53 protein-coding genes and 1 pseudogene (1 of these 54 running past the window's edge) are annotated in these 57671 nt (G+C 54.8%); 21 read left to right on the top strand and 33 right to left on the bottom strand.

All coding sequences use genetic code 11. From position 1 onward, the window contains the following. Positions 1 to 311 carry the end of an SEL1-like repeat protein gene (locus tag TH5_RS16820; RefSeq protein ID WP_114122812.1) on the top strand. It extends 538 nt beyond the left edge of the window, so 311 of the gene's 849 nt are visible here — the last part of the coding sequence; the start codon falls outside the window, past its left edge; it ends in the stop codon at positions 309 to 311. On the opposite strand, the gene mobA is transcribed toward TH5_RS16820, so the two are convergent. After that, a complete protein-coding gene (gene mobA, locus TH5_RS16815; protein WP_114122811.1) occupies positions 312 to 962 on the bottom strand; it encodes a molybdenum cofactor guanylyltransferase MobA in 651 nt (216 codons plus the stop codon). A 189-nt stretch (positions 963 to 1151) separates the two neighbouring features. Between mobA and sugE the strand changes: the two genes are divergently transcribed. Continuing rightward, positions 1152 to 1472, top strand: coding sequence for a quaternary ammonium compound efflux SMR transporter SugE (gene sugE / locus TH5_RS16810; protein ID WP_114122810.1), 321 nt, complete (start codon positions 1152 to 1154; stop codon positions 1470 to 1472). 58 nt (positions 1473 to 1530) lie between these two features. Here the strand turns inward: sugE and hydA are convergent, their stop codons facing one another. The 7 genes from hydA to aptA form a co-directional block, all read right to left on the bottom strand. Then, positions 1531 to 2982 carry a dihydropyrimidinase gene (gene hydA / locus TH5_RS16805; protein WP_114122809.1) on the bottom strand — a complete coding sequence of 484 codons (1452 nt, stop codon included), beginning with the start codon at positions 2980 to 2982 and terminating at the stop codon, positions 1531 to 1533. Positions 2983 to 3123: 141 nt separating this feature from the next. Beyond that, on the bottom strand, positions 3124 to 4110 hold the full coding sequence (locus TH5_RS16800; protein WP_114122808.1) for an ABC transporter substrate-binding protein: 987 nt from the start codon (positions 4108 to 4110) through the stop codon (positions 3124 to 3126). A 59-nt stretch (positions 4111 to 4169) separates the two neighbouring features. Beyond that, positions 4170 to 5327, bottom strand: a complete 1158-nt coding sequence (locus tag TH5_RS16795) for an ABC transporter permease (RefSeq protein ID WP_114122807.1) — start codon at positions 5325 to 5327, stop codon at positions 4170 to 4172. Further along, positions 5324 to 6253 (bottom strand): ABC transporter permease, encoded by a 930-nt coding sequence (locus tag TH5_RS16790; protein ID WP_062958550.1) that lies wholly within the window; start codon positions 6251 to 6253, stop codon positions 5324 to 5326. Before TH5_RS16790 ends, TH5_RS16795 begins: the two co-directional genes overlap by 4 nt. Continuing rightward, a complete protein-coding gene (locus TH5_RS16785) occupies positions 6243 to 7034 on the bottom strand; it encodes an ABC transporter ATP-binding protein (protein ID WP_062950904.1) in 792 nt (263 codons plus the stop codon). The genes TH5_RS16790 and TH5_RS16785 overlap by 11 nt, the downstream gene beginning before the upstream one ends. Before the next feature lie 196 nt (positions 7035 to 7230). Next, positions 7231 to 8097, bottom strand: a complete 867-nt coding sequence (locus tag TH5_RS16780; protein WP_114122831.1) for a nitrilase-related carbon-nitrogen hydrolase — start codon at positions 8095 to 8097, stop codon at positions 7231 to 7233. 179 nt (positions 8098 to 8276) lie between these two features. Next, positions 8277 to 9608, bottom strand: a complete 1332-nt coding sequence (gene aptA / locus TH5_RS16775) for an omega-aminotransferase AptA (protein ID WP_114122806.1) — start codon at positions 9606 to 9608, stop codon at positions 8277 to 8279. A 423-nt stretch (positions 9609 to 10031) separates the two neighbouring features. Here aptA and TH5_RS16770 point away from each other — a divergent pair, with 423 nt between their 5' ends. Together TH5_RS16770 and TH5_RS16765 are read left to right on the top strand one after the other, a co-directional pair. Continuing rightward, on the top strand, positions 10032 to 10673 hold the full coding sequence (locus tag TH5_RS16770; protein WP_062958548.1) for a TetR/AcrR family transcriptional regulator: 642 nt from the start codon (positions 10032 to 10034) through the stop codon (positions 10671 to 10673). A gap of 170 nt (positions 10674 to 10843) precedes the next feature. Continuing rightward, positions 10844 to 11608 carry a substrate-binding periplasmic protein gene (locus TH5_RS16765; RefSeq protein ID WP_244204953.1) on the top strand — a complete coding sequence of 255 codons (765 nt, stop codon included), beginning with the start codon at positions 10844 to 10846 and terminating at the stop codon, positions 11606 to 11608. 63 nt (positions 11609 to 11671) lie between these two features. Here TH5_RS16765 and TH5_RS16760 read toward each other — a convergent pair whose 3' ends face one another. The 4 genes from TH5_RS16760 to TH5_RS16745 form a co-directional block, all read right to left on the bottom strand. Beyond that, positions 11672 to 12949, bottom strand: coding sequence for a Zn-dependent hydrolase (locus tag TH5_RS16760; protein WP_114122804.1), 1278 nt, complete (start codon positions 12947 to 12949; stop codon positions 11672 to 11674). A gap of 34 nt (positions 12950 to 12983) precedes the next feature. Further along, on the bottom strand, positions 12984 to 14261 hold the full coding sequence (preA, locus tag TH5_RS16755) for an NAD-dependent dihydropyrimidine dehydrogenase subunit PreA (RefSeq protein ID WP_114122803.1): 1278 nt from the start codon (positions 14259 to 14261) through the stop codon (positions 12984 to 12986). Positions 14262 to 14281: 20 nt separating this feature from the next. Further along, complete coding sequence (locus TH5_RS16750) at positions 14282 to 15646, bottom strand: NAD(P)-dependent oxidoreductase (RefSeq protein WP_114122802.1); 1365 nt, start codon at positions 15644 to 15646, stop codon at positions 14282 to 14284. 405 nt (positions 15647 to 16051) lie between these two features. Continuing rightward, complete coding sequence (locus TH5_RS16745) at positions 16052 to 16507, bottom strand: Lrp/AsnC ligand binding domain-containing protein (protein ID WP_114122801.1); 456 nt, start codon at positions 16505 to 16507, stop codon at positions 16052 to 16054. Between the two features lie 247 nt (positions 16508 to 16754). Here TH5_RS16745 and TH5_RS16740 point away from each other — a divergent pair, with 247 nt between their 5' ends. The 3 genes from TH5_RS16740 to TH5_RS16730 all read left to right on the top strand — a co-directional run bounded on the left by TH5_RS16740 (position 16755) and on the right by TH5_RS16730 (position 20680). Continuing rightward, positions 16755 to 17201, top strand: a complete 447-nt coding sequence (locus TH5_RS16740; protein WP_114122800.1) for a universal stress protein — start codon at positions 16755 to 16757, stop codon at positions 17199 to 17201. 53 nt (positions 17202 to 17254) lie between these two features. After that, a complete protein-coding gene (locus tag TH5_RS16735) occupies positions 17255 to 18802 on the top strand; it encodes an alanine/glycine:cation symporter family protein (RefSeq protein ID WP_244204952.1) in 1548 nt (515 codons plus the stop codon). 231 nt (positions 18803 to 19033) lie between these two features. Then, complete coding sequence (locus TH5_RS16730; protein WP_114122798.1) at positions 19034 to 20680, top strand: U32 family peptidase; 1647 nt, start codon at positions 19034 to 19036, stop codon at positions 20678 to 20680. A 60-nt stretch (positions 20681 to 20740) separates the two neighbouring features. Here the strand turns inward: TH5_RS16730 and TH5_RS16725 are convergent, their stop codons facing one another. The 3 genes from TH5_RS16725 to TH5_RS16715 all read right to left on the bottom strand — a co-directional run bounded on the left by TH5_RS16725 (position 20741) and on the right by TH5_RS16715 (position 23078). Next, entirely contained in the window at positions 20741 to 21334 is a 594-nt protein-coding gene (locus TH5_RS16725; protein WP_114122797.1) for a DedA family protein, read from the bottom strand. Between the two features lie 92 nt (positions 21335 to 21426). Continuing rightward, a complete protein-coding gene (locus tag TH5_RS16720) occupies positions 21427 to 21840 on the bottom strand; it encodes a DUF3830 family protein (protein WP_114122796.1) in 414 nt (137 codons plus the stop codon). Between the two features lie 11 nt (positions 21841 to 21851). Beyond that, positions 21852 to 23078 (bottom strand): SLC13 family permease, encoded by a 1227-nt coding sequence (locus TH5_RS16715; RefSeq protein WP_114122795.1) that lies wholly within the window; start codon positions 23076 to 23078, stop codon positions 21852 to 21854. A gap of 587 nt (positions 23079 to 23665) precedes the next feature. Between TH5_RS16715 and TH5_RS16710 the strand changes: the two genes are divergently transcribed. Both TH5_RS16710 and TH5_RS16705 read left to right on the top strand, forming a co-directional pair. After that, positions 23666 to 24799 carry a type III PLP-dependent enzyme gene (locus TH5_RS16710; protein WP_114122794.1) on the top strand — a complete coding sequence of 378 codons (1134 nt, stop codon included), beginning with the start codon at positions 23666 to 23668 and terminating at the stop codon, positions 24797 to 24799. Positions 24800 to 24810: 11 nt separating this feature from the next. Continuing rightward, positions 24811 to 25317: a GNAT family N-acetyltransferase gene (locus TH5_RS16705; protein ID WP_114122793.1), complete on the top strand. Its 507-nt coding sequence runs from the start codon at positions 24811 to 24813 to the stop codon at positions 25315 to 25317. 88 nt (positions 25318 to 25405) lie between these two features. On the opposite strand, the gene TH5_RS16700 is transcribed toward TH5_RS16705, so the two are convergent. Together TH5_RS16700 and TH5_RS16695 are read right to left on the bottom strand one after the other, a co-directional pair. Continuing rightward, entirely contained in the window at positions 25406 to 26971 is a 1566-nt protein-coding gene (locus TH5_RS16700) for a YbaY family lipoprotein (RefSeq protein WP_244204951.1), read from the bottom strand. A gap of 177 nt (positions 26972 to 27148) precedes the next feature. Beyond that, positions 27149 to 28039 carry an SMP-30/gluconolactonase/LRE family protein gene (locus tag TH5_RS16695; RefSeq protein ID WP_114122791.1) on the bottom strand — a complete coding sequence of 297 codons (891 nt, stop codon included), beginning with the start codon at positions 28037 to 28039 and terminating at the stop codon, positions 27149 to 27151. Positions 28040 to 28337: 298 nt separating this feature from the next. On the opposite strand from TH5_RS16695, the gene TH5_RS16690 reads away from it, so the two are divergent. Genes TH5_RS16690 through fhuB form a run of 4 tightly spaced genes read left to right on the top strand, consistent with a single transcriptional unit; the run spans position 28338 to position 33011 of the window. Next, complete coding sequence (locus TH5_RS16690) at positions 28338 to 29114, top strand: ABC transporter ATP-binding protein (RefSeq protein WP_114122790.1); 777 nt, start codon at positions 28338 to 28340, stop codon at positions 29112 to 29114. Positions 29115 to 29124: 10 nt separating this feature from the next. After that, positions 29125 to 30066: an iron-siderophore ABC transporter substrate-binding protein gene (locus TH5_RS16685; RefSeq protein ID WP_114122789.1), complete on the top strand. Its 942-nt coding sequence runs from the start codon at positions 29125 to 29127 to the stop codon at positions 30064 to 30066. A gap of 6 nt (positions 30067 to 30072) precedes the next feature. After that, positions 30073 to 31005, top strand: a complete 933-nt coding sequence (locus TH5_RS16680) for an ABC transporter substrate-binding protein (RefSeq protein ID WP_114122788.1) — start codon at positions 30073 to 30075, stop codon at positions 31003 to 31005. After that, entirely contained in the window at positions 31002 to 33011 is a 2010-nt protein-coding gene (gene fhuB / locus TH5_RS16675; protein WP_114122787.1) for a Fe(3+)-hydroxamate ABC transporter permease FhuB, read from the top strand. Before TH5_RS16680 ends, fhuB begins: the two co-directional genes overlap by 4 nt. Here the strand turns inward: fhuB and TH5_RS16670 are convergent. The 6 genes from TH5_RS16670 to kdgD all read right to left on the bottom strand — a co-directional run bounded on the left by TH5_RS16670 (position 33008) and on the right by kdgD (position 38394). Continuing rightward, positions 33008 to 33391 (bottom strand): hypothetical protein, encoded by a 384-nt coding sequence (locus tag TH5_RS16670; protein ID WP_114122830.1) that lies wholly within the window; start codon positions 33389 to 33391, stop codon positions 33008 to 33010. The two genes, fhuB and TH5_RS16670, sit on opposite strands and share 4 nt — an antisense overlap. Positions 33392 to 33514: 123 nt before the next feature. After that, entirely contained in the window at positions 33515 to 34309 is a 795-nt protein-coding gene (locus tag TH5_RS16665) for an NAD-dependent epimerase/dehydratase family protein (protein ID WP_062950797.1), read from the bottom strand. Positions 34310 to 34342: 33 nt separating this feature from the next. Then, entirely contained in the window at positions 34343 to 35632 is a 1290-nt protein-coding gene (locus TH5_RS16660) for a TRAP transporter large permease (protein ID WP_114122786.1), read from the bottom strand. Next, entirely contained in the window at positions 35633 to 36178 is a 546-nt protein-coding gene (locus TH5_RS16655; RefSeq protein ID WP_114122785.1) for a TRAP transporter small permease, read from the bottom strand. Between the two features lie 93 nt (positions 36179 to 36271). Continuing rightward, positions 36272 to 37264, bottom strand: coding sequence for a TRAP transporter substrate-binding protein (locus tag TH5_RS16650; protein WP_114122784.1), 993 nt, complete (start codon positions 37262 to 37264; stop codon positions 36272 to 36274). A gap of 203 nt (positions 37265 to 37467) precedes the next feature. Beyond that, positions 37468 to 38394: a 5-dehydro-4-deoxyglucarate dehydratase gene (gene kdgD, locus TH5_RS16645; RefSeq protein ID WP_114122783.1), complete on the bottom strand. Its 927-nt coding sequence runs from the start codon at positions 38392 to 38394 to the stop codon at positions 37468 to 37470. 277 nt (positions 38395 to 38671) lie between these two features. Here kdgD and TH5_RS16640 point away from each other — a divergent pair, with 277 nt between their 5' ends. After that, the gene (locus TH5_RS16640; protein WP_114122829.1) at positions 38672 to 39433 is read left to right on the top strand and encodes a 2-keto-4-pentenoate hydratase; all 762 of its coding nucleotides are present in this window, start codon (positions 38672 to 38674) and stop codon (positions 39431 to 39433) included. 66 nt (positions 39434 to 39499) lie between these two features. Here TH5_RS16640 and TH5_RS16635 read toward each other — a convergent pair whose 3' ends face one another. From TH5_RS16635 to TH5_RS16625, 3 genes are all read right to left on the bottom strand, one after another. Next, on the bottom strand, positions 39500 to 40402 hold the full coding sequence (locus tag TH5_RS16635) for an SMP-30/gluconolactonase/LRE family protein (RefSeq protein ID WP_114122782.1): 903 nt from the start codon (positions 40400 to 40402) through the stop codon (positions 39500 to 39502). A gap of 124 nt (positions 40403 to 40526) precedes the next feature. Then, positions 40527 to 41243: a FadR/GntR family transcriptional regulator gene (locus TH5_RS16630; protein WP_082824712.1), complete on the bottom strand. Its 717-nt coding sequence runs from the start codon at positions 41241 to 41243 to the stop codon at positions 40527 to 40529. Positions 41244 to 41328: 85 nt separating this feature from the next. Continuing rightward, positions 41329 to 42312, bottom strand: a complete 984-nt coding sequence (locus TH5_RS16625; protein ID WP_114122781.1) for an aldose epimerase family protein — start codon at positions 42310 to 42312, stop codon at positions 41329 to 41331. Between the two features lie 133 nt (positions 42313 to 42445). On the opposite strand from TH5_RS16625, the gene TH5_RS16620 reads away from it, so the two are divergent. After that, positions 42446 to 43177 (top strand): FadR/GntR family transcriptional regulator, encoded by a 732-nt coding sequence (locus tag TH5_RS16620; RefSeq protein WP_062950776.1) that lies wholly within the window; start codon positions 42446 to 42448, stop codon positions 43175 to 43177. 6 nt (positions 43178 to 43183) lie between these two features. Here TH5_RS16620 and TH5_RS16615 read toward each other — a convergent pair whose 3' ends face one another. Continuing rightward, on the bottom strand, positions 43184 to 43918 hold the full coding sequence (locus TH5_RS16615) for an HAD family hydrolase (RefSeq protein ID WP_114122780.1): 735 nt from the start codon (positions 43916 to 43918) through the stop codon (positions 43184 to 43186). Between the two features lie 223 nt (positions 43919 to 44141). Here TH5_RS16615 and TH5_RS16610 point away from each other — a divergent pair, with 223 nt between their 5' ends. Then, positions 44142 to 45731 carry an FGGY-family carbohydrate kinase gene (locus tag TH5_RS16610; RefSeq protein ID WP_114122828.1) on the top strand — a complete coding sequence of 530 codons (1590 nt, stop codon included), beginning with the start codon at positions 44142 to 44144 and terminating at the stop codon, positions 45729 to 45731. 60 nt (positions 45732 to 45791) lie between these two features. Here the strand turns inward: TH5_RS16610 and TH5_RS16605 are convergent, their stop codons facing one another. From TH5_RS16605 to TH5_RS16590, 4 genes are all read right to left on the bottom strand, one after another. Next, positions 45792 to 46634: a fumarylacetoacetate hydrolase family protein gene (locus tag TH5_RS16605; protein WP_114122827.1), complete on the bottom strand. Its 843-nt coding sequence runs from the start codon at positions 46632 to 46634 to the stop codon at positions 45792 to 45794. Between the two features lie 130 nt (positions 46635 to 46764). Beyond that, positions 46765 to 47460, bottom strand: coding sequence for a dienelactone hydrolase family protein (locus tag TH5_RS16600; RefSeq protein ID WP_114122779.1), 696 nt, complete (start codon positions 47458 to 47460; stop codon positions 46765 to 46767). A gap of 113 nt (positions 47461 to 47573) precedes the next feature. Then, positions 47574 to 49742, bottom strand: a complete 2169-nt coding sequence (locus TH5_RS16595; RefSeq protein WP_114122778.1) for a dihydroxy-acid dehydratase domain-containing protein — start codon at positions 49740 to 49742, stop codon at positions 47574 to 47576. A gap of 80 nt (positions 49743 to 49822) precedes the next feature. Further along, positions 49823 to 50584 carry an SDR family NAD(P)-dependent oxidoreductase gene (locus TH5_RS16590; RefSeq protein WP_114122777.1) on the bottom strand — a complete coding sequence of 254 codons (762 nt, stop codon included), beginning with the start codon at positions 50582 to 50584 and terminating at the stop codon, positions 49823 to 49825. Between the two features lie 244 nt (positions 50585 to 50828). Here TH5_RS16590 and xylF point away from each other — a divergent pair, with 244 nt between their 5' ends. From xylF to TH5_RS16565, 5 genes are all read left to right on the top strand, one after another. Beyond that, positions 50829 to 51860, top strand: a complete 1032-nt coding sequence (xylF, locus tag TH5_RS16585; RefSeq protein ID WP_062959037.1) for a D-xylose ABC transporter substrate-binding protein — start codon at positions 50829 to 50831, stop codon at positions 51858 to 51860. An 84-nt stretch (positions 51861 to 51944) separates the two neighbouring features. Then, positions 51945 to 53210 (top strand): sugar ABC transporter permease, encoded by a 1266-nt coding sequence (locus tag TH5_RS16580; protein WP_208638471.1) that lies wholly within the window; start codon positions 51945 to 51947, stop codon positions 53208 to 53210. Positions 53211 to 53222: 12 nt separating this feature from the next. Further along, entirely contained in the window at positions 53223 to 54041 is an 819-nt protein-coding gene (locus TH5_RS16575; RefSeq protein ID WP_208638470.1) for an ATP-binding cassette domain-containing protein, read from the top strand. Continuing rightward, positions 54038 to 55219 carry a fumarylacetoacetate hydrolase family protein gene (locus tag TH5_RS16570; protein WP_114122775.1) on the top strand — a complete coding sequence of 394 codons (1182 nt, stop codon included), beginning with the start codon at positions 54038 to 54040 and terminating at the stop codon, positions 55217 to 55219. Before TH5_RS16575 ends, TH5_RS16570 begins: the two co-directional genes overlap by 4 nt. 105 nt (positions 55220 to 55324) lie before the next feature. Continuing rightward, positions 55325 to 56569 carry an ROK family transcriptional regulator gene (locus TH5_RS16565; protein ID WP_114122774.1) on the top strand — a complete coding sequence of 415 codons (1245 nt, stop codon included), beginning with the start codon at positions 55325 to 55327 and terminating at the stop codon, positions 56567 to 56569. Positions 56570 to 56653: 84 nt separating this feature from the next. On the opposite strand, the gene TH5_RS16560 is transcribed toward TH5_RS16565, so the two are convergent. Then, entirely contained in the window at positions 56654 to 57379 is a 726-nt protein-coding gene (locus TH5_RS16560) for a ribonuclease activity regulator RraA (RefSeq protein WP_114122773.1), read from the bottom strand. 59 nt (positions 57380 to 57438) lie between these two features. Beyond that, a pseudogene (locus TH5_RS16555) lies at positions 57439 to 57671 on the bottom strand (aldehyde dehydrogenase (NADP(+))); the annotation flags it as partial.

The following is a 57671-nucleotide window of genomic DNA, read 5'->3' as shown; positions in this document are numbered from 1 at the left end:
GCTATCTTTCCGCCGCGGCTGAAAAAGGCGAACTGCGCGCTGCCGCCTATCTTGCCGAAATTTCGCGCGAAAAGGATGACCGCGTCGGGGCTGTCGGCTGGTGTGCAATCGCATCCGGCCTGCCCGGCCATGCGGCCAATGTCGATTGGAAAGAAATCGGCATGGCGGTCGAGCGGACCTGCGCGAAATATGACGAGGACCTTAAACCCGCCGCACGCGCTCAAAACCGGGCCAATGTCGACCAGTTCCTGTCTGACTTCTTTGCCGATTACAAAGCTTGGAAGCCTTGGCGCCCCTGTGCCGTTCGCTGATTATCGATCAGACAGATTGATCAGGCTTGCCAGAACGGCATCCATCGCATTCAGGTCGGTTGGTGTATTGATATTGATAAAGGGCGTGCTTTGACTCGGTCCAACCGGGAAATCGACGACAACAGCATTGGCAACGAGCAAGGCCCCGCCAACACGGCGGTCATCTGCCGCCAATTGACGCATAATGATCTCGCCCGTATCGCGATGCCAAACGGCCGACAGATAATGGTGCCGCCCGGCATGACTGGCAAAGGCTGCTTTTTTTCCCGTATCTGTCGCAGCCTCGATCAATTGCAGGGCCATATCGTTGGGCACAATCGGGCAGTCGACCGGGAACGAGACCAGCCAGTCGATATCATCGGGCAATGCCGACAATCCCCCCAGAATACCGCCCAACGGCCCGTGCCCCGGTTCGGGTTTGTCCGGGATGACCGGCAAATTAAATGCTCCAAACAACGATGCGTCTTGGTTACTTGAAATCATCAGATGGTTGCATTGCAGGGCGGCTGCCCTGATCGCATGCGCAATCAATGGCTTGCCTGCCAGTTCCCGAAACGGCTTGTTCCCGCCCATACGTCGCCCCTCGCCCCCGGCCAAGATCAATCCGGCGACTCTCGGGTCATTGGATATGCTGTTTGCTTTGGCTGGCATCGGCGGGATTACGTCCGTTTATTCTGATCAGGGTGACATGGCAGCATTGCCCACGGGGCATTTGCCGTGGGAGTATTTTGCCTTTATATTCGGGTCAAAGACAATGACAGCTTGCTGTCACGCGATCGGACGACCGAATACGCCTGATGATGACGACCGGGGACGGCCCCTTTGAACAAGGAGGCCGTTATGGCTTGGATTGCATTGCTTTTGGCCGGAATTCTCGAAGTCTGTTGGGCTGCTGGTCTTAAATATTCCGATGGTTTTACCAGACCCGTTCCGACAATTTTCACCCTGATTACCATGGCCGGAAGCTTTTGGCTTCTGACCTTTGCCATGCGCAGCATTCCGCTTGGCACCGCTTACGCGATATGGACCGGGATCGGTGCGGTTGGCGCGGTGATATTTGGCATAATCGTCCTTGGCGAAGCCCTTAGCTTTGCAAGGATCATGTCCATTGGCCTTATCCTTGTGGGAATCATCGGGCTAAAGCTTTTCCAACCTGCCTGAATAAAGCGGGCGGCCCTCAAGCCGCCCGCTTTCCAAATCCCCTTGAGTGCGGATCAAATCACACGCCCGCTGGAATTCCGCTGCGTTCCACCTTGCGCGGAGACGTGAGTTCCTTCCATTTTGACAGCGCCTTGTTAACCGCCGGATACGGTTCACGCGGGACGAACTCCCCATCACCGCATTTGCCAACGACAACGCCCTCCTCGGCGGCAATCCGGCCCCGGCTTATGGTGTAGCGCGGCAGACCGGTGACTTCATGTCCTTCGAACACGTTGTAATCGATGGCAGACTGCTGATGTTTGGCAGTAATGGTTTTCGATGCCTTCGGATCCCAGACGACAAGGTCCGCATCAGCGCCCACAAGGATTGCCCCTTTGCGCGGATAGACATTCAGGATTTTGGCGATATTGGTCGAAGTCACTGCCACGAATTCATTCATCGTCAGACGACCGGTATTCACGCCATAGGTCCACAGCAATGGCATGCGGTCTTCAAGACCACCAGTCCCGTTCGGGATTTTGGTAAAATCACCAACGCCCATACGTTTCTGCTTTGTCGTAAAGGCACAATGGTCGGTCGCAACGACCTGCAGGCTACCGGATGCCAGACCGTTCCAAAGACCATCCTGATGCAGTTTGCTGCGGAAAGGCGGGGACATGACGCGACGGGCCGCGTGATCCCAGTCCGCGTTCGCATATTCACTTTCATCCAGAATCAGATGCTGGATCAGCGGTTCACCAAACACGCGTTTGCCATTGGCTCGCGCGCGACGAATGGCTTCGTGCGCCGGTTCACAGGACACATGCACGATATAAAGCGGCACATTGGCCATATCAGCAATCATGATCGCACGGTTGCACGCCTCACCTTCGACATCGACAGGCCGGGAATAGGCGTGCGCTTCGGGCCCGTTATTACCCGCTTCAAGCAGACGTTGCTGAAGGGTCGCGACCACATCGCCGTTTTCGGCATGCACCAGCGGCATCGCGCCGAGTTCCGAGCAGCGCGAGAAAGATGCAAACATTTCATCATCATCGACCATCAAAGCGCCCTTATAGGCCATGAAATGCTTGAAGGTGTTGATCCCCTTTTCTTCGACAACGATTTTCATCTCGTCAAAGACCTGCTCGCCCCACCATGTGATCGCCATGTGGAAAGAATAATCGCAAACCGCCTTGGTCGATTTGTTGTCCCACGCCTGAAGCGCTTCAAGCAGCGACTGATTGGGTGCCGGCAGGCAGAAATCAACAACCATGGTTGTGCCACCGGCAACCGCCGCCTTGGTGCCACTTTCAAAATCGTCTTCGGAATAAGTGCCCATAAAGGGCATTTCAAGATGGGTGTGCGGGTCAATCCCGCCGGGCATGACATAGCAGCCGTCGGCATCAACAACCTTGTCCCCGGTCAGGTTCTGACCGATCGCGGCGATCTTGCCATCTTCAATCAGGATATCGGATTTGTATGTCAGATCGGCGGTAACGATTGTTCCGCCACGAATAACCATGGACATGGGTGGCTCCTTGTCTGTCAGTCTGTCGTAAGGCCCGGAAAATTGCGGGAAAGCCCCGGCATCCCTGCCCGTTTTCAGTTTCGTCAGATGGCTTGTCACCCGGCAGGTCAGTTACACCTGCTGGGTGACAGGATCGGATCGTTACATCGACGCCTTGTCGGTAACGGCGTGGGTCCAGGCACCCTCCGGCTTTTTGGTGATAACCGGGTCGGAACCGCCCGACAGAAGGCTATCGACGGTGCGCTGATAGGCCGCTTCGTCAAGCTTTCCGTCGTCATCCAGCAGCTTGGCGATTTCCTGCATCATGCGGATCTGATGCTTTTCTGTCTGGGCACCGGTTGCGTCGTTATCCAGAACGATCATTGCGGCGTCTTCCGGGTTTTCCTTTGCCCACTGCCAGCCTTTCATGCTCGCAGCAACAAAGCGGCCCATCTTCTCGACAAATGCCTCGTCTTTCAGATTGTCTTCAAGAACATAAAGGCCGTCTTCAAGCGTCGCGACACCCTGATCTTCGTATTTGAAGACCTTAAGCTGATCTTCGGTGATACCGGCATCAATGACCTGCCAGTATTCGTTATAGGTCATTGTTGAAATGCAATCGGCCTGCTTTTGCAACAGCGGATCAACGTTAAAGCCCTGTTTCAGAACCGTAACACCCTTTTCGCTGCCATCGGTCGGAATGCCAAGCTTCGACATCCAGCTCAGGAAAGGATATTCGTTGCCAAAGAACCAGACGCCAAGCGTCCGGCCCGGGAAATCATCCGGGCTTTCAACCCCGGTTTCCTTAAGGCAGGTCAGCATCATGCCCGACTTGGCAAAGGGCTGCGCAATGTTTACCAGCGCAACACCCTTTTCTCGCGATGCCAGTGCGGATGGCATCCAGTCGACAATCACATCGGCACCACCACCGGCAATAACCTGTGGCGGGGCAATGTCCGGGCCGCCCGGATTGATCGTGACGTCAAGACCGGCTTCTTCATAGAACCCCTTGTCCTGCGCCACATAGTAACCGGCGAACTGTGCCTGGGTTACCCATTTAAGCTGCAGGGTGACTTCGTCCGCTGCCATCGCCGAAAACGATGCCATACCGACACTTAACCCTAACGCAGTCGCAAATATTTTCTTCATTCGTCGATGTCTCCTCAGGTTATTGTCAAGTCCTCCCGACGGGCCGTCTTTTGATGCCTTTAATGGCGGCGTACCCGAAATGACGGATGCCATGACGTCGCCTTTCTTTCGACGTAGGCCACAGCTCCGTAAAAGGCGGTCCCCGCTAGGGCCGCCAATGCAATTTCCGCCCAGACCATATCGACATTCATCCGCCCGACTTCTGTCGATATCCGGAATCCCATGCCCACAATCGGGGTGCCGAAAAATTCGGCAACGATGGCGCCAATCAGCGCCAGCGTGGAGTTGATTTTAAGTGCATTAAAGACAAACGGCATTGCGGCTGGTAGCCGCAACCGAAACAGGGTCGACCAGTAACCGGACGCATAAGTCGCCATCAGGTCCTTCTCAAGCGCGCCTGCAGCATTCAACCCGGTCACGGTATTCACCAGCATCGGGAAAAACGTCATGATCACGATCACTGCCGCCTTGGATTGCCAGTCAAACCCGAACCACATCACCATGATCGGTGCCACACCGATGATCGGCAGGGCAGACACCATATTGCCCAGCGGCAAAAGCCCCCGTTTCAGGAACGGCACCCGATCCACCGCAATCGCCACGATAAAGGCACTGCCGCAACCGATCACATAGCCGCTGATCACGGCCTTGATGAAGGTCTGATGGAAATCTGCTGCCAGAATGTCGGTCGAACTGATGAAACGAAGCCCGATGGCACTTGGCGCAGGAAGCAAAACCTGCGGCACGCCAAAGCCCGCCACGATCACCTCCCAAAGAAACAGCAACCAGATACCAAACGCGATTGGCACCAGAATATTGGCTGATTGCTGTTTGGCAGTTTCAAGGCTGCGGTAGCGTGCAACAACATCGATCCCCCGCCAGACAAATGCCCAAAGCGACAGGATGAACAGCCAGAAACCGGTTGCCGCATGTCCGGCAATCCCATGATTGTAAAGGGCCCCAACCGCCTGCCAGCAACCAAACACCGCCACCGCCAGAATGATTGCCGCATACTGAATACGCCCGACACCAAGCCACGTAAAAGCGGCACCGGTGATCACAGACAACGCCATTGCAACGGCAATTCCGGGGATGTCGCTGACAAAGGCGATCTGTTTTCCGCTGTCGGGATCAATTCCGGTTAACGGGAAGATCAAAGCCAGCAATGCCGCAATCGCCGCAACCAGACAGAATTTATCAAGTTTGATCTTGGTCATCCGCGTACTCCCATTCTGGCAAGTACACGGCGTTCACACCATCCAACCATCACCACCATGATCGCGGCAACAAAAGCCGCGGTCAGCAATGCCGACCAGATCTGGATGGTTTGCCCGTAATAAGACCCGGCCAGAAGACGCGCGCCCAACCCAGCCTGCGCCCCCGTCGGCAATTCACCGACAATTGCCCCCACCAGACTGATCGCAATCGCAACCTTCAGGCTGGCAAACAGATAAGGCATCGCCGATGGCAGGCGAAGCGACCAGAAAGTCTGCCATTTCGATGCGTTATAGGTCCGCATCAGATCAAGCTGGATCACCTGTGGCGAACGCAGGCCCTTGACCATGCTGATCGTCACCGGGAAGAAACACAAATAGGTTGAAATGATCGCCTTTGGCACCAGTCCCTTAAGTCCAATCGCGCCCAGCACAACGACAATCATCGGAGCGATCGCAAGGATCGGAATGGTCTGGGATGAAATCACCCACGGCATCAGGCTTTTTTCAAGTGTCACCACATGAACGATCCCGACCGCCAGCAAAATGCCAAGTGCTGTACCGATCACAAACCCCAGCAGGGTCGATGAAAGCGTCACCCATGTGTGGTAAACCAGCGACCGTTTGGACGTGATCGAAGTCGCAAAAATGGTTTTATACATTTCCTGCGCGACCTGATGCGGGGCCGGAAGGATCGGCCGTTCCTGTGCCAGCGTATCTTCGATCAAACGCGTCGTTGTCCAGGTTTCGCCGGCGCGGTTATAGCGATCAATCTGGGTCGGGGCGTTCATAAACACCGCCCCAACATACCAGATCACAAACAGCGCAATCAGCACCACCGTCACCGGGCCTGCCTGCCCGGACATCAAACGCGACCAAAGCGACGCACCGCCCATCGCCCCATTCATCGTTGCGGCATTACTCGTCATAGCTATGCCCTGCCCGCAGCCCTTCACGTACACGATGGGCCACTTCCAAGAATTCTGGCGTTTCGCGGATATCAAGACCGCGATCCTTTGGGAAATCGGTTTTGATCACATCAATGATCCGGCCCGGCCTTGGCGACATCACAACGATCTTGGTCGACAGGTAAACTGCCTCGGGGATCGAATGGGTGACAAAGGCCACCGTCTTGTTGGTCCGGGCCCACAATTTCAGAAGCTGTTCATTCAAATGGTCACGGACAATTTCATCGAGAGCCCCGAACGGTTCATCCATCAGAAGCAGATCGGCATCAAAGCTAAGCGCACGCGCAATCGATGCGCGTTGTTGCATCCCACCTGAAAGCTGCCACGGGAATTTCTTTTCAAACCCGTTCAGCTCAACAAGTTTAAGAGCCTCATGCCCCCGTTTAATGCGTTCTTCGCGAGGAATTTCCATGATTTCCAGCGGCAGGGTCACATTGCGTTCAATCGAACGCCACGGCAGCAATGCCGGGGCCTGAAACACATAGCCATAGGCACGGTTTTCACGCGCTTCCTGCGGCGAAACACCGTTGATCGATATATCGCCACCCGTGGCCTTTTCCAGATCGGCAATCACGCGTAACAGCGTGGTTTTGCCGCAGCCCGACGGGCCGATAAAGGAAACGAAATCGCCACGTTCAATCGTCAGATCAACGTCGGACAGGGCATAAACCGGCCCGTCAGCGGTTTGGAAAGTCAACGACAGTTTTTGAATATCAACAACTGCGTCGGCGGATGCAGGCATTTGCGCCACATTATTGACGACTGCTTTTAACGTCATGGGGTATCCCCTGATCGAATGTCTCTCTAAAGCCTCCCTCAGGGTCGTTGCCCTGAACTTTGCCGACTTGTCTTTTGCCCGGTCATTTGGTGCCGGAATATAAAATGTCGGTCAAAGCAAAACGACGAGCGGAGCACATGCTCCGTTCGCCGTTAAAATCTCAGTTGCCGTCGGTCAGGCGGGTATAAGTCGAAGGCCGACGGTCCCGGAAAAACTGCCATGTGTTCCGGACTTCACGTACCATGGACATATCCATGTCATGCACGATCAGTTCGTCCCGATCGCGCGATGCTTCCTTCTCGATCATGCCACGCGGATTGACGAAATAGCTTTGGCCATAAAACTCACCGATATCCCAAGGCATTTCGCGGCCAACACGATTGATTGCCCCGATATAACATCCGTTGGCAACTGCCGATGCAGGTTGTTCCAGCTTCCACAGATGTTCCGAAAGCCCGGCCACCGTTGCCGATGGGTTGACGATATATTCCGCACCATTAAGCGCCAGTGCACGCCAGCCTTCGGGAAAATGCCGGTCATAGCAGATATAAACACCAAGCTTGCAATACTGGGTATCAAACACCGGCCAGTCCGAAACGCCGGGTTTAAAAAAGAACTTTTCCCAGAAACCGGCAACCTGCGGGATATGGGTTTTGCGATATTTGCCAAGATAGGTCCCGTCGGCATCAATCACGGCAGCGGCGTTATAATACACACCGGTAATTTCCTGCTCATAGATCGGAACGACGATGACCATCTTGTGTTTTTTGGCCAGTTCGCACATCAATTGTGTGGTCGGGCCGTTCGGGATTTCTTCGGCCGCGTCATACCATTTCCTGTCCTGGCTGGGGCAGAAATAGGGCTGCGTAAACACTTCCTGAAAACACAAAACCTGCACGCCCTGCCGCCCTGCCTCTTCGATATAGGGCAGATGCGCGTCGATCATGGCCTGACGAATTTCGTCCGGCGACTGTTCGGTCGAACCTTTAAGGCTCATCTGAATCAGTCCGCCTCTCAGCATAGACATCCGAGATACCTCCTTGATCTGATATATGCCATGTGCCGGCTTTTGCCGATCTTGTGGCTTGGTCCGGTCTGCGCCCCCAATTCCCATGATGGGACGCAAACCGGAAAATCGTGAAACGTAACGTTTCCCAAGAGCTTTCGCCCACCCTGCCCGCAATGGGACAGGGCTGAAACCAGTTCTTAGTCAATTTCCTTCAACACTTCGCGCAGCGTGCCAAACAGCTGATCGATATGAGATTTTTCAATAATCAGCGGCGGTGAAAGCGCAATGATATCGCCCGTGGTGCGGATCAGGATGCCCTTCTCGAACGCCTTGAGGAATGCACTAAAGGCCCGCTTGGTCGGGAAGCCTTCGATGCTTTCAAGTTCGACCGCACCGATCAGACCAAGATTACGGATATCCTTGACCTTCGGCAGATCAATCAGGCTGTGAACCGCATCTTCCCAATATTGGCCAAGTTCCTGCCCCTTGGTGTAAAGGCCTTCTTCCTCATAGGTTTCAAGCGTCGCGAGGCCCGCCGCACAGGCAACCGGGTTGCCCGAATAGGTGTAGCCATGGAACAGCTCGATCATGTTTTCCGGACCGGTCATGAACGTGTCATGGATGTCGTCAGTGGCGAAAACCGCTCCCATGGGGATCGTGCCGTTGGTAAGCCCCTTTGCCGTCGTTACCATGTCCGGCTGAACACCAAAATAATCCACCGCAAACGGAGCGCCAAGGCGACCGAAACCGGTAATGACTTCATCAAAGATCAGAAGAATGCCATGTTTGGTGCATATCTCGCGCAGGCGTTCCAGATAGCCCTTTGGCGGGATCAGAACACCGGTCGACCCTGCGACCGGCTCAACAATAACAGCCGCGATGGTTGACGGATCATGCAGCGCGCAAATGCGTTCCAGATCATCGGCCAGAAACGCACCGTGTTCCGGCATGCCGCGGGTAACACCGTTTTCATCAGGCAGATAGGTATGACGGATATGGTCAACCCCGCCCAACATCTGGCCAAAGGTTTTGCGGTTACCAGAAATACCACCGACCGAAATACCGCCGAAATTGACACCGTGATAGCCGCGCTCGCGACCAATCAATCGGGTCCGCTGCCCATCCCCTCGTGCCCGGTGATAGGCAATCGCGATCTTAAGCGCGGTTTCAACCGATTCAGATCCGGAATTGGTATAAAAAACATGGTTCAGATCGCCCGGCATAAGCTGCGCCAGACGGCTGGCAAGCTCGAACGCCTTGGGATGCCCCATCTGGAATGCCGGGGCATAATCCAGTTCGTCCATCTGTGCCTTGACCGCCTCGACGATCTTGGGGCGCTTGTGACCAGCGTTGCAGCACCAAAGCCCTGCAGTACCGTCCAGAATCTGGCGGTTGTCATCGGTCTGGTAATACATGCCTTCCGCGCTGACAAGCATGCGTGGGGCCTGCTTGAACTGGCGGTTCGCCGTAAACGGCATCCAGAATGCCGAAAGATCGTTCGGTCGGCTGATTTTCGTGGTGGCTGTCATAAAAAGGTCTCCCGTACCTTTCTTGTGCTTCCCTGACATCGTTTTGGCGGGCCAAATCAATGTCCGACTTTATTAAATAGCCAGACCGCCTCGACTGAGCGATATGTCGCACATAGGGCAGTTTGGACTACACCTGATAAGGGTGCAGAAAAAATCGTTAGCACGGGAATCTCCCATGCACTAGCGCTTTAAAGTCACCGGGAACTGGTTTCGAATTTTCGACTGCCAAATGCCATTTCAGCGACCCTGATTTTTGTTTACGGCACCGAATTTCTGTTTATCTTTCACCAGTGTTGTTCAAAATTTTGGACATACCCGGCTGGTTCGGCGCGTATTTTAAGCTTGCTTTTTAGTATCTAAAGTAGAGATTATTTTAACCTGACCAAACGGTCAAGATAAATGACGCAATTTCGGGGAACGTCGATGACTGCAATCAAATCCGGACTGAACGGTGCACACAAGGCCGCCATTCGTCAGGAAAACGAAGAGCAAATTCTCGCCGCTGCCGAACTGGTTTTTGCCGATTACGGCTTCAAGGGTGCAACCACCGCGCGGATTGCCGAAATTGCCAATGTGCCCAAGGCCAATGTGCATTACTATTTCAGCACCAAAGAAGCCCTTTATCGCCGCATCATGGAAGACATTTGCGATCACTGGCTTGAAGCGGCGATGACATTTGAAAACAGTTCCGATCCGGCCGAAATCCTGCGTGGCTATATCGAGGCCAAGATGGATCTGTCGCGTGCCCGCCCGCATGGTTCACGCGTCTGGGCACATGAAATCATCCGTGGGGCAAAGTTTTCATCCGATTACATTTCAACCACGGTCAAAAACTGGCTTGATAGCCGCGTAGTGGTGATCAATCGCTGGATCACCGAGGGCAAGATGGACAAGGTCGAGCCCTACTCGCTGATGTATATGATCTTCGCCACGACCCAGCATTACGCCGATTTTGCCCGCCAGATTGAAATCTTCAACAACGATCAACCGCTATCGGATACCCAGTTCGCAGAGGCCAAGGAAAATGTCGTGCGCATTATTCTGAAGGGCGTTGGCCTATCATAAAGCCACTTGCGGCATCCAGCACAACACTTCTGTATAGTTGTAACTTTCCCCATCACACCAAACCTGAAATACACAGTCCTTAATCCGGGTGATGGCGGTTCTGAATGCCCTGCATACATCGTCTACGGCACATCTTTGCCGGACTGTTGATTTCTTTGGTACCAAGCCTGTTGCTTTTTACAAGTAACAATGCCCTTGCGCATGACCTTATCTGGAAACCTTCCGTCAATCGAGCATGCGACAAGCTAATCGTTGGCGGTGCAAATGGCTGGGAGCCGGTTTCCTATGTCGATGAAAATGGCATGCCGCAGGGAGTTGCGATCGAAGTATTGCGCCACTACGCAAAAAATTGGGGGCTGGAAACCGATATCCATCTCGAAATTCCCTGGACCAGATCATTACGGATGCTGGAAACCGGCCAGATAGACGTGATAGCAGGTGCCTATTTCACCGATCAGCGCAATCTTGAATTCATATACTCGGTGCCGTTCGCCAATGACGATGTGATGATTTTCCAGCATCGGGACTTCCCGTTCAGGGTATCGGGCATCTCGGACCTGATGGGGCATCGCGGCGCCCGCCCGCAGGGTGGCAGCTATGGCGATGAAATTGACCGTTTTGCCAAACAATGGCTGGATATGGTTTATTCTCCGACCGGAGACCGGATTTTCGATGTGCTTTTAAACGGTCGGGTCGATTACGTTATGCTGGGCCGTTATGACGGCATGGCGAATATTCTTAATGACAAGCTCGACGGCATTGTTCTGCCGGTTGAACCACCGCTTGCAGTCAACAAGGTTTATCTGATATTTTCGCGTAATAGTCCCTGTCTTGCCGATACGGTTACCCTGAACAACCTTATCGGCGAGCTGGACGAAAACGGCCAGTTGGCCCAATGGGTTCAACTCCATCTGCCCTCTTCCAACAGCAACTGAAAAAAAGACCGGCACAAGGGCCGGTTCAGTCTGGAGTATCCATGGGAGGCAGTTTATCTCGGCCTAAACTGATTGTTTCATGACCGTCTCATCGGCTTTGGCCAGCACGGCATGCAGCAAAACCTGCCCTCCCGCATCTGACCAGTGCTTGTGAACTTCCTCGATCTCGTTATGCGAAATACCATCGACACACGGGATAAAGATCATCGCGGTCGGGGTCACTTGCGCCAGATAGCAGGCATCATGACCGGCACCCGACACGATTTCGCGCGCCGAATAACCGCCGATTTCAACCGCGTTGCGCACCGCATCGACACAGGTTTTGTCAAACGGAACCGGCGCATAATAGAATATCTGCTCAAACTCGGTTTTAAGGCCAATTTCAGATGCGATCTTCTCGACCCCTTCACGAAGGGCCTTATCCATATCGGCCAGGACCGCGTCGTCTGGATGGCGGAAATCGACTGTAAAGAACACCTCACCCGGGATCACGTTGCGTGAATTGGGGTGGATTTGCATCATCCCAACCGTGGCACAGGCCAGTGGGGAACGATCCAGACCGATCCTGTTGACCAGATCAACCACCCGAGCAGCCCCCAGCAAAGCGTCCTTGCGGGTTTTCATCGGGGTCGGGCCCGCATGGGCTTCGACACCGGTGAACTTGATTTCGTACCAGCGCTGCCCCTGTGCATCGGTCACAATGCCGATATCCTTGCCTTCATCTTCAAGGATCGGGCCCTGCTCGATGTGCGCCTCGAAATAGGCCCCCATCGGATGGGCGTCAATCGTGGCTTCGTCATCGCCAAGATAGCCGATGCGTTTCAATTCCTCGCCCATTGTCTTGCCATCGACATCGGCCCGTGAATGACCGTATTCAAGGTCGAAAACCTTGGCAAAAACGCCCGATGCGACCATCGCCGGAGCAAAGCGCGACCCTTCCTCGTTGGTCCAGCAAACGACTTCAAGCGGTGCCTCGGTTTCGTATTTGGCTTCGTTCAGTGCCCGGATTACTTCAAGCCCCGAGAGCACACCGTAAACACCATCATATTTGCCCCCTGTCGGCTGGCTGTCCAGATGGCTTCCCATCACCACTGGCGGCAGATCGGGGTTGCGACCTTCACGACGGGCAAAGATATTGCCCATCTTGTCGATGCGGATCGTGCAGCTCTCGGCCTTGCACCATTTGATGAACAAGTCTCGGCTTTCACGATCCAGATCGGTCAGCGCCAATCGGCAAACGCCATCCTTGGCAGTTTTGCCGATCTTTGCCATTTCCATCAGGCTGTCCCAAAGCCGGTCGCCATTGATCGACAGATTACGCACACTTGGTTGAACGGTCATGTAGATATCCTTTTGTCTGTCTTCCGGCTTGGGATTACTCGGCAGCCTGCCGCATCGGATTAAGCGGATGTTCCGGCCAGGTCATGTAAGGCTTGTCGGTTTTGACCGGCTCCATGGTGATGCAATCAGGCACCGGACAAATGTGATAGCAAAGGTTGCAACCAACACATTCCTCGTCGATGACAACAAACTCACGATGCCCGTCTTCCTTGACATTCATCGCAATCGCCTGATGCGATGTATCCTCGCACGCGATGTGGCAACGGCCACATTCGATACAATTGTCGGGGTTGATCACCGCCTTGGTATCGAAATTCATGTTAAGCTCGTTCCAGTTCGCGACCTGTGGCACGGCCGCACGCGTGAACTGTTCGACACTGGTGTAACCCTTGTCATCCATCCACTGGCTCATGCCGTCGATCAGATCATCGACAACCCGGAAACCATAAATCATAGCAGCCGTACAGACCTGCACCGCGTTTGAACCCAGTGCCATGAATTCAACGGCGTCTTTCCATGTGGTAATGCCACCGATGCCGGAAATATGCAGATCGCGGGTTTCCGGCGTGCGAGCAATTTCGGCCACCATGTTAAGCGCAATCGGCTTTACCGCCGATCCGCAATAACCGCCATGGGTGCCTTTGCCATCAACCATCGGCTCGGGAACCATGCTGTCAAGATCGACCGAAATGATCGAGTTAACGGTGTTAATAAGCGATACTGCATCCGCTCCGCCTTTAAGTGCAGCTTCTGCCGACCAAAGGATATTGGTGATGTTTGGCGTCAGCTTGGTAAAGACCGGAATATCGACCGCATCCTTGACCCAGCGGGTGACCTGTTCGACCATTTCGGGCACCTGCCCGATCGCCGATCCCATGCCGCGTTCGCACATGCCGTGCGGGCAACCAAGGTTAAGTTCGATTCCGTGCACGCCACTTTCGGCGATCTGCTGGGCCAAATCCTTCCACGCCCGTTCTTCAATCGGGGCCATCATCGATCCGATGATCACATGATCGGGATATTCTTTACGGCATTCACGGATTTCCTGAAGGTTGACCGAAAGCGGCCGGTCGGAAATCAGTTCGATATTGTTGATCCCCAGCAAACGGCGGTTCTGGTCATGATGCGCGCCATAGCGCGACGATACGTTAACCACTGGCGGATCAATCCCCAGCGTCTTCCAGACAACCCCGCCCCATCCGGCCTGAAATGCGCGAACAACGTTGTATTTCTTGTCGGTCGGCGGTGCGGAAGCCAGCCAGAACGGGTTGAGTGAATCAATCCCGGCAATTTTGCAGCTTAGATCAGCCATTTTCTCTCTCCCTTTCTGGCTTATGCGGTTTTAAGGAACGCGTCGATGGCAATCGCGGCCTGTTTGCCGTCTTCGACCGACTGAACTGTCAGGTCCTCGCCACTTTTGATGCAATCCCCACCGGCAAAGATGCCAGAGGCGGTTGTCTGGTAATTTTCGTCGACCACGATCTTGCCCCCGGCAATTTCCATCCCGGCAAGGTCATCTGCTTTGATTTTCTGACCTATGGCCTTAAGTATCTGGTCAGCGCGGATTTCGAATTTCTCGCCGGTGCCGACAAGCTTGCCGTCCCGAAGTTCCGTTTTCTCGAACTCCATGCCGATCAGCTTGCCATTGGCCTTGATCGCAACCGGTTTGGCCCAGTGGCGCACGACCACGCCATTGATCTTGGCGAGTTCCTGTTCATATTCTGTGGCCAACATATGTTCGGCCCCACGGCGATAGACCAATGTGACTTCGTCAGCACCAAGGCGTTTGGCCTGAATGGCGGCATCAACTGCAGTGTTGCCACCGCCGATCACGATCACATTATTGCCAACCGGCATGTCAGATTTGGGCTCGGTCTGACGAAGCTGCTCGATAAAGGCAATCGCATCATCGACACCATCAAATGCCTCTCCCGGCAGGCCAAGTTCGTTGGTCGCGCCAAGCCCGACCCCAACAAACACCGCATCATATCCGTCGCGCAACGCCTCAAGGCTGATGTCACGGCCAAGCGCCTTGCCATACTCGATCCGGATGCCGCCAATGCCCAAAAGGAATTCAACCTCGCGCTGGGCGAAATCATTGGTCATTTTGTACGCCGCAAGACCATATTCATTAAGCCCGCCCGGCTTCGCCTTGGCTTCAAACACCGTCACATCATGGCCCAGCATCGCCGCGCGATGCGCGCAAGAAAGCCCCGCCGGACCGGCACCGACCACCGCGATCTGTTTACCGGTCAGGGGGGCCCGTTTGAACGGATGGGGCAATTCATCGCGCGCCATCAGGTGATCAACCGCAAAACGTTGCAGACTGCCGATTTCAACCGCGACATCTTCGGACACATTGCGCACACAGGCTTGTTCGCACAGCACTTCTGTCGGGCAGGCACGCGCACAGGTGCCCCCCATGATATTGGCCGACAGGATGGTTTTGGCCGCCCCGTCCGGGTTGCCGGTGCTGATTTTGCGGATGAAGCCCGGAATATCGATTGATGTCGGGCATGCCGTAACGCATGGCGCGTCATAGCAATACAGGCAGCGATTGCTTTCGGCCATGGCCTGCAATGTGGAATAGGCTGGATGCAGATCGGAAAATCCGTCATCGGTATCATTATGTCCGATATGACCCGAGCCTTGGATCGCACCTGATTTCGAAACTTGCTTGCCCTGCAAGATGGTCATGGTTTGTCTCCCTGCCAAAAAGGCGTCCTCTCCTGGCGTCAGCGAGAGACAAAACAAGAATGGCATCCTCAAAAGACCAGCCGCCATGTAAGCCGCAAAGGGCTTCGGATGGATTTATGGCGTATGTGGACAGGCGGGCCCGACCATCTCTGCGTCTTCTATCAATGACATTCTTGGCGTATCCGTCCGGCATATTGCCGGACTGTTTCCCAGTATTCAATCTGCCGCGCTTTTATGGAGTTCGGGTTGTTCCCGGTTGATTGCACGTACAGATGCCTCTCTCTGACGGATATAGCATGTCCAATCCTGATCATTTGGTCAAGATTAAAAAATGCAGACTGTTAAACTTGCAGTTTTATCCAGCATTTCCCTTGTTTTGCTCTTTCGTCGCCAGAAAGCCGAAGACTACAGCGAATAGCTGTCCTTGACCGCTTCCATCACGACAAAGGTCGATGTGTGCGACACATATGGCAGTTCGGAAATCTTCTCACCCAATACACGTCGATAATCGCCAATATCACGGCTGCGCACCTTGATCAGGTAATCAAACGCCCCCGCGATCATGTGGCATTGCTCGATTTCCGGCACGTCGTGAACGGCCTTGTTGAACGCATTAAGCGCCTCGGTCTTGGTATCGGTCAGGATTACCTGAACAAAAGCAATATGGCTGGCCCCCATTTTCTCCGGATGAAGAATCGCCCGGTATCCAAGGATATGCTGACTTTCTTCCAGCCGTCGCAGACGCAGGGCACAGGGTGTTTTCGAAAGTCCGACGCGATGCGCCAGATCCGTAACCGTAATCCGGCCATTCACTGCAACTTCGCGCAGAACCGCAAGATCAATCTTGTCCAAAACACCCATTTGGCACCTCTAATGTAATTAAATTTCCTATTACAACGGAAATAATAAGTGAAATTACCCATCCATCAAATCAACTTTAGGGAAAACCACCTGGCATAAAGTCGTATCATTAACCAACGGCAGCAAACCGCTGGCCCGGGTCGCACAGGCATCAGCGACCAGCGGATGTCGGCAAGACCGGATCAAGTCCGGCGCAACGGGAGTGGAAAACCGACAACGAACAACTATCGCAAAAAGGGACTTCACCATGTCACAGACACCATCCGTGAAGCCGATCCTGATTGGCTATGACGGGACAGAGGCAGCAGACCGCGCGGTTCAATTTACCGCCAACCGGGCCGCCGCCGAAGGATGCCCGGTACATGTCATTTATGTTCTGGAATGGTCGCCATACAGCTTTCTGTCGGCCCAGGAACTTGAAGAACGCCATCAACGCCGAACCGAAGAACTTTCCCGTGCCGAGGCCACCCTTGCCCCGGCACTTCGTGTTTTCATCGACCGCAAAATCCCAATGACCTACGAGGTCAGATACGGCCATTCTGGCGAACTGATCTGCCAGATCGCCAAGGAAAAGAAAGCCACACAGATCGTCCTTGGTCGAAAGGGCGGCACAGCCCTTGGCGCGCGATTACTGGGCAGCCTTGCCCTGACACTGGTTCAGGCCAGTCCCGTGCCGGTCACCGTGGTGCCCTGAACACCACCGGGTTTGCAGTCAAAACATAAAACAATCAAAATCGGAGAGTTCTCATGTCTTGCCAGTACAAACTCCCGGCGTGGGCCGCGGGCATAACGGCGACTATTTTCCCCTTTACGGCAATGGCGCAGGAAGGGTCACTTGACCAGCGTATCAACGAAACCGTTGCACCGATCTCAAACGTCATTGCCGGTGCAATTTTCTATTCTGTACCCATCGCAGGGAATGATTTCCCGCTCATCGTCGGCTGGCTTGTGATTGCCGCCGCCATTTTCACGCTTTATTTCGGCTTCGTGCAATTCCGCAAATTCGGCCATGCAATTGCATTGGTGAAAGGTGATTATTCACATCCCGATGATGCGGGTGAAGTTTCGCATTTTCAGGCATTGGCAACGGCTCTGTCAGGTACCGTCGGCCTTGGCAACATCGCCGGTGTTGCTGTCGCGGTTTCCATCGGCGGACCAGGGGCGACATTCTGGATGATCCTTGCTGGTTTGATGGGCATGGCATCGAAATTCACCGAATGCACACTTGGGGTAAAATACCGCAATGAATATCCCGATGGTCGCGTATCGGGCGGGCCGATGTACTACCTTTCCAAAGGACTGGCGGAAAAAGGCAAACCCGGACTGGGCAAGGCGCTCGCCATCCTCTTTTCGATCTGCTGCATCGGTGGTGCTGTTGGCGGCGGCAACATGTTTCAGGCCAATCAGGCCTTCCAGCAGGTCGTCAATGTTACCGGCGGTGAAAACAGCTTCCTTGCCGGAAGCGGCTGGCTGTTCGGCCTGATCATGGCCGTCATTGTCGGTTCGGTCATCATTGGCGGCATCAAATCGATTGCCAAGGTCACCGAAAAAATCGTGCCTTTCATGGCGGTAATTTATGTCACCGCCGGGCTGGTTATTATCATCAGCAATATCGGTATGGTCGGTCAGGCGTTTAGCGACATTTTCGTCGGGGCCTTTACCGGGGCAGGTGTGGCCGGTGGTGTTGTCGGGGCCTTGATCCAGGGCTTCAAACGTGCAGCCTTTTCCAACGAGGCCGGTATCGGCTCGGCTGCCATCGCCCATTCGGCGGTACGAACCAAGGAACCGGTGACAGAGGGTTATGTCGCCCTGCTTGAACCGTTTATCGATACTGTTGTGATCTGCACCATGACAGCCCTTGTCATTACCATCAGCGGCGAACTCAATTCCGGCCTGACCGGTGTTGAACTGACATCGGCGGCATTCGCATCGGCCTTTACATGGTTCCCGCTAGTACTGGCACTTGCCGTGGTCCTGTTTGCCTTTTCAACCATGCTGTCATGGTCTTATTACGGCCTGAAAGCCTGGACCTATCTTGTGGGTGAAGGCAAAGGCAAGGAAATCATCTTCAAACTGTTCTTCTGCCTGTGTGTCATTGTGGGTGCGAGCATGAGCCTCGGTCCCGTGATCGACTTCTCGGATTCCATGATCTTTGCCATGGCCATCCCGAACGTCATCGGCCTATATCTGCTAATGTCGGTCGTGCGCGGCGAAGTGAACCAGTACTGGGCCAAAATCGAACGCGGCGAAATCCGCAAGGTCGACAAATCCGCGACGGCCGAAGCGGAAACCTGATTGTCGGTCAACCCGCCCCCTGCCTTTCCGGCAGGGGGCTTGATCTGGCCTGTGCGGTTAGACGTCACTAAGGGCCCCCAACCCTGATGCTTTGCAATTCCCATGAAATGTGCGATTTTGATCGGCAAGCGTTGTGCGATTGTGATATGACACGCGCAAATTCACCGCCGGATCATTGAATTCCGACGGACAGAGAGCATTCCCGTACCCCAAAGAAAAGACCCGCAAGTGATGAGTAATCAATCGCGCCGTTCCGAATTGCTGATGCCCGCTGGCTCGCTCGAAAAACTGAAAGTCGCCGTACTGTATGGTGCGGACGCCGTTTATATGGGCACGCCGGACCTGTCGCTTCGGGTCAAAAGCCAGATGTCGCTTGATGATGTGGTCGAAGGGATCGACTTTGCCCATGAACATGGCGTTCGCGTTTACCTGACGCTGAACCTGTTCTCGCACAACAAGGATATCGACAAGCTGCCGGAATATGTCGACACCGTGCGCAAGGTTCGTCCGGACGGGCTGATCGTTGCCGATCCTGGTGTTTTCATGTTTGTCCGCGAACACGCCCCGGAACTTGATCTGCATGTTTCGACACAGGCCAATGTCTGTTCGTGGCAGTCGGTCAAATTCTGGCAAAGCATTGGGGCCAAACTGGTCGTTCTGGGGCGCGAGGTTTCCTACGAGGAACTGACCGAAATCCGCTCCAAATGCCAGGACATCAAGATCGAGGCCTTCGTGCATGGCTCGATGTGCATGACCTATTCCGGGCGTTGCCTGCTTTCGAACTTCATGGCCGAACGTGGTGCCAATCAGGGGGCATGTGCGAACTCGTGCCGCTGGAAATACAAAGTCCACATGAAGCTTAAGGACGGCACGGTCAAGGAACTCAAACTGACCGAGGAAAACCTCGAAATGTTTGACTTCTTCCTTGAAGAAGACATGCGTCCGGGCGAGCTGATGGAAATTCAGGAAGACGAACGTGGTTCCTATATCCTGAACTCGCGCGATCTTTGCATCATGCCGAAGCTCGAAGATTACCTCAAAATCGGTGTCGACAGCCTCAAGGTCGAAGGCCGCGGCAAAAGCCCCTATTACGCGGGGCTGGTTGCGCGTGCGTATCGCATGGCGATTGATGACTGGTACAAGGACCCGGAAAACTGGTCTGCCGAAGAATATATGAAGGAACTGGCAACCATCCCGAACCGTGGCTATACGTTGGCATTCCATGATGGCCGTCTGACCAATTATGCACATGGCTATGACAGCAATACCAATGTGTCGGATTGGGAATTTGCCGGGATGATCGAGGAAGTCGAAGACGACACCTTCATCATGTCGGTCAAAAACCGCATGTTGCCCGGTGACGTCATTGAAATCGTCCCGCCGCGTTCGCGCCAGACCGTTTTCATCCGCATGTATGAATTCATCGATGCTGCAACTGGCAAGGTCGGCGAAGCGGTGCATGCCAATACCCATCCGCGCATCCGCCTTCCGTTCAGCCTGTTTGAACAGGAGGACCCGGAATTCCTGAAACGCGAAATCCTGCCGATGACCATCGTGCGCAAGGAAAAGGCCCTGTCCGAAGACGAATGGCAGCGCCTGAAACTTGATCAGGAAGGCCACAAGATCGAAATGGGCAAAGGCAATGAAGAACGCTATGACGCCAAGCGCGAAGCGCTTCAGACCGCCCTTGATGACCGCCAGAAAGAACGCTCTTTCCGCACACCGCGCGTCGGCACCAAGGGTTGCTGCGGCCGTGGCTGCAATGGCTGCCTGATCTTCTGGCATGACGACAGCTATGCCAAGGCCCGCGAAATTCTTGCCAAACGCAAACAGGGTGAGATGCTGGAAAAAGACGGCAAGACGATTGCTGCTGAATAAGCATACACAACGCCCGGATACAGAAACGGCAGCCCAATGTGGCTGCCGTTTTCTTTTGGGTTACTTGATGGCCTTTTCGGCCTGTTGCTCCAGCTTGTCGATCCGACGAAGACCGAACCAGCCAAGCCCCAGAAATACAATCAGCAGGATCGGACTAAGCAAGGTCAGATTGCGTTCCAGCAGTTCCGACATCCCCTCACCCAAGACATATCCAAGCGCGAAGAACGATCCGATCCAGATCAGGATCGATGCGATGCTCAGTGGCAGGAACCGGATGAACGACATCGAGCTCATTCCCACCGGAAACACACTGATAGAGCGGATGGTGTTGGGATAGCGACACAGTATGATGTAGGCGACACCATAATGCTCAAACAGGCGCATGGTTTTGCCCAACCACTTTGAAAACGAGTCAGGCAGCTTTCTGACAATCACATCACCATATTTCCGCCCCAACCAGAACCGTACCATGTCACCGACAAACGCGCCGGAAATCATCGCGACCATGGATGGCCCGATCAGAAGGCTTTCGGACACGACAAAGATGCCGACAAAAACCGGCAGGATGCTGGCCTTGCTCACGCAATAGGTAAAAATCAGCGTATAGACCAGCTGCTGATGATCCTGAATCCAAAGATTGATTGTCTCAAACACGTCCGCACTCGCCTGCCAATCCCGAAGATAAGAAGGCTTCTAGATCAGTCAGGCCACATTGGCGAGTGTGCGGCTTCACACTGCGGACGCGATCATGCCATCTCAAACCGGATCGGTTGTGCGCCTTCCCACAATGTCATCTTGCCCAGCTTTTCAAGGTCACCAACATTTCTGGTGACAGTGATGAAATGGTTGCCTGCAAGCTGACCGACCTTGGAGGCGAAATGAACACCGCCATAGGCCAACAGGATTTCGGTTTCGCTGATCCCGCCGGGATACAGGATGATCTGACCCGGTGCCGGGAAACTGGTGTGGTTTTCATACCCAACGCCAAACTGATAATCGCCAAGCGGCATCCATACGCCCTCGCCGCTCCAGCGGACATGTACCGCCTTGCTTTCAAACGGCATGCGATCCATGAACGCCTTGCAGGTTTGGGGTGCCTTGGCGATTTCAAGCACACCATCAAAGATGAATGGGCCTGCGGTGATTTTAATCTTGGTCATGATAAATCCATTCAAACAAACAGCATGATCCAGCCCCACGCAAACGCAAGACTGATCAGGGTAACCGGAACGCCGATCCGGGCATAATCGCCAAAGCCGATGGCAATACCGGCGGCGCGCGCCTGTTCGACCGCAATGATATTGGCAACCGATCCGACAATTAAAAAGTTGCCCGACAATGTGCTGAAAACCGCAAGCCCGTGCAACAGTTCCGGCGTCCAATCCGGGCCAAGTGACAGCAACATCATCACCAGCGGTACATTGCCAATCGTGTTACTGCCCGCAAGTGAAAGGACCGCCAGCACCGCCGGGTTATCAATCCGAAGCCCCGAGAGCGCATCGCGGAACAAGGCGGCAATCGCATCATCACCGGCCATTGCCCCGGTAACGATGAACAGCCCACAAAATAGCGCTAGCAAATGCCAGTCGACCCGGCCCAGCACCTGATCAGTACCAAGCTTTCGGCTCAGCAATAGCACGGCCACAATCAGCAATGACCAAAGGGCGCGATCTTCTACAAAGATAAAGATCGCGATTACCGCCAGGGTCGCGGCCAATGCCTTGATCAGCATCGGTCGGTCAAGACGGATCGGCGCACCTTCACCCAATACTGCACCATTTGGCACCGAATCAAACGCGGCGCGGGTCATCGGACCATAGGCAATCACGCCATATACAATCAAAAGTCCAATCAGGGCCGGCACACCGCACGCAAGGAGAAAGGCCGTGAAATCAAGCTGCCCGAATTCGGCAATCATCAGGTTCTGTGGATTACCGATCAGGGTCGCGGCAGATCCGGCATTGGCAGCACACGCGACCGCAATCACATAGGGACGCGGATCAAGACGGCGGGACATCACGCCCTGTATCAGAATCGGCGTTACCGCCCAGACAACAACATCATTGGTCATCACCGCCGACAGTCCGCCGCAAATCGCAATCACCCCAGCCAGAAGCCCGCGCGCGGTCAGGTCAAGGTGGGTGATCCGGTTACCGATCCAGTCAAAGAAACCGCTGGCGGCATATTGCGATGACAACACCATCAATGTCAGCAACACCGAAAGTGTTGCGAAATCGACCGATGCCAGTGCTGCATCCCCATCGACCGCGCCGCTTAACAGCAGCACCAGCGCGCCAATCAACGCAATCCCCGTACGATTGATCGCAAGCCCCGGCCAACGCCCCAGCGCCATGCCGATATAGACTCCGCCAAATACGGCAACAACCAGCCAATCCAATCTATGCCATCCTGTTTAAATTCGGCGCGCAATTACCGCCCGTTATTTATCGCTACTCTGGTAATCGGACGCGGTCAATCTCATCTCTGGATATGCACAAATTGCAATGCCCCATGTCGAAATCCGATAAATCACGTTCTTGCCAACCCCAAAATCGGCCATTCGCGCCATTTTGTGCGAAGCAACATGAATAGTTCGACGTTTCTGCGGTTGTCTCATGACAAAACGCCATAAAATTTCACTTGCACGTGGGGTTCAACAGGCGTACATCGCGACTTGCCCAAAGTCGCACGTGCCTGTGGTGGTCCTGCTAGATGGAACCCGTAGGACTTACTTAAAGCAACGACGGTGTAGGGCTTTTTTGGTCTCAGGTGGTTGTCCAAATACCACCGACACTGAAGAGGCACACCATCATTGCCCTACGTGCGGACGGGAAACTCCCATCCAGAGCGAGGCAAAAGTTTCGCAAGTTCCGGTAGGCGCCGGAGCTTATCAGCCTGACGGTAGTCCGCGTATATGCGCCTCCACCGCGCCTAAACGCATCAGGTACCGCAAGCTGCCATATCGTGGAATGGGAGAACGCCCCAATGGCAACTCAGCGTATTATCGATTTTCTCGCCCAGAACCGACCGGAAGGTCCGTGCCTGGTCGTTGACCTTGACGTGGTTCAGCGTAACTACGAAACCTTCACCCGTGCCCTGCCGGATTCCCGCATTTTCTATGCGGTCAAGGCAAACCCGGCACCGGAAGTTCTCAGCCTGCTTGCCGATCTTGGTAGCAACTTCGACACTGCATCCGTGCCCGAAATCGAAATGGCGATGGCCGCAGGTGCGAGCCCAGAGCGTATTTCGTTTGGAAACACCATCAAGAAAGAACGCGACATTGCGCGTGCTTATGAAATGGGTGTTCGCCTGTTCGCCGTTGATTGCGTCGAAGAAGTCGAAAAGATCGCCCGTGTTGCTCCGGCTTCGCGTGTGTTCTGCCGCATTCTGACTGATGGCGAAGGTGCTGAATGGCCGCTGTCGCGCAAATTCGGCTGCGCACCGAGCATGGCGCTCGAAGTTCTTCAGCATGCCCATCACATGGGTCTGGACGCCTATGGCGTTTCCTTCCATGTCGGATCGCAGCAGTGCAATCTTGATGCTTGGAACACCGCCCTTGCAGAAGCCTCGTCGATTTTCCGCACCCTTGCCGAAAAGGGCATTGTCCTTCGCATGGTCAATATGGGTGGCGGTTTCCCGACCCGGTATCTGCGCGACGTTCCGGCAACCGAAGCATACGGTGCCGCAATCATTGATGCACTTCACAACCATTTCGGCAACCACATGCCCGAAACCATTATCGAGCCGGGCCGTGGCATGGTTGGTGATGCAGGCGTGATCAAAGCTGAAGTCGTGCTAATTTCGCGCAAACATGAAGATGACGATGTGCGTTGGGTTTACCTTGATATCGGTAAATTCGGTGGCCTTGCCGAAACCATGGACGAAGCGATCCGTTATCCGATCACCACGATCCATGACGGCGGCGATGTTGCACCGTGCGTTCTTGCCGGTCCGACCTGTGATTCGGCCGACGTGCTTTACGAAAAGAAACCCTATGATCTGCCGATTGCGCTGACCATCGGTGACGAGGTTCTGATCGAAGCAACCGGTGCCTATACCACCACTTATGCCTCGGTGGCGTTCAACGGTTTCGCACCGCTGACCGCCTATGTGATCTAGGGATCGCATCGATGATCGTGATTGATCGCGAAAACAGCCTTTCGCACGTCGAACGTGAAAAGCTGCTTGATCGCGTCATGGGTCCGGCGCGCTTTCAGAAATCTTCTGAATTGCTGCGCCGTGGCCGCCTTCCGGCTGATGGTCTGGCGTTTGTCGCCCACGACGGCAAACACATGATCGGTACGGTACGGTTGTGGAATGTCAAAGCCGGTGACAGCGGGTCTTCGCTGTTGCTGGGGCCGCTTGCGGTTGAAAAAGCCTATAGCGGCTCGGGCGTTGGTGCAGGTTTGATGTATGCGGCACTGAATGCTGCGCAGTCAACCGGGCACAAGTCGGTTCTGCTGGTCGGCGACCCAGACTATTACGCGCGCTTCGGTTTTCATGCGGCCCCTGCCAACGGGCTTTTGATGCCCGGCCATTTTGATCGCCACAGGTTCCTTGGCATCAATCTTGGCAATGGGAATGCCCTTTCGGGTTCAACGGGCATCCTTCGGGCAACCGGCCAAATGACACATTGAGTTGGCACATCGATTAGACGACCGTGATCTGATGAAAAAAGCCCCGCAGCCAGTGCTGCGGGGCTTTTCTATTGCGGATTTTCGACCATCAGCTCGTGCAGTTATTGCGTGACAGCCAGCCGATAAAGATACCGTTATGTTCAAGCCGCTGGTGGCTGAAGCATTCCCCGCCGGGATAGGCCCCGCTAGCAGGGGTGAAACGTACATTCCCCTCCCCGGGCAGGCGGTTGGTATTGGCCTCGACCAGTTCGGTATGAACTTCGCCAAGTCCGTCGGTCGGCGCAAGACAGTCATAGCGCCCGCCATTGCTGTTTATCGTGCGAACGCCGACCATGCCATGGTTCAACGGCCAGGCTTTCAGAACCGACGTCAGATCACCGCTTGATACCGCAAGGCAGGAATTGATTGCGGGCATCAGTTCGTTGATGAAGCGGGTCCATTCCGGATTTTCCGGTTTTTCAAGCTCCGTGATATCGACGACCGGGAAATCGCCGGGGGCAAGTGCAAGCCCGGTAATTTCGGCAGAAACCGCACATTTGGTCGAACCACTCGGCCCGGTCCAGATCGCTTCCTGCCCCTTGCCACGAATTGAATACATCTCGTTGGCATATTCATACCCGGAACCGGTCCGCTTGATGTTCAGGACAAGCGGCTCACGGCCAAGAAATTCAATAACCGCCTCGCCCTTGCGCCCCTCGAAAGTGGCATAGAACCGGCTTTTATCCTCGCAGACAAAAGTCTGGCGACCGGTAACCGGTGCCATTGCAGCTTCACCAAGGGCGGCCTCGATCCGGCTTAATGCTACCTTGCTTTGCGCCATCGCCCCGCTGACTTCATGCTCGTCCGGGGTGCCAGGTACGCCATTGACGGTTTTCGATCCCCCGGCAAAGCGGCCCATGGCAAAATCAAGATTAAGCGTAAAGTTCAGCGCATCACCGTCACTTGCTCCGCCAAAATTTGTGCGATTGGCATCTTCAACAAATCGCAGAAGTTTGCCATTGCGATAATAGAATTTGACATCCGACTTGCCATAATCCCCAAGATCGCGATGTTCCTCCACATAGACAGGCTGCCCATCGGTAGTAACATAGGCCTTGAATGTCGCCTTGCTGTCCCCGGCACTATAACTGCCCGGGATCATCCGCAGATCGGGCAGGCGTGCCTCGATCGCGGCAACATCGCGTTCAACATCCGAACTGCCGCCATTGCGCGCGGCGGCCGCTGATCCCGGCCCGGCGCGTTTGACCATCACTTCGACATCATCGGGCGCATCATTGGTCAGCACGGGATATGCCTGATCATTGCGAAACAGAAGATCGCCATTCTTGGTTACAATCTTTGCCTCGATCACGTAACGATGGCGTGGATCAATCTGTTTGGCGTCATAAGGCAGGATAAACACCATTGGCGGATTGGTCGCCGGATGGGTTATGGATGCAATTTCGGTCGACGGCGCATCAGCCTTTGATACGTCAAGAAGTCGCACGACAAGATTTGCACTGTTTGGTGCCAGGGCAATTCTTTCGCGGAAAACGACGGTGCCGGTTACCCGGTCCTGATTGGATTGCAGTCCGGCACAGCCCGTGACCAGGACCAGAAGCCCGATCATCAATACCGTCTGCAACCTTCCCCAAATCCATGAAGAGAGTTTCATTCTGGCCTCAGTTTGCTCAAGTTATTATTGGGTGTAGTCCCCCGTTCGCAATCGTGACTGCAAACAACAAGAAAACCAAGGCCAAAAATCGGCAAAATTACTGATTAAAGTTATGTTATTTCATCAAGGCAACGGCAGGCTGCAAAACGGCCTGCAGCCCCTCAACTCGATACCCGCCTAACCGGCGAACCGGGTACAGCCCTGCCCTGCTACATCGGTTTCAATCGACAGCAACGCACCTTCAATCTCGTTACCATTACCGGTGAGCCCGACGGATGCCGACGTGATATAAAGCGTTTTAAGGTCCGGCCCGCCAAACACACAACTCGTCGGCTGCGTCACCGGAAGTTCGACGATACGATCCACCGAGCCATCAGGCGCAAACCGGATCAAACAACTCCCGCCCCAGCGCGCATTCCAGATATAGCCATCCTCATCCATCGCCGATCCGTCCATGTTGCCCCGCTCATGCGGGCCAAAGAACGGCTTGGGGTTGGACGGCGTGCCGGTTGCCATGTCGTAATCATAAACATCCAGTGTGTTCCTGATCGTATCGCCAAAGAACATCTTTGTACCATCAGAAGACCACAGCAACGTGTTCGAAATCCCGATATCGGCAACAAAGCGTTTGATGTCGCCGTCCGGTGCGACACGGTTCAACGTTCCTGTCGATACCGTCACCGGCAGGTCTTCGCCATTCGGACCGATATTGTTTTGCATGGTCCCGTGCCAGAATCGTCCTGCCGGATCAACCCGCGCCTCGTTTGACCGATTGCCGGGATGATCGGCATCCGGGGCAACAAACGGCGTCGTCTGCCCGCTTTCGGCATCCAGAAATGCCAACCCGTCGGCCAGTGCCACCAAAAGTCCGCCGCCTGTGCGCGGCACAATCGCCGATACCGGCTGATCAAACGTCCAGCTTCGCGAACCGCCATCACGCGGGCGCAATGCGAATGCGGTTTTACCAACAATATCCACCCAGTAAAGAACGCCATCCCCGGCATCCCAATGCGGTCCCTCGCCCAGCGTACAGCGCAAATTCGGTAGGACCGTTTTGACTTTGGACATGATATCTCCCTGATATTTTGGCGGGTTTTCCCCGTTTTGACCCTTCCCTTTAATGCAACCCGGACGACCGTTCGACCGCGATCCGGTGCAGGGAAATCATTATGTCTATTGCTATCGCGAAAGGCCAAATCTGAAAAGTCATTTTGTATGATGATTTACTTTTGCCACAAAATGCAATCGCAACTCGGTTGCATTTTTATCAGGTTATTGATAGGCATTCTCATATTCATACAGCCTGCTTTGCCGGATGCTATCCGCGATTTTGCAACGGCACCGAATTCTTGCGAGTTTCCGTCCAATGTTCGATCTGAAAAATGTCTTCTTCCAAAGCGAAGGCAAGAACCCGAAAACGCTGCTGGGCGATATATCGGTGTCCTTCCCGACCGGCGCATTCAGCGCAATTGTCGGGCATAACGGATCGGGCAAAAGTACGCTTTTGAAATTGCTTGCTCGCAAAAACAAACCCGCATCCGGGCAGATCACACTTGATACCCAAATCCTTGACACGCACAGCACGCGTGATTTCGCCCGCAAGGTCGCCTATCTACCGCAAAGCCCGATTGTGCCTGCCCACCTCAGTGTCCGCGAACTGGTTGCCTTTGGCCGCTATCCATGGCGCGGTGCCTTTGGCCGTTATCGGGCGGACGATCACGAAAAAATAGAACGTGCCATGGAAATGACCCATGTCACCGAATTTGCCGACCGCTTTGTCGCAAGCCTTTCGGGTGGGGAGCGCCAACGCGTCTGGCTTGCCATGCTACTGGCACAGGATGCCCCGGTTCTGCTGCTTGATGAACCGACCTCCGCCCTTGATGTCGGCCATCAGCGCGACATCCTGCAACTTGTCGCCAATCTTAAATCCGAAATCGGCCTGACCGTGATCGCGGTTTTGCATGACATCGACATGGTCGGACGTTTTGCCGATCATATCCTCGCCCTCCGCGGTGGTCGCACTTGCTGGCAGGGCGCAGCAGCCGACTTCATGCAGTCCGATACGCTTCGCGATATTTTCCAAACCGAAATCGGGGTGATCCGCCTGCCGGAATCCGCCCATTATGTCAGCTACATAGCTTAGGGTCCTGACCATGCGAAACCGCCTGATCGCGTCAATCGCCTGTTCCTGCGTGATTGCTACCGGTATCCTTGCCCCGACCATCGCCCCGTCAATCGCGCTGGCCGAAACCTATACCCACGAAATGGGAACGGTGAATTTTGCGACCCCACCGAACCGGATTGCCGTATCGAACTGGTCACTGACCGAGACGGTTTTGGCCCTTGGCATTGACCCGGTCGCCATACCCGAAGCTGACGGATATCGCGAATGGGTGGTCGAACCGGCATTGCCCGCCGAGTTTGTCGATCTTGGCACCCGCATGGCCCCGAATTTTGAAGCCCTGCGCGACAGCCGCCCCGAAGTCATCCTGATAAGCAGCGACGTCGCCATGGCCTATGACAAACTTTCGGCCTTCGCGCCAACCATGGTCTATTCGATCTATAACACCGACCAGCCTGCTCTCGACAAGGCCGAAGACCTGATGCGCAATGTCGGCCAACTGACCGGGCGCAGTGACAAGGCCGAAGAAATCATCGCATCTGCCAATCAACGTATTGCTACCGCCGCCGATCGCATCCGCAAGGCGGTTGGCGATGATGCCAAATTCGCGGTCGTGCGCATCCTCGACGATGCCCATTTCCGCATTCACGGTACCACATCGCTTTTCGGATCGACGCTGGCGCGGATGGGTTTTGCCAATACCTGGACCGGCCCGGTCAATGGCTGGGGGTTCAGCAACGGCGAAATTGGTGACCTGGCCAAACTTGGTCCGGCCCACTTCGCCTATATCGAACCGACACCCGCGGCTGTCAAAACCAAACTGTTTGGCTCTCCGGTCTGGAAAGCATTACCGTTCAACCGGCAAAATACCGTTTATGAAGTCCCGACAAGCTGGACATTCGGTGGACTTTTGTCGGCAGTACGTTTTGCCGAACAGCTTGCCGACGCCATCACCGACGCACACGGATCGTAAATCGATATGACCAGATACCTGTTTCTTTGCCTGTCCGTGATCGCCTGTTTAACCGCACCTCTTGTACCCAAAATGGCAATCGCCGAACCTATCACGATTGAGCATGAACGCGGCACACTGACCCTTGACGCACCGGCAAAACGCGTTGCGGTAACGAATTGGGCCACGACCGAAACCGTCATTGCTCTTGGGCTTGATCCGGTCGCGATTGCCGATCCCGACGACTATCTCGATTGGGTTGCCAAACCTGACCTTCCCGAAAACTTCACCGACATCGGCCAGCGCGCGGCCCCCAATATCGAAGCCCTGCGCGATGCAAAGCCCGACCTGATCGTGATCAGCAAGGATCTGGAAATGGCATATGACAATTTCAATGCCATCGCCCCAACCATCGTTCTGTCGATCTATAACAACAACCGCGATGCCCTGCCCGAAGCCCATAAACTTTTCGAGACGCTCGCCAAAGCCACCGGGCGCGAGGCGGAGGCCGCCGCATGGCTTGCAGATGCCGACGTCAAATTCGCAGAATATGGCGATCGCATCCGGGCTGCCATGCCGCCAAGCCGCGCCCTTGCAATCACCCAATTCGTATCCGAAAGCCATATCGGCCTTTATGGCAAATCGTCCCTGCCCGGCACCGTCCTGGCGAAAATGGATCTACCACTGGCCTATCAGGGGCCGGTCAACAATTGGGGCTTTGCCAAGGGGGGCGTCGAAATCCTTGGCCCGCGTGCACAGGATACGCTGGTGTACCTGAACCCGGTACCCGATGTGATCCGCGAAAAGGTCTGGGCATCGCCGGTGTGGAAAATCCTTGATTTCGTTCGCAACGACCGGGTTTACGAACTGCCTGTCGTCTGGGCATATGGCGGCATGCCATCCGCCCTGCGCTTTGCCCGGCTTCTTGCCGAAAGCATGGAAAGTGGCCCGGTTAAATGAGCGGCGAAACGAGCCGTGACATGAGCCGGTTTTTCTATCGCGGCCCGGCGATTCTGTGCCTTGCACTTGCAATCTGTTCGGTTGCCATCCTGATCAATGATCTTTGGCCGTTCCTTCAAAAGGGGGCCGGGATGAATGTGCTGTTTCATCCCGACGAAACTGATTTCGATCAGATCCTGTTTCATTTCAGCACCCTGCCCCGGATCACAATGGCCTTTATCTGTGGTGCCGGTTTGGCCCTCGCCGGGGCAGCGATCCAGACGGTATTGCGTAATCCGCTCGCATCACCGACGACCCTTGGTGTCGGTGCAGGTGTTGAATTTGCCCTGACGGTTTTCCTGCTTCTGGCCCCGGCGGCACTCGCCCCATTCAAGGAAGCCGCTGCCCTTGCCGGTGGCATGATCGCCCTTGGCGCGGTTTATCTGATTGCATCGCGGCGCGCCAATGCGACGCTGTGGCTGATACTGGCCGGAATGATCATCAATCTGATGCTGCAATCGGGAACGCAGATTTTCCTGCTGTTTAACGAACAATATCTGCAATCGGTCTTCATGTGGGGGGCGGGTGACCTCGCGCAAAACGGCTGGGACTCAACGCAGTTTGTTTTGCCCCGCCTGCTGGTCGGTGTTGCTGTTGTTCTGCTTCTCTCGCGCCCGCTTGATCTTCTTGCCCTTGGCGACGACACCGCAAGCTCGCTTGGCGCTCGCGTCACCATCTTGCGGCTGTTGATCTTGGGCTTTGCCGTTTTCATTACCGCATCGGTCATTTCGGCTGCCGGGTTGATCGGTTTTATCGGTCTGGCCGTCCCTGCCGCCCTGCGTATTGCCGGTCTGACACGTTCGCGCGATCTGATGATCTATTCGCTGTTGACCGGCGGCTTTGCACTATTGTGTATCGACTTTATTGTCCGGCAGATGAACGGGCTTGATGGCGACATCGTTCCAACCGGTGCAGCCACTGCCTTGATCGGCGCGCCATTTATCATACTGATCCTGCGCAAGGCCCGGATCATGCCCGGCCAACAAAGCGAGGACCATCATCCAGATCAGCACATTGTGTCGAAAAATCTGCTGAGCCTCCTGCTGATATTAGGGCTGGTTACAGGCTTGGGTTTATCCTTGTTTGTGTCGTTTAACGGTCATGATTTCTTATTTCTGACTGGTGGTGAAAGCTTCCATGACATCGTCCTCCAGCGTTCCGAACGGACCTTTGCCGCGATCATTTGCGGCGCGGCTCTCGCGGTTTCAGGCACGTTAATTCAGCGCGTCGGGCGCAACCCATTGGCCAGCCCGGAAATCACCGGCGTCAGTTCTGCCACCGCACTCGCCATGATCATCGCCCTTGTTTTCTTTGGCTTCGGACAACGAGCCGAACTGATGTTTGTCGGTGCTGCCGGCGGGATCATTTCGCTGATCGTCCTGCTACTGCTATGCCGGAAATTCACCCACGCCCCGCATTACCTGTTGCTAAACGGCCTGGCCTTAACTGCCATTTTGGGCGCGATTGTTCGCATTGCGCTGACCCGCAGCGGCACGCAAACATCAATGCTGATTTCGTGGCTGGCAGGCACAACCTATTTCACCCGCATGGACGAAGTCCTGATCGTCGCGGGGGTCACCGCAGCCTTGCTGGTTGTAGTGATTGCGGTGCGTCGCCCTCTTGAACTGGCGTCATTTGGCAATGATCAGGCCACCTCGCTTGGCCTTGGCATTTCAGGTTTCCAGTTCTTCATCATGCTGCTTGCCGCCATCCTTGCCGCCAGTGCAACGCTACTTGTCGGACCACTCAGCTTCGTCGGGCTGATGGCACCGCATCTCGCACGGATTGCCGGTTACCGGCTTGCGGGGGGGCATTTGCTGGGCGCAGTTCTGATCGGGGCGAATGTGATGATGGTTGCCGAATGGCTGGCCAGAAATATGCTTTATCCCCAGCAATTACCAACCGGCCTGATCGCCGCCCTGATCGGGACGGCGTATTTCCTGTTTCTGGCAATCCGCAAACGCTAGGTATTCGGCCAGTTCTTCGCCAGTGTATAGGCCTCGTCAAGGCTGTGCGCATGTTTAAGGGGAAAGGGCAGCATTCTTGCAAAGTTGCTGTTCTCGACCTCTTCGGCATGGTCATGTTCGTGATCCGGCTCCACCTGTATCAGTCCCTTGGCGAAGCACGGCAACCGGTCTCGGTTCTGCCTGAACCAAAGCGCCGCCTGTTTGCGGGTTTCGTGACCCTGCTCGACATGCCCGGTAAAAAGCATGATCAATATCACCGGTTCCGTTCGGGCCGATAGTGCGTAAAGAGCCCTGATATAGCTCTCCCCATCGGCAGCACTTTGCACGTCAACCATCTCGAACAGTATAATATCATCCGTCAACGAGCTTGATCTGAACATCAATTTCCTCATGCCGAAAGTAATTGGTCATTATCTCATAGACGAAATGCAGCAGCGTTTTTTCACCAAAAACAACAAAGGGCCGCTTATGCGGCCCTTTGTATGCGTAACAAAAATCAAGGATCAGTCTTCGAAGTGGCCCTTGGCGGCAAAACCACCGCCCTGATAGATCACAGCCGGATCATGGCGGTCCTCCGCAGGGAAGGCTGCCTCGATTTCTTCGCGGAAGATATCGGAACTGTCCTGCGGCTGCCAGCCGATCAGATCGGCGTGGTCGTTGCTCCACCATTTCGTGCGGTTGTTCGACACACCATACATCACTAGATGGCCAGTCATCGGCGCATCAAATACCGCCTTCATCAGGGAAATAAAATCGCGCGGGCTCATCCATGTCGACAACATCCGGCGATCTCGCGGCTTTTCAAAGCACGACCCGATGCGAAGCGAGACGGTTTCGACATCGAACTTGTCGTAGTAATAGCTTGCCAATGCCTCGCCATAGCATTTGGTGACACCATAAAGGCTGTCGGGGCGCAGTTCGGATTTGTCATCAAGCTTGGTCGTGCGCTTGTGGAACCCGATGGCGTGGTTCGAGCTGGCAAACAGGATGCGCGGCTTGCCATTTTTGCGCGCACCTTCATAAAGGTTATAGGTGCCAAGGAAATTGGCCTGCAGCAGGTCATCAAATGCGGCCTCAATCGAAATTCCGCCCAGATGAATGATCCCGTCGCAATCCTTGGTCAGTTCATGCACAGCGGCCCGATCCGAAAGATCGCACGGCACGACTTCCTCGCCCGGACCGGCCGGATCCATCGGTGCGATATCCGAAAGGCGCAGGACATCGGCATAGCCTTTAAGCCCCTCGCGCAGGATTTTTCCAAGGTTGCCGGCAGCACCGGTAATCAGCAAACGTTTCATCGTCTTCCTCTTTGAAGTCATCTTGGTCCGCAATCAGCCCCCACCAAACACAAGGTTCGGCAGCGTCAGGGAAATCGCCGGTACATAGGTTGTCAGCATAAGCGCCGTCAGGATCGCCAGATAGAACGGCCAGATCGTCATGACGGCCTTCTCGATCTTCACCCCGCCAATCGCGCAACCGACAAACAGGCAGGAGCCGACCGGTGGCGTACAAAGGCCAAGCCCCAAATTCATCATCAGCACCATACCGAACTGAATCGGGTCCATGCCGAATTGGGTCGCCAGCGGCAGGAAAATCGGCGTACAGATCAGGATCAATGCGGCCATGTCCATGATCATGCCGGCAATCAGCAGCATGATATTGATCAGCAACAGAACCATGATCGGGTTATCGGTAACGGATGTAATCGCATGCGCCAATGCATCGGGTACCTGATAAAACGCCAGCATGTAACCATAGGCCGACGCACACCCGACCAGCAGCATGACAAGGGCCGTTGTCTTCGCCGATTGTTTGACCGCCGCAACAAACCCGGCCCAGTTCAGTTCGCGATAGACAAGCCCGGTAATGATCAACGCATAGGCCACACCGATGGCACCGGATTCCGTCACTGTGAACACACCGCTCAACACACCGCCGACGATAATGACGGCGGTGAAAAAGCCCGGAATGGCACGAATGGCCGTAACCCCGACAACCCGCCATCCCGGAAACGGTACAGCCGGATAGCCATGCTTGATCGCCACAAGCCATGTCGCAAGGCCAAGCAGCAGGCACATGATGATGCCCGGCACCAGTCCAGCCATGAACAGCTTGGAAATCGAAATCCCGCCACCGGCCGCAACCGCATAGAGGATCATGTTATGGCTTGGCGGGATCATGATACCCGCGATCGACGAGGTCACCGTAACGTTGACCGCATAATCGGCACGATAGCCTTCCTTTTTCATCACCGGGATCAGGATCGAGCCGAGTGCCGATGTATCGGCTACGGCCGATCCGGAAATGCCGCCAAACAGCATCGATGAAAACACGTTCACAATGCCAAGTCCGCCGCGGCGGCTGCCGACCAGTGCGGTTGCAAACTGCACCAGCCGGTTAGCAATCCCGCCATGAAGCATCAGTTCGCCGGCAAAGATAAAGAACGGAATGGCCAGAAGCGAAAAGGCACTGATGCCCGAACCGATACGCTGAAACGCGATCAGGGTTGGCAGACCCTCGAAGAAAAAGGTCGCAAGGGCCGCAATACCAAGTGCAAGGGCAACGGGCATGCCAATGACAATACCAACGGCAAACAGGCCCAAAAGAATGGTTATGCCCATTTATTCAGTGTCCTTATCAAGCAATTCGTCGCTGTAAAACCGGCTATGCGCGATGTTTTTCCAACCGGTGATGATTTTAAGGATATGCACGAGGCTGTAAAATACGATGCCCCCGCCACAGACCAGCATCGGAATGGACCGCAATCCGTCGGGAACATGGATGATCGGCATGCTTTTGGCCCAGTTGAAAACAACCAGATCGTAGGCGCCGACCAACATGTAAAAACCGAATACCACCATGGCCGCATAACTGATCAAGGCCAAAACAGCCGCGGCCTTGGGCGGCAATGCATCGCGGAAAAACGATACCGAAAGATGGCTGTTGTCTCGGATACAGGCTGCAGCAACCGGAAAAGTAATCAGAACAATCAGGATCAGGGAAATCTGTTCGACCCAGGTCGGGGTTTCGTTAAGGACATAACGCCCGAAAACCAGCCAGGCAAAACTGGGGATCAACGCTACCAGCGCAATTCCGCCGATCAGATTAAGGATTTTGGCTAGTCCGCCACCCAAACGGTCAAGCATCCCGGTGAGTTGTGAAAGCATTCGCACGCCGCCAGAAATGGATTAACAAAAAGACCGGATACAAGCGTAAAGAAGGGCGGCGAAAATGTCGCCGCCCTTCTATGGCTTGATCAATTATTTCTGGGCGTCCTGGATTGCCTTGACCAGATCGGCCAGATCCGGATTGGCTTTGATGAAGTTGTCGTAGACAGGCTGCATCGCATCCTGGAACGCTGACTTGTCGGCGACTTCGTTCACTTCGATACCGGCTGCAACAACTTTCTCTTTGGACTTTTCTGCACGTTCTGCCCAGGCAGCGCGCTGTACCTTGACCGACTCATCCGCAGCTTCCTGAAGGATTTTCTTCTCGTCATCTGACAGGCCGTCATAAAGCGCCTTGTTCACGCACAGGCATTCCGGAAGGATCAGATGCTGGGTCACCGAATAGTATTTGGCAGCTTCGAAATGGCCGGAGCTGTCATAGGACGGATAGTTGTTTTCCGCGCCATCAATAACACCGGTTTTCAGCGACTGATAAACTTCGCCATACGGCATCGGGGTTGCGTTGCCACCAAGGGCTGCAACCATCTGCACATACAAATCGTTGCTCATCACGCGGAATTTAAGACCTTTGAGATCTTCGGGCGTGTTGATCGGATGCTTGGTGTTATAGAAGGAACGCGCACCGGAATCGTACCAGCCAAGAGCCTGAAGACCTGCTTCGGCAAGGCCGTCTGCGATCTGCTGACCTGCCGGACCGTCCATGACTTCATGCATCGCTTCGACGTTTTTGAAGATGAAAGGCAGCGAAACAACGTTTGCTTCAGGCGCAACTTCACCGAGTGGGCCGAGGTTGAAAACAGCCCAGTCCAGACCGCCAAGGCGAACCTGCTGAATGGCATCAGGCTGATCGCCCAGAACGCCGCCGTGATAAACCTTGGCTTCAAGGTTTCCACCGGATTTTTCATTGATCAGGCGGGCGAATTCTTCCATCCCGGTCGAAACCGGATAGTCTGCCGGATGGATGTTCCAGCCACGCCATTCACGTGCTTGCGCACCGGCAACAAAAGCAACCGACATTGCCGCTGCGGCAAGTGTCAGCGTCGTGGTTTTCATAAACTTGTTCATTGATATTCCTCCCGTGACTTTATGTCATTCAACGTTAAAGTCTTGTTTTCCCTGATGGGACCAGTTGTTGTCAGAAAACCTTACATCTTGTTACTTGTAACAACAAGTAATGGTTTTTCTGACAACCGAATTTTGCGCGCCATTTGCTTTTGCGGCGTCGCAGAGGTAGTCCCGGCAGAAGCCACCTGCCGGGGTCGTCAAGCTTAGGCAGCCTTAAGTGCGTCCTCGCCGAACGCCTTACGGATAACGTCAGCCAGCATATCGTGTTCTTCGCTGCTCAGATCGGTAAGGGGGCTGCGAACCGGGCCGGTATCACGGCCGATAACGCGCATGCCTGCCTTGACGATCGACACGGCATAACCCGTGCCGCGATCACGCACCGCAAGATACGGATAGAAGAAATCAGTCAGGATGCGGTTCATCGTCGCATCGTCGTCGCGAGTCAGCGCATCATAGAATTCCAGTGCCTGCTTGGGCAGGAAGTTGAAGATCGCCGACGAATAGGTGGTCACACCCGCGGCCTTGTATGCCTTGGCAAAAACTTCGGCCGTCGGCATCCCACCGATATAGGAAAGACGATCCCCCATCGTGACACAAACGCGCGTTACCAGTTCGATATCGCCGTGCCCATCCTTGAAGCCGACCAGATTGGGACACTCGTCACACAATTTCGAAAGCGTTTCGGCAGACAGGATCGAGTTGTCGCGGTTGTAAACAATCACACCGATGCTCACCGCATTACAAACCGCCTTGACGCGCTCATACAGGCCTTCCTGCTTGGCACCAACCAGATATTGCGGCAGCAGAAGCAGACCATCCGCACCGGCCTTTTCACATTCGTGCGCCAGTTCGACGGCCATTGCCGTACCATAACCGCAACCGGCAATGATCGGGGTATCACCGGCAACTTCCTTGGCAACGCGGACGGTCCGAACGACTTCCGCCGGGGTCAGCGAGAAAAATTCGCCTGTGCCACCGGCCGCAAACAGCGCTGCTGCCGGATACTGGGCCAGCCAGGCCACATGTGTACGGTAGGTATCCATATCCAGCGAACCATCCGCCTTGAACGGCGTAACCGGGAAAGAAAGAAGCCCGGCACCAATTGCCGTTTTCAGATCCTGATAATGCATAAATCGTCCTTCAATTCATAAATCGGCGACATAACCTATGATGATTCTATAAATTCATCATATCATTGTGTCAATCATATTACTCACAAACTTTAGTCTAGCGAGAAAACAGCGATTTACCGGGAATTTGGCCCATACCGCCCCTTCAGCCAAATCATCATATCAACGGGTTTGACACTGCAAATCCACGACTCTCGACAATTGATATGATGACTTTATGCTTTCATGCCGCTACGCTGCTGAAAACATCGCAAAAACAGAAGGATGCGCGCGGAAAATGACCGACATCACCAAGGCAAGCCGGATTCTGGCCGATGCGTTTAAGCAAAACATTCTGATAGATCCCCTGCCCGCAGACGCGAGTCCGGTCGACTTCGATACTGCCTACGAGATACAGCAAGCCACTCTTGCCCTGACTGACGCGAAGCAAACCGGATGGAAGCTTTCGGTCGCGACACGCGTTGCACAGGCAGGGCTTGGGATTGAAGGGCCGCTGGTCGGGCCGTTGCTGGATGGCCGGATCATCGAAAACGGGGCGACCATCACCACAAATGATGTTCATTTCCCAAATATCGAGGCCGAGATTGCCGTGGTCATGGCTAGCACGCCCGATAGCAACGCCACCATTGATACGGTTCTGGACCACATCAAAAGCGTGCATCTGGCAATCGAAATCGCAGACCGCAGATATCGTGATAGACAGGGACCGGTTGCAACACTGGCCGATCTTAACTCTACCGGCTATCTCGTGCTTGGCCCGGAAATCATCAATTGGCGGGATATGGCGTTTTTGAATGTACCGGTAGAAACAAGATCGGATGACAAAATCCTCGCCCAGAATAGCGATCCGGCCGCATGGCCCGATCCGTTTGGCGGATTGGCCTATCTGGTCGGATTCCTTGCTAAACGCGGCACGCATTTAAAGGCAGGTGACGTCATCACCACCGGGGCCTGCGCGACGCCAACGCTGATCAGTCATGGTCGAATTGATGCGATTTTTAACGGTGTCGGCACGGTCCATGCCACTATCAAAGCATAAGCATCCGGACAGCAAAAAGGGCCGTGCAGAACAAACTGCACGGCCCTTTTTTTCAGGTGTTATGTCTTATCCGCCTTCGCGGAACCGGTTGACCGGCACGCCCGCGACATCGACACGCAACATGACAAGTTTGCCCGCGTCGGGGAATTCATCACGTTTTTCCGCCGGATAATTTTCCATGTGGCTGGTAACATAAAGCGTTTTCATATCCGCCCCGCCAAAGCACGGCATGGTCGGATTTGGCATCGGCATATCAATAGACAGCAGCAACGTGCCATCATGCGCAAACCGGTTCAGTTTGCCTGCCGAAACACCAGCACTCCAATAACAACCTTCCATGTCAACCGCCGCACCATCCGGACGTCCGATCATGTCATCAAGATCAAGGAAACGCTGACAATTGCTGATCGCGCCGGTTTTGGTATCAAAGTCCCAGCGATTGACCCAAGGCCCGCGAGAATCCGAGTGATACATAATCCGTCCATCGGGCGACCATGCCAGACCGTTGGAAATCTTGATCCCACCGGCTTTGTGTTCGACCTCACCTTTGCCTGTCACGCGATAAAGCGATGCCACCGGTTGCTTGTCGGCATTCTGATCCATTGTACCGACCCAGAACGTCCCGTCCGGGCCGATTTTGCCGTCATTAGTGCGGCTCATGTCATTGTCGCCATCAACAACCGCCAGCTTTTCTCTATCCCCGGTTTTCGGATCAAACAGGACGATGTCGCTTTTCAGCGCCACAACCAGACGCCCCTGATCGGTTAGTCCGAAACAGCCGACTTCGCTCTCGAATGACCAACTGTGGCGCTGCCCGGTTTCGATATCAAGTGCATGGATTTTCTGACCGACGATATCGGCCCAGTAAAGGCGGTTGTTGTCTCCGTCCCAGTTCGGGCATTCGCCCAGTTCGAACCGTTCCTCCAGCAGAATGCGGGGCTGCTGCACGGCTGAAATATCACCTGACATGATCCGTTCCTGTATTCTTTCCGACGCAATTCGTCATATGACTTGTGTGCAGGCGCACGGGCGCACTTGTCAATAAATTTGCTTGGAAACTTTACAGGCTTGTATGAGACCATACGCCTTCCAGCTACATATCACGCGCATGGTCGGTTACCCGCTGACGGGCCTGATGCAAATGATAACGCATCAGCAATTCCGCACTTTCCCCGTCCTGTCCACGGATTGCATCATAAATCTGGCGATGTTCCAAAAGAACCTTTTTCACCCGGTCAGCCGATCCGGTACGGGTGATGTTAAGCGCGACATTCATGGTTTTGGCAATCACGCCATGCAGCGACGTCAGCATGGTGACAAAAATATCATTTCCGCTGGCGCGTGCGATTGACATATGAAATTCAAAATCTGCCTGATCGGCGATGTCACCGGCTGCAATGCCTTGTTCAAGCATTTTAAGCGCCCGTTCGATATCGCGATGATGGCGCAGGGTGGCACGTTCCGCCGCCATCCGTGCAGTTGCTGCCTCGATCGCGATCCGGGCCTCAAAACAGCGCAGCAACCCCGCCACATCATTGATGCCGCCAAACTCGATCAACCCTTGTGGCGGACGTTTCTTGACAAAAGACCCAACCCCCTGGCGGGCATAGACCAACCCGTCAGACTGCAATTTACGCAGCGCTTCACGTACCACGGGCCGTGACACACCAAAAGACGCACATATTTCATTTTCAGAGGGCAGCTTTGCCCCTTCGGACAGATTGCCAGACACAATCTGTTCCAGAATTTGCCCATAAAGCTGATCCGCAAGCTTTTCACGCTTTTGTATTTTAAGCTGCAAGCCGGTCATTTCCCCAATCCCCATCAACTTGTCATCTTGTCATTCTTACTTGTAAGTTTTATCGGCAAATTCTGAAGGGGTAAAGGGGAAGCAATCAGTCGACCAGTGAATAATCCCGCCTGCCGACCGGTTCCTCGTGATCATCGACAAGGCCATTATCCGATCCGGTCAAAAGGCCTGGTGTCAGGGTCATGACGCCAGAAAGCGTATCGTTATAGCCAAGCACCCTAACATCGCCGAATTCCTTGAATTCCGGACGGTTATGAACGTTTGGTACATGCGACACCGGCTCGACACAGAATGTCTGACCGTTTTCCGGGATATAGAATTGCAGATTCGACAAAGTGTCACTGGCTTCCAGAAGCAGGCTTAACTGCCGGTCTGCCCAGACCATTTCCACCTGTTTGTTCCAGCCGATATAATGAACATCAAGCCCCTTGTGATGGCGGATCATCTTGCCATCGGCAAAGTCACGCCCAAGATCAATCACCGTTCGCGTGGTCGGCAATTTTCCCTCATCCGTGCTAAAACAGTCGGTCGCAACAAACTGCACCCATGCGCTTTCACCGCCGGGGAACCATGGATGCAACCCGATCCCATAAGGCATCGGTCCCTTTCCCAGATGACGCACGCCGATTTCGATTGAAATGGTATCGTTTGCAACTTTGATCTGTTGCCAGGCGACATAGCAGAAACCCGTCTGCGGATCGTCATGTTTGTGATTGAAGCGGATGGTATCAACTGTCGGGCGTTCTATATCCCAGACACTGGAAATTCCAAATCCATGAATTGCATGCGGATCCGGTGCCCGATTGGCCGGAACATTGATGGTTTTGCCGTCGAATTCGAACTGGGCATAACCCAGCCGGTTGGCAAACGGTACCATCGGAAAACATCCCAGATGCGACGGATTACCCGATGTCAGGGCATAGTCGTCAATCGGGCGCAAAAGGTTGATCACCCCGTTGCCGTCGGGACGTACCCAGTCGATTCTTGAAATGGCGCCACCACGGGGCACAATCCCGACCTTGAAAGGGCCGCTGTTCCAGCGATATTCAGCTTCGGCCGTTTTGGCCATTATCGTCGCCTCGTCACTATATCAAAATCATATGATGACTTTCCGTCACCAACATCGTAGGACTATTTCAGGATGTTAAGTTTGTCATTATTAACATCTGGTTCCGATCATAGCGGATTTGCAGAGCAAGAAAATGAGCAACAACGCCGCGCGAAATGCACCACGCAAAGTTTCCCTGACCGAAAAGGTCATCGCAAGCCTGCGACACGAAATTGAAAGCGGCATGCGCACCCCCGGCAGTAAACTGCCGACCGAGCCCGTGCTGACCGAACAATTCGGCGTCAGCCGCACGGTCGTGCGCGAGGCCATCGCAGCCCTAAAGGCCGACGGTTTGCTTGAACCGCGCCAGGGGGCCGGTGTGTTTGTGCTCGCCCCCAGCCCACGCAAACTGGGTAGCGCAATCTTTGCTGTCGATTCCGCGCAGATTTCTGATGTTCTGGAAATTCTTGAACTGCGCATGGCGGTCGAGATCGAGGCCGCAGGTCTTGCCTGTGCGCGAAGTTCGGCGGCACAGCAGGCGAAAATCTACGAAGCCCTGCAAGAAATGACCGACCAGTTCGAACGCGGCAATCCGACAGAAAAGGCCGATTTCGAGTTCCACCGCGCCATTGCAGATGCGACAAACAATCGGCGCTATGTCGAGTTCCTTGAACATCTGGGCGATAAAACCATCCCGCGCGCGCAATTGCGCCGCCGCCCGCCAGAGGTCGAAGACCAGAAAAACTACATGCAGAAAATTCTGGCCGAACATCATCGCATCTTTGATGCAATTGCCGCGCGCGATGCCGAAACCGCCCGCACGGCAATGCGCGAACATCTCAGCCAAAGTCAGGCCCGTTATCAAAGCCTGCTGCGTCAACGCTAGATAAAATCAGCCCTGACTAATCAGGGCTGCGATATCACGCATGCCGTCAAAAACCACGTCAGCCCCGGCTTCGCAAAGCCGGGCTGCGGCAATTTTGCGATCTTCCGCATAGTGCCCGCCACCGACATAACCAATACAGGTCATGCCTGCGGCCACCGCGGCCTTGACCCCGGCAACGGAATCCTCGATCACCACCGCCTGTTCCGGGCGAAAGCCCATTTTATCGGCGGCATATAAAAACAGATCAGGTGCTGGTTTGCCGTTCTTGACGAAATCCGCACTATAGATGTCGGTACCAAACCAGTGACCAAGGCCGGTAACCGCCATCGTACGTTCAAGGCGCTGCACCGAACTGCTTGATGAAATGCAAAACGCGACATTTCGGCGGCGCAATGCATTCAAGACATCCTCGATGTCGTCTGTTTTCTGCAATTCGACGTCATAGCGGGCAAACAGCCGTTCATAAAAGAACGGTTTGAATTCTGCGGTGATATCCCGTCCGGTTTCGATACGGATATGTTCAATTGGTGCCGCACTTGATCGCCCGGTAAAACGGGCGGCAACTTCGGCAAGATCAAGCGGTGCACCATAATGATCAAGCACATCGACAAGCGTCGCCAGCGAAATAGACTCACTGTCGACCAGAACGCCGTCACAATCGAAAAGAACGACATCCTTGCCGGTCATGATCGGAGCCGACGCCGGGTTACGGGCGTTATCTTGGACATTTCCGGGGGCCATGTTGAACCTGGCTTCGTTGGGTTTGATCACAAAAGCCTATACAATCGCGAATGTCATCGTCAATCAAAATGAACATTTGACCAATCGATGCACTTTTGCTCAATTACGTACGGCACTAATTTATCGCGGTGACCAACACGCGCGAAGAATGCATAAAACCGGGATCGGGTTTGCCTATAAAATACAGGGCTCCCGCCAGCCGGCCCCGCGGGAGGAATACCATATGAGCCTTACAGACAAAGTCATTATCGGTGTGGATGTTGGCACCGGGAGTGCGCGCGCAGGCGTGTTTAGCCAGGATGGAAAACTGCTCGGCAGTGCCGCCCATGCAATCGCCATGAACAAGCCCAAACCCGACTTCGTCGAACAGGACTCGGAAAATATCTGGCAATCGGTTTGCCAGTCGGTTCGCGATGCGCTGACAAAATCAAACATCGCAGCCAATCAGGTCGCAGCCATCGGGTTTGACGCCACCTGTTCGCTCGTGATCCGCGATGCCAATAACCGTCCGCTTGGTGTCACCCCAGGCGGCGGCGATAACTGGGATGTTATTGTCTGGATGGACCACCGCGCGGTCCGCGAGGCCGAAGAATGCACAAAAACCGGCGCAAAGGTTCTTGAATATATCGGCGGCACCATGTCACCCGAAATGGAATTGCCCAAACTTATGTGGTTAAAACGCCACCACCGTCAGAACTGGGATAAAATGGGTGCGGCTTACGACCTTGCCGATTTCCTGTCCTTCCGCGCAACTGGCAGCAACGAGCGGTCCTGCTGCACGATAACCTGCAAATGGACCTATCTGGCCCATCAGGATGATCCGTGGGATCGCGCATTTCTTGATCAGATCGGTCTTGATGATTTCCCGGGCAAAGCTGGAATTGACCGCAAGGCATTGGGTGTTGGCGATCTGATCGCCAATTTGTCCGAACAGAGTGCGGCCGAACTTGGCCTGACCACCGATTGCGTCGTGGGAGCAGGCTTGATTGATGCCCATGCCGGGGCCCTTGGTACTCTTGGCGAATATCTGGATGGCAATCTGGATGAACGGTTCGCCATGATTGCCGGAACCTCAACCTGCCATATGGCGCTGTCATCCGAACCGCGCTTCATCAAGGGCGTATGGGGCCCCTATTTCGGGGCGATTGCGCCGGGTCTTTGGCTTAACGAGGGCGGCCAGTCGGCAACCGGTGCATTGCTTGATCACATTGTTGCCATGCATCCTTTTTCGCATGCTATGGGTCGCGATGCTCACAAGCTTGCCGGCGAAAAACTTTTGCACCGGATGATGGAAACACCTGATCTTGCGCCGCGCCTACATGTTCTGCCCGATTTTCATGGTAACCGGTCACCACTCGCCGATTCAGAAGCGCTTGGCGTGATTTCCGGCCTCAGCCTTGATCAAAGCGAGGAAAGCTTCCTTGACCTTTACTGGGCAACCGCCTGCGCGATTGCCTATGGCACGCGCCATATCATTGATGCCCTGAACGCGACCGGTTATGACATCAAACATATCCATCTAAGCGGCGGACACACTGCAAGCCCGGTTCTGGTCAAACTTTATGCCGACGTCACCGGCTGCAATGTCGTGATGTCCGACTGTGCCGAACCGGTCCTGCTGGGATCCGCGATGCTGGGTGCGGCGGCCCTTGATCCCGAAGGCGGTCTTGCACTTGCGTCGCGCCGGATGGCTGGCAAGGAAACCATCCACGCGCCGGACCAAACCGCAAAGGACGCCCACGATAGGCGCTATGCCATTTTCCACAAGCTTCATGCCCACCGACAGGAACTTGATGCCATGGCCGCAGGCTGATTCATCAAAAAAGCCCCGCAACATACGCTGCGGGGCTTTTCATTTTGCTAGCAAGCCTCATCAGGCCTGAATGGTTTTCTGATGCTGGCTTCCCAGCCCCTCGACACCAAGTTCCATGACATCGCCGGGTTTCAGGAAGCGTTGCGGCGTCATACCCATACCGACACCGGGCGGGGTACCAGTCGTGATGATGTCGCCCGGTTGCAGGGTCATGAATTTCGACAGATAGCTGATTAGATGGGCAACGCCGTAAACCATGGTTGCGGTGCTGCCATTCTGGACGCGTTCGCCGTTCAGTTCCAGCCACAGGCGCAGGTTCTGCGGGTCGGCAACCTCGTCCCGTGTCACAAGCCACGGTCCGATCGGGCCAAACGTATCGTGGCTTTTGCCCTTTACCCACTGGCCGGCATGTTCAAGCTGAAACGAGCGTTCAGACACATCATTGACCACACAGTAACCTGCCACATGATCAAGCGCCTCTGCCTCGGTCACATATTTGGCTTCCTTGCCGATCACGATGCCCAGTTCGACTTCCCAGTCGGATTTTTGCGAACCGCGTGGAATTTCCACATCGTCATTCGGGCCGCAAACCGCCGACGTTGCCTTGAAAAAGATGATCGGCTCAGGCGGCACCTGCATGCCTGCTTCGGCCGCGTGATCGGAATAGTTCAGACCAATGCAGATAAACTTGCCCGGTTTGGCAACACAGGCACCGATCCGCGGGTTGCCCGAGACGACCGGAAGACTTACCGGATCAAGGGTGGCAATTTTGGCAAAGGTGGCATCGGAAATGGTGTCTGGATTGAAGTCCTCGATCACCGCCGACAAATCTCGGATTACACCGCCCTGATCGAGTAATCCGGGTTTTTCCGCACCAACAGCGCCGAAACGCAGCAGTTTCATTTTGTTTCCTCCCATGATCGGTCTATTTGCATTCCTCATACAAATAATTTGACATGCGGTCCAGCAACGATCCGCCCCCCAAAACAAAAGGGCCGCATATTTGCGGCCCTTTCTGGTATCTTTTATAAGGTCAGGCAAGGTTGGCGCTGAAAAACTCGGCCGTTCTTGAATTGGCGGTTTCAGCATCCTTCTGGTCGTAATGCGCCCCTCCCTTGCGCGCAAAGGCGTGATCACGACCTGGATAGAAATGCAGCTCTGTCAACGGATGATCATCAAGCGCGTCCTTGATAACCGCCTGCGCATCGGCGGGGATATACTCATCATTCCCGGCAAGGTGAATGATCACCGGCTGTTTGATCTTTCCGGCCTCGCCGACATAATTGTTCATCCCACCGCCGTAATAGACCGCAAACGCATCGCCATCGGTGCGCGTCGCCGACAGGAAGGTCAAAAGCCCGCCAAGGCAGAAACCGACAACCCCTGCTTTGCCATTTGCACCATCAAGCTTGCGCGCTGCCTGAAGGGTTGCGGCGATATCTTCGACGCCCTTATCGACATTAAATGCCTGATAATAGCCAAATGCCTGTTTCCATTCTTCTTCGGTCTTGTCGGTGATTTCGATCCCTGGCTCGATCCGCCAGAACAGATCGGGACAAACCGCAATATATCCCTGCTTGGCATAGTCATCGGCAATGCCCCGCATCACGGCATTAACACCAAAAATTTCCTGAATAACCACCACCACCGGTGCCGGTAACTTGGCAGGCATGGCGACATAGGCATCGAAATTTCCGTCTGGCGTCGTTACGGTCAGCTTGCTGGTCATGATGGTCCTCCTTGTCGATATCCGATTTTTCCGGCGACGCCGGTTGTTTCCCTGTTGAGGTATTGGATCACATCGATTTCGCAAGGGCGCGGCAGAAATCCCCTGCCCTCAGATCAGTTTCGCCACGGATTGACCGCACGGCGGTCCACCACACCGGGCACAATCCCGCGTGCCGCGTTCGATACATGATCCATCACGTTACTGGCCGCGATATCGTATTGACGGGAGACCATGCGTTTTTGCCGTTCGGCAAATAACGGTGCACGATCCGCCAGATCAATCGGGCTTCCGGCGGTTTCGGTCCCGGCAAGGAACGCATCACGATCAAGCCAATCAAGCGTATTTTTCGTCAGATCAAGACGCAGCACATCGCCATCGCGCAAATGACCGATACCACCGCCAGAAAATGCTTCCGGGACCATATGGCCGATACAGGCCCCCTTGGTCACGCCGGAATAACGGCCATCGGTAATCAGCATACTGGATGCTTCAAGGATGCGATGATGGCGAAGGTTCTGGGACGGCGAAAACATTTCCGGCATGCCATAGGCTTCCGGCCCCTGCCCGCCAATGACAAAGGCAAAGGACAAATGCCCCTGTGCCAGCATGTCCTTGGGCGCATCCATATCAACCCGGTTGCCGCCATTGCGCCGGACCACGGCAGCAATCAGGTCTTCGTCCACACCATCAGTTTCAATCAAACGCGTCACCAGATCGGGCGACGCAAAATCAGCATTGCAGACATGCTCGTTTTCGTAATAGCGCACGATGAAAACGTGATCGTCGAAATGTTCGATCAGATGGTCGCTCATACCCGATGTCTTGACCGCACAATTCTCAAAGAAACTGCCGGTCAGAACATCAACACCGGACCGCTTGCGCACCGGTGTTGCCCGGATAACCGATTTATCCCCCAGCGACAGATCAACGGGGTTTTCAAGATTTGCAATCCTTTCCCCCCACGTCTTGCCAAGAACCGTCGGCGCATCAAGATCCATCGCCACACCAAGATCGGCCAGAATGCGATAGATGCTTTCCATGCCGCGGTTTTTGCCTTCGGCCATTTGCTGCGCCAGAACAAAGGTATCGCGGTTTTCGGTCAGACTATGGGCGAAGATTTCCGGCACCGGCGTTTTAAGACGCACATCCTGATAATCATCAATCGTCACATCAAACCCAGCATAGCGCATCATGAAGGGCAAATGCAGCAGCATGTTGCTGCTTGACCCCGTGGCATTGTGAATGCGGACGAAATTGGCAAAGTTGCGTTTCAACAGATTGCTGATCGCATATTCGGGCTTGTTAAACACACCAAACAGCGCATCAATCCCGGCCGCCACGGCCGCATAGGGCGGCACATCGGTCAGCAACTCCAGTTCCGGCGGCGTCAGACCAAAGGCTGCCAGCATGGTGCGCGATGAATTACCCGTACCGTTAAAGGCGCAAATTCCCCCCTTGGAATCACAGGTCGCCCCGGCAAGCTCGTCAAGAACCCGGCGTTCCATCTTGCCATCGATAATGCCTAGCAACCGTGCACGATCAAGCAACCCGGCAAAGGCTTCATCCGATGTGCATTGCAGGATATAGCGCATGTTTTCACGAATGTCGGAACCAAGGTCATCATGCCCGGCACGATCCGCGTCATCAGCAATTTTATCAAGCAACCGGCGGGTGCCGTCGGGAATTTCGCCCCCCTTCAGCACGTGGGACGGGGCAAATACCGCCCAAACCGGGGCCTGATCGCCGCGATATTTCCGCGCCTGATCGGCCGCCGCCAAACCGGCCACAACGGCCGAAGGTGATTTGTCGCACCCGGCAATCACATAAGCCGCATGATAACTGTGGCCTTCAAAGGTAATGTTCACGGCGGCCGCCGTATGGTTGCGTGACGCAAGTGAATAGCTTTGGCCGATATTGTTTTGCGCTGTGCCATCGCAGATTACCGGTACATGAAACAGGAACGGCACCCCGCCCATTTCCCAGATACGAATGGCCGCCATCAAGGCCTGAGGCCGGTCCAGCAAATGCGCAGGATGATCCGGTGCGCCGCCGATAATCGCAATGCGTGGCCGGTTTTCCACCAACCGCCCGACCACATCGCGGATTTCGGGCACCGCAAATTTCCGATCGCTGGCAACAACCGGGTTTTCATTCACCGCATCACGCAAAAGACGGACAACCGTAATAGGCTGATTGGCCAACCCCTGAATACAGTCGCGATAGGGATTGGCTTTTTCATCAATGGTGATGGCATTGGGGATGGATCGGGATTGGTGGGGCATGATCGTCTCTGACTGCCGGATATCGGGGCTGCGGAATACTGGCGATTATGGCGTAACGTTACTTCGTTTTGGGCAGACTATCAGACAAGTCCGCCGTCGACGATAAAGCTTTGTGACGAACATGCCGATGACACGTCAGATGCGAGGAAAAGCACCATCTGTGCAACATCATCCCCGACAAGTCGACGCTTGATGCATTGTTCGGACTGAATGCGCTCTTCATCTTCCGGGCTGATCCAAAGGTCAAGCTGTCGCTGGGTAATGATACAGCCCGGAATGACCGTATTGACCCGGATACCATCCGCCCCCCAATCACGCGCCAGTGCGCGCGTCATACCTACGACCCCTGCCTTGGCAGTTTCATACCCCACCAGGTCGGGCAGCCCCATCAAATAACTTACCGAACTGAAATTAATGATACTGCCCCGGCCCTTTTCGGCCATGCCCTTTGCCACGGCACGCGAACAGAAAAACTGGTGTGACAGATTGACATCAAGCTTGTCACGCCATTCATCCGGCCCGGTTTCTTCGGGGCTGTGGCGATCATCGCGAGCCGCATTGTTCACCAGCACATCAATCACGCCAATTTTTGATGCCATTTCGGTAACGGCCTTGGGAATCTGGGCCTGATCGCGCAGATCAAGTGACATGTAGTGCGGACGAACATCCAGATCACGTTCGATTTCGGCACACAGTTTTGCCGCAGCAGCATCATCGATATCAAAAAAGCCGACCCGCGCCCCCTGCGCACAAAAAGCCCGGACGATAGACGCCCCGATGCCCGACGCGCCGCCGGTCACAAGAACCGATTTGCCGTCTAAGTCGTGATAACTCGCTGTCATGACGTTCCCTGACTTGTTTTCATCTTTTATTTTTCACAATCAAATTAAATGCTGCGCTGCACCAACTCAAACTCACCTAGAATCAACTAAAGATGCGGTTCAATGCTGAATTCAAGCCTGAAAAGCGAGATTTTTAATTTGCTCATTAAAAAAAATTTGACAGGACGGATCGAAGGCGTCAACATTTTTTCGACAACAAAAATAAATGTCATTGCAAGACACATATCATTCAGGGAAGAAACAGATGAAAAAACTCCTCTCCTCGGTCGCACTGGCCGGTGCCGTGCTGTTTTCCGCCAACGCCTTTGCCGATGACCTGATCGTTGGTGTCAGTTGGTCAAACTTCCAGGAAGAACGCTGGAAAACCGACGAAGCCGCCATTGTGAAGGCGCTTGAAGCAGCTGGCGCACAATATATCAGCGCCGATGCTCAAAGCTCGCCGTCCAAACAGCTTTCCGATATCGAAAGCCTGATTTCGCGTGGCGCAGATGCCCTTATCGTTCTGGCACAGGATTCCTCATCCATTGGCGCTGCAGTCACGCAGGCCATCAATGAAGGCATTCCGGTGGTTGGTTATGACCGCCTGATCGAAGACCCGAACGCCTATTACATTACGTTCAACAACAAGGAAGTCGGCCGTCTTCAGGCCGAAGCCGTGTTTGCCGAACAGCCGAAAGGCAATTACGTCTTCATCAAAGGCGCACCGACTGACCCGAACGCCAATATCCTGCATGAAGGCCAGCTTGAAATCCTTCAGGCCGCGATCGATAGCGGCGACATCAAGGTCGTCGGCGAAGCTTATACCGATAGCTGGCAGCCAGCCATCGCCCAGCGCAACATGGAACAGTTCCTGACCGCTGCCGACAACAAGGTCGATGCTGTTGTCGCCTCGAATGACGGCACCGCTGGTGGTGTTGTTGCCGCCCTTTCCGCACAGGGCATGCAGGGCATCCCGGTTTCCGGTCAGGATGGCGATCACGCAGCACTTAACCGTGTCGCCCTTGGCACCCAGACGGTTTCGGTCTGGAAAGATGCCCGCCTTCTGGGGCAGCGCGCGGCTGAAATCGCGGTTGAACTGGCAAAAGGCGCCAAACTTGGAGATGTCGAAGGTACCCAGGACTGGAACAGCCCGAACGGCGTCACCATGAAATCCTACTTCCTTGATCCGGTGGCGATCACCCAGAACAAGCTTGATCTTGTGATCGATGCGGGCTGGGTATCGAAAGACGTCGTCTGCAAAGGGGTTGAAAGCGGCAAGGTCGCTGCCTGTAACTAGGCAGGTTTCCTCCCTCCGACCTTGTTAAACCCCGGGGCCGGCCGCACCCTTTCGACCGGCCCCGCTGCCTGACGAGCATTTTACATGACAAGACTACTTGCCAAGATGGAAGTCGACCGCCGCCTTGTGGGGCTCGCCGTTGTGCTTCTGGTTATCTGGATCGGCTTTGATATCGCATCCGGCGGCCGCTTCATCACCCCGCGAAACATCTTTAACCTGTCTGTCCAGACCGCGTCTGTTGCCGTGATGGCATGCGGCATGGTTCTGATCATTGTCACCCGCCATATCGATCTTTCGGTCGGTGCGATGCTGGGTGTTCTGGCGATGATCATGGGCGTGGTGCAAACCGATTTCCTGCCGCAATTCCTTGAATACAATCACCCGATGACATGGATCATCACCCTATTGGTCGGGTTGATCATCGGGGCGGCAATTGGTGGCGTTCAGGGACTGGCTGTTGGTTATCTGGGTGTTCCGGCCTTTATTGTCACGCTTGGCGGGCTTCTGGTCTGGCGCGGGGCAGCATGGTGGGTCACACAGGGTCGTACTGTTGCCCCGCTAGATCATAATTTCATGCTGCTGGGTGGCGGGATCGAAGGCACCATTGGCGCAACCTGGAGCTGGATCGTAGCCGCAGTTGCGATTGTCGCCATCATCTATGCCGCAATCATGGAACGCCGCCGCAGGCTTTCCTTCCAGTTCCCGGTCAAACCTATCTGGGCGGAATATACCAATACAATCATTAAGGCCGGGCTGGTTCTGGTGGCGATCATCACATTGAATGCCTATCACCTACCCGAACGTGCGGCTGAACGCATTCTAGAAGATCGCGGCCTTCCGGTAACGCCGGAAAACCTTATGATTTCGCATGGTATTCCGATCCCGCTTCTGATTGTTGCCCTTGTGGCGATTGTGCTGACCATCGTTGCCAAACGCACCCGGTTCGGGCGCTATGTATTCGCCATGGGTGGCAACCCGCAGGCCGCCGAACTGGCCGGCATCAATGTCAAACGCATGACGGTTGCGGTTTTTGCCCTGATGGGTGTCTTGTGCGCGATCAGTGCGGCGATTTCATCAGCACGCCTGCAATCGGCGGGTAATGACCTTGGCACGCTTGACGAATTACGCGTCATTGCCGCGGTTGTGATTGGCGGCACGTCACTGGCGGGCGGTGTTGGTACTATTTATGGCGCACTGATTGGCGCATTGGTGATGCAAAGCCTGCAAAGCGGCATGGCTCTTCTGGGTGTTGATACATCGCTGCAAAGCATCGTCATCGGCCTTGTGCTAGTCCTTGCCGTGTTCAGCGACAAATATTTCCATCGTCGCTACAGCGACCCGACCAGCTAGGAGTATCGGAAAATGAACGATATCAAAACCGGTCAAAACCCGCTGGTCGAAATGCGCGACATCCATATCAGCTTTGGCGGCGTCAAGGCAGTCGACGGGGTTTCCATCGATCTTTATCCCGGCGAGGTGGTCGGCGTGCTGGGCCATAACGGTGCAGGCAAATCAACCCTGATCAAGGTACTTTCAGGCGCATACAAGGCCGATACCGGCCAGATCATCGTCGATGGCCACGAAGCCAAAATTGAAAATGCCCGCGATGCCCGTGACAACAATATCGAAACCATCTATCAGAACCTGGCCCTTGCCGATAACCTTGACGCCGCACAAAACCTGTTTCTGGGTCGTGAAATCGTCGACAAGCTCGGCTTTCTGGATGACGCGGCGATGGAACATAAGGCCCGCGAAGTCCTGCATCGCCTGAACCCGAACTTCCATAAATTTACATCACCGGTTTCCGCCCTTTCGGGCGGGCAACGCCAATCTGTCGCGATAGCGCGCGCGCTTTTGTTCGAAGCCCGCGTCCTGATCATGGATGAACCTTGTGCGGCGCTTGGCGTGCATGAAACCCGCATGGTTGGTGAACTGATTGCCCAGCTTAAACGTGACGGGCTCGGTATTTTGTTGATCAGTCATGATCTTCATGATGTGTTTGATTTGTCTGACCGTTTGCATGTTATGAAGAACGGCAAGCTGGTTGGCACCGTCCCGACCAAGGATGTCACCCATGACGATGTTCTGGGCATGATCATTCTGGGTAAAATGCCCGAACACCTTATGCATCTGGCCGGGCCGGGTGCCACCAACGCCCCGAACAAAGAGGCCCTCGAATGACTATCGACTTTCCGAATACCGCCCGCGATATTCTGCCCGACGATCATGGTAATGCCATCCTGGTCGGTCGTGTCTGGGATCCGCGCGTTTCCGGCCCGACCCCGGTTGTTGTCGATCAGGGAAACCTCCGCGATATCAGCAAACTGGCCCCGACCATCAGCCAGCTTCTTGAACGCGAGGACCTGGTATCGCAGCTTCGTAACCCGTCGGGTTTCCCGCTTGTCGGAACACTGGATGACATTGCTGCCGCATCGAAACCCGGTGCTGGATCGCAAACACTTCATTTGCTCAGCCCCAATGACCTTCAGGCGATCAAGGCCAGTGGCGTGACGTTTGTCGCAAGCCTTCTGGAACGTGTAATCGAAGAACAGGCGCGCGGCGACGCCAGCAAGGCCGATCTGATCCGCGCCGAAATCACCGGCATCATCGGCGACGATCTGTCTCAGATCGAACCGGGATCGAAAAAGGCCGCCGACATCAAGGAAGTCCTGATCGCCAAGGGCGCATGGTCGCAGTATCTTGAAGTCGGCATTGGCCCGGATGCTGAAATCTTTACTAAATCCCCACCCATGTCCGCCGTCGGTCATGGTGCGCATGTCGGTCTGCACCCGATTTCAAACTGGAACAACCCGGAACCCGAAGTGGTTTTGGCCGTCAGTTCAAAGGGCAAAATCGTCGGCGCGACCCTTGGCAACGATGTCAATCTGCGCGACGTCGAAGGCCGTTCTGCCCTGCTTCTGGGCAAGGCAAAGGACAATAATGGCTCCTGCGCCATCGGACCATTCATCCGTATTTTTGATGGCAACTTCACGCTTGAAACCGTCAAGCAGGCCGATCTTAAAATGGCGGTCGACGGGCAGGATGGCTATCACCTTGATGCTGGATCCTCCATGAGCCAGATCAGCCGTTCGCCCGAAAGCCTGGCAGCACAGGCATGCGGCAAACATCACCAGTATCCGGATGGCTTCATGCTGTTTCTGGGCACGATGTTTGCGCCCACCGATGATCGTGGCGGCAAGGGCAAGGGCTTTACCCATGAAATGGGCGACCTTGTCACCATTTCGACCCCCTGCCTCGGCACGCTTTGCAATCAGGTCGACCGGTCTGATGCAATTGCGCCATGGACCTTTGGCATCACAGCATTGATGACCAATCTGGCCGCGCGCGGATTGCTTTAACCCGGTGCATCACCGGCTTGCCAAAGCGTTAAAAAACATGCCCTTATCCGGAACCGGGTTTTCGCCCGGTTCCGATCCCGCCTTGCAGAATAACAGGCCCCGCCGATGAGCCGTCGAACCGATAACGATACCCCGCGCCAACCGTCCCAGATTGCCATTCTGCGCTTTTTGCGCATCCATGGCCCGGCCGCACGGATCGATATCGGCAATGCCACCGGATTAAGCCCGGCAACCGTTACCTCGCTGACCGCCGATCTGATTGCACAGGGACTGGTCAAAGAAACCCAGGGCACACCAAGCAGCGCAAATGGCAGTAACGGCCAAAGTGCCACGCGCGGTCGTCCAAAGGTTCTGCTTGATCTTGTGCCCGGCGCGGCCTGCGTGATTGGTGTCAAACTGACCATCAATTTGGTTGAAATCGCGCTGGGCAATTTCAAGGGCGAGATCGAACGCAGTATCCAGCACAGCATCAATACCCGCGATCTTGATGAGACATCACTGGTGACAACGCTGTGCGATCTGATTGACCAATTCATCACTGATAACCGCGATATCGCGCCGAACCCGCCTGTCGGGGTCGGCATCGCCATACAGGGTGTCGCTGACAGCAATAGCGGCGAAATCATCTGGTCACCGGCCCTTCGCAATCGACACATCGCGATTACCAAACCGTTACGCGAACGCTTTGGCGGTGTTGTGCAGATGTCAAACGATGCCAACTGTATTGCAACCGCCATCACCCAGAATAACGATCTTGGCGGTAATGGCGATTTTGCCGTGATCATGCTGGGCTATGGTGTGGGTATGGGACTTGTCCTGAACGGGGCTGTCTATAACGGGCATTTTGGCGCGGCCGCCGAATTTGGCCATATGAAATACCAGCCCGACGGGCCGCTTTGCAATTGCGGGCGACGCGGTTGTATCGAAGCCTATATCGGGGACTACGCCATTTTGCGTGATGCCAGCGGCCTTATTGACATGCCCGACGCCAATAGCCTGCATCCCAGTGAAAAGCAGATGATGGATCTGGTCAAACGGGCGCGTGACGGCCACGAAGACCTTGCCGATCTGTTCCGCCACGCCGGAAAGGTACTCGGATATGGCATTGCCAATCTGATCGCCCTTCTGGGACCGGAACGCATCCTGATCACTGGTTCCGGCGCACGGGCCTATGATCTTATGGAACCCGAAATCGAACGCGGCCTTCGCGAGGCACAGGTACCGGAGCTTCGCAGCGGACCAAAGATCATCCACCTGCCGTGGGACAAGGATCTGGCGTTGCAGGGCGCAATCGGCCAAAGCCTTTTGCGCCATGACGAAAGCATGTTTGCCAACCCACCGGTAAACTGACCGGATCAATCATCCGAACCCGAAATGCAAAAAGCCGCCCGAAACGGGGCGGCTTTACGCGATATTCAGCAAAACATAACGGGATCAGCGACCCGTTTTCTTGCGCCATGCTTCATAATTGGCTTTGGTTTCGTCCTTGGTCGCCGGATACAGGCCGATGATCGGCTTGCCCGCCAGAACTTCTTCCAGAACGAAGTCCTCGAAGCTTTCCATGCCTGCGCATTCTTCGGCCAGCTCGTCAGCGAGGTGGGCCGGAATGACAACGACACCATCCTTGTCACCGACCAGAACATCACCCGGGAAAACCGGCGCATCGCCACACCCGATCGGCACGTTCAGATCATAGGCTTCATGCAGGGTCAGGTTGGTAGGAGCCGACGGACGATTGTGATAGGCATGAATATCAAGTTTGCCAATGCCTTCGGCATCACGGAAACCACCATCGGTAACGATACCGACAACACCACGCTTCATCAGGCGGGTCACAAGGATCGAACCCGCCGATGCCGCCCGGGCATCCTTGCGGCTATCCATCACCAGAACATGACCAGCCGGGCATTGTTCAACCGCAACACGCTGCGGATGGTTGGGATCGCGGAAAACCTCGATCGGGTTGCGATCTTCGCGGGCCGGGATATAGCGCAGGGTATAAGCCTGCCCGACCATGTTTTCGCCTTTGGGCGCAACCGGGCCGACATCCTGAATAAACTGGTTGCGCAGACCGCGTTTGAAAAGGGCCGTGCATAGCGAGGCCGTGCTGACCTTTTTAAGCTTGTCGCGCGTTGCGTCGCCAAGGACATAATCGCTCATTATATGAACTCCGTAGGTACGCCGGGGTGCAATCACCCCGGCAAATCAATGAAATACGATCAGGCCAAATCAGCTGGCAGGACATCCGCCGGGATGTTCTGATAGCAAACCGGACGCAGGAAGCGACGGATCGACATGGTGCCAACCGATGTCGCCCCGAAATTGGTCGATGCCGGGTATGGCCCGCCATGCACCATGGTGTCGGAAACCTCAACCCCGGTCGGGAAACCGTTGGCCAGAATACGCCCCGCCTTACGTTCCAAGATCGGCATAAGTGAACGCGCATCTGCCG

The sequence above is a fragment of the Thalassospira xianhensis MCCC 1A02616 genome (assembly GCF_003326475.1).
GTDB lineage: Bacteria > Pseudomonadota > Alphaproteobacteria > Rhodospirillales > Thalassospiraceae > Thalassospira > Thalassospira xianhensis.
The sequence above is the reverse complement of the archived record's forward strand: the minus strand, read 5'-3'. Positions and strand labels throughout refer to the sequence as shown.

Bases quoted from the DNA above. Each gene is read 5' to 3' on its own strand.
- TH5_RS16565 (WP_114122774.1), top strand. From the start codon at position 55,325: ATGAGCCGTCGAACCGATAACGATACCCCGCGCCAACCGTCCCAGATT.
- TH5_RS16760 (WP_114122804.1), bottom strand. From the start codon at position 12,949: ATGACCGTTCAACCAAGTGTGCGTAATCTGTCGATCAATGGCGACCGG.
- hydA (WP_114122809.1), bottom strand. From the start codon at position 2,982: ATGTCCATGGTTATTCGTGGCGGAACAATCGTTACCGCCGATCTGACA.
- TH5_RS16680 (WP_114122788.1), top strand. From the start codon at position 30,073: ATGACCAGATACCTGTTTCTTTGCCTGTCCGTGATCGCCTGTTTAACC.
- TH5_RS16735 (WP_244204952.1), top strand. From the start codon at position 17,255: ATGTCTTGCCAGTACAAACTCCCGGCGTGGGCCGCGGGCATAACGGCG.
- TH5_RS16620 (WP_062950776.1), top strand. From the start codon at position 42,446: ATGAGCAACAACGCCGCGCGAAATGCACCACGCAAAGTTTCCCTGACC.
- TH5_RS16740 (WP_114122800.1), top strand. From the start codon at position 16,755: ATGTCACAGACACCATCCGTGAAGCCGATCCTGATTGGCTATGACGGG.
- TH5_RS16575 (WP_208638470.1), top strand. From the start codon at position 53,223: ATGAACGATATCAAAACCGGTCAAAACCCGCTGGTCGAAATGCGCGAC.
- mobA (WP_114122811.1), bottom strand. From the start codon at position 962: ATGCCAGCCAAAGCAAACAGCATATCCAATGACCCGAGAGTCGCCGGA.
- TH5_RS16635 (WP_114122782.1), bottom strand. From the start codon at position 40,402: ATGTCAGGTGATATTTCAGCCGTGCAGCAGCCCCGCATTCTGCTGGAG.
- TH5_RS16730 (WP_114122798.1), top strand. From the start codon at position 19,034: ATGAGTAATCAATCGCGCCGTTCCGAATTGCTGATGCCCGCTGGCTCG.
- TH5_RS16780 (WP_114122831.1), bottom strand. From the start codon at position 8,097: ATGTCTATGCTGAGAGGCGGACTGATTCAGATGAGCCTTAAAGGTTCG.
- TH5_RS16690 (WP_114122790.1), top strand. From the start codon at position 28,338: ATGTTCGATCTGAAAAATGTCTTCTTCCAAAGCGAAGGCAAGAACCCG.
- TH5_RS16650 (WP_114122784.1), bottom strand. From the start codon at position 37,264: ATGAACAAGTTTATGAAAACCACGACGCTGACACTTGCCGCAGCGGCA.
- TH5_RS16570 (WP_114122775.1), top strand. From the start codon at position 54,038: ATGACTATCGACTTTCCGAATACCGCCCGCGATATTCTGCCCGACGAT.
- fhuB (WP_114122787.1), top strand. From the start codon at position 31,002: ATGAGCGGCGAAACGAGCCGTGACATGAGCCGGTTTTTCTATCGCGGC.
- TH5_RS16770 (WP_062958548.1), top strand. From the start codon at position 10,032: ATGACTGCAATCAAATCCGGACTGAACGGTGCACACAAGGCCGCCATT.
- TH5_RS16800 (WP_114122808.1), bottom strand. From the start codon at position 4,110: ATGAAGAAAATATTTGCGACTGCGTTAGGGTTAAGTGTCGGTATGGCA.
- TH5_RS16655 (WP_114122785.1), bottom strand. From the start codon at position 36,178: ATGCTTTCACAACTCACCGGGATGCTTGACCGTTTGGGTGGCGGACTA.
- TH5_RS16695 (WP_114122791.1), bottom strand. From the start codon at position 28,039: ATGTCCAAAGTCAAAACGGTCCTACCGAATTTGCGCTGTACGCTGGGC.
- kdgD (WP_114122783.1), bottom strand. From the start codon at position 38,394: ATGCATTATCAGGATCTGAAAACGGCAATTGGTGCCGGGCTTCTTTCT.
- TH5_RS16605 (WP_114122827.1), bottom strand. From the start codon at position 46,634: ATGAAACTGCTGCGTTTCGGCGCTGTTGGTGCGGAAAAACCCGGATTA.
- TH5_RS16660 (WP_114122786.1), bottom strand. From the start codon at position 35,632: ATGGGCATAACCATTCTTTTGGGCCTGTTTGCCGTTGGTATTGTCATT.
- TH5_RS16685 (WP_114122789.1), top strand. From the start codon at position 29,125: ATGCGAAACCGCCTGATCGCGTCAATCGCCTGTTCCTGCGTGATTGCT.
- TH5_RS16560 (WP_114122773.1), bottom strand. From the start codon at position 57,379: ATGAGCGATTATGTCCTTGGCGACGCAACGCGCGACAAGCTTAAAAAG.
- sugE (WP_114122810.1), top strand. From the start codon at position 1,152: ATGGCTTGGATTGCATTGCTTTTGGCCGGAATTCTCGAAGTCTGTTGG.
- TH5_RS16710 (WP_114122794.1), top strand. From the start codon at position 23,666: ATGGCAACTCAGCGTATTATCGATTTTCTCGCCCAGAACCGACCGGAA.
- TH5_RS16665 (WP_062950797.1), bottom strand. From the start codon at position 34,309: ATGAAACGTTTGCTGATTACCGGTGCTGCCGGCAACCTTGGAAAAATC.
- TH5_RS16615 (WP_114122780.1), bottom strand. From the start codon at position 43,918: ATGGCCCCCGGAAATGTCCAAGATAACGCCCGTAACCCGGCGTCGGCT.
- TH5_RS16720 (WP_114122796.1), bottom strand. From the start codon at position 21,840: ATGACCAAGATTAAAATCACCGCAGGCCCATTCATCTTTGATGGTGTG.
- TH5_RS16625 (WP_114122781.1), bottom strand. From the start codon at position 42,312: ATGGCCAAAACGGCCGAAGCTGAATATCGCTGGAACAGCGGCCCTTTC.
- TH5_RS16595 (WP_114122778.1), bottom strand. From the start codon at position 49,742: ATGCCCCACCAATCCCGATCCATCCCCAATGCCATCACCATTGATGAA.
- TH5_RS16580 (WP_208638471.1), top strand. From the start codon at position 51,945: ATGACAAGACTACTTGCCAAGATGGAAGTCGACCGCCGCCTTGTGGGG.
- TH5_RS16610 (WP_114122828.1), top strand. From the start codon at position 44,142: ATGAGCCTTACAGACAAAGTCATTATCGGTGTGGATGTTGGCACCGGG.
- TH5_RS16795 (WP_114122807.1), bottom strand. From the start codon at position 5,327: ATGACCAAGATCAAACTTGATAAATTCTGTCTGGTTGCGGCGATTGCG.
- TH5_RS16640 (WP_114122829.1), top strand. From the start codon at position 38,672: ATGACCGACATCACCAAGGCAAGCCGGATTCTGGCCGATGCGTTTAAG.
- TH5_RS16700 (WP_244204951.1), bottom strand. From the start codon at position 26,971: ATGAAACTCTCTTCATGGATTTGGGGAAGGTTGCAGACGGTATTGATG.
- TH5_RS16630 (WP_082824712.1), bottom strand. From the start codon at position 41,243: ATGACCGGCTTGCAGCTTAAAATACAAAAGCGTGAAAAGCTTGCGGAT.
- aptA (WP_114122806.1), bottom strand. From the start codon at position 9,608: ATGACAGCCACCACGAAAATCAGCCGACCGAACGATCTTTCGGCATTC.
- TH5_RS16745 (WP_114122801.1), bottom strand. From the start codon at position 16,507: ATGGGTGTTTTGGACAAGATTGATCTTGCGGTTCTGCGCGAAGTTGCA.
- TH5_RS16590 (WP_114122777.1), bottom strand. From the start codon at position 50,584: ATGACAGCGAGTTATCACGACTTAGACGGCAAATCGGTTCTTGTGACC.
- xylF (WP_062959037.1), top strand. From the start codon at position 50,829: ATGAAAAAACTCCTCTCCTCGGTCGCACTGGCCGGTGCCGTGCTGTTT.
- TH5_RS16670 (WP_114122830.1), bottom strand. From the start codon at position 33,391: ATGTTCAGATCAAGCTCGTTGACGGATGATATTATACTGTTCGAGATG.
- TH5_RS16705 (WP_114122793.1), top strand. From the start codon at position 24,811: ATGATCGTGATTGATCGCGAAAACAGCCTTTCGCACGTCGAACGTGAA.
- TH5_RS16600 (WP_114122779.1), bottom strand. From the start codon at position 47,460: ATGACCAGCAAGCTGACCGTAACGACGCCAGACGGAAATTTCGATGCC.
- TH5_RS16790 (WP_062958550.1), bottom strand. From the start codon at position 6,253: ATGACGAGTAATGCCGCAACGATGAATGGGGCGATGGGCGGTGCGTCG.
- TH5_RS16750 (WP_114122802.1), bottom strand. From the start codon at position 15,646: ATGACCATCTTGCAGGGCAAGCAAGTTTCGAAATCAGGTGCGATCCAA.
- TH5_RS16785 (WP_062950904.1), bottom strand. From the start codon at position 7,034: ATGCCTGCATCCGCCGACGCAGTTGTTGATATTCAAAAACTGTCGTTG.
- preA (WP_114122803.1), bottom strand. From the start codon at position 14,261: ATGGCTGATCTAAGCTGCAAAATTGCCGGGATTGATTCACTCAACCCG.